The sequence below is a fragment of the Arthrobacter sp. HY1533 genome, assembly GCF_027568515.1.
Taxonomy (GTDB): Bacteria; Actinomycetota; Actinomycetes; order Actinomycetales; family Micrococcaceae; genus Specibacter.
In genome coordinates, this window is record NZ_JANKZF010000016.1 from 1 (window position 1) to 57,671 (window position 57,671).

General features: G+C 67.6%; 46 protein-coding genes (1 of these 46 running past the window's edge). 10 read left to right on the plus strand and 36 right to left on the minus strand.

Annotated features, from left to right (window positions below):
* Nucleotides 1-125: 125 nt before the first annotated feature.
* The 3 genes from PCK14_RS12675 to ftsY form a co-directional block, all read right to left on the minus strand.
* Nucleotides 126-464 (minus strand): P-II family nitrogen regulator, encoded by a 339-nt coding sequence (locus PCK14_RS12675; protein WP_269938866.1) that lies wholly within the window; start codon nucleotides 462-464, stop codon nucleotides 126-128.
* Nucleotides 461-1,822, minus strand: a complete 1,362-nt coding sequence (locus tag PCK14_RS12680; RefSeq protein WP_269938867.1) for an ammonium transporter — start codon at nucleotides 1,820-1,822, stop codon at nucleotides 461-463. Before PCK14_RS12680 ends, PCK14_RS12675 begins: the two co-directional genes overlap by 4 nt.
* 306 nt (nucleotides 1,823-2,128) lie before the next feature.
* The gene (ftsY, locus tag PCK14_RS12685) at nucleotides 2,129-3,313 is read right to left on the minus strand and encodes a signal recognition particle-docking protein FtsY (RefSeq protein ID WP_269938868.1); all 1,185 of its coding nucleotides are present in this window, start codon (nucleotides 3,311-3,313) and stop codon (nucleotides 2,129-2,131) included.
* A 291-nt stretch (nucleotides 3,314-3,604) separates the two neighbouring features.
* On the opposite strand from ftsY, the gene PCK14_RS12690 reads away from it, so the two are divergent.
* Both PCK14_RS12690 and PCK14_RS12695 read left to right on the plus strand, forming a co-directional pair.
* A complete protein-coding gene (locus tag PCK14_RS12690; protein WP_269938869.1) occupies nucleotides 3,605-8,725 on the plus strand; it encodes a discoidin domain-containing protein in 5,121 nt (1,706 codons plus the stop codon).
* Between the two features lie 84 nt (nucleotides 8,726-8,809).
* The gene (locus PCK14_RS12695; RefSeq protein ID WP_269938870.1) at nucleotides 8,810-10,027 is read left to right on the plus strand and encodes an MFS transporter; all 1,218 of its coding nucleotides are present in this window, start codon (nucleotides 8,810-8,812) and stop codon (nucleotides 10,025-10,027) included.
* 24 nt (nucleotides 10,028-10,051) lie between these two features.
* Here PCK14_RS12695 and PCK14_RS12700 read toward each other — a convergent pair whose 3' ends face one another.
* From PCK14_RS12700 to PCK14_RS12710, 3 genes are all read right to left on the minus strand, one after another.
* Nucleotides 10,052-10,573 (minus strand): NAD(P)H-dependent oxidoreductase, encoded by a 522-nt coding sequence (locus PCK14_RS12700; RefSeq protein ID WP_269938871.1) that lies wholly within the window; start codon nucleotides 10,571-10,573, stop codon nucleotides 10,052-10,054.
* The gene (locus PCK14_RS12705) at nucleotides 10,570-11,079 is read right to left on the minus strand and encodes a flavin reductase family protein (protein WP_269938872.1); all 510 of its coding nucleotides are present in this window, start codon (nucleotides 11,077-11,079) and stop codon (nucleotides 10,570-10,572) included. The genes PCK14_RS12700 and PCK14_RS12705 overlap by 4 nt, the downstream gene beginning before the upstream one ends.
* Before the next feature lie 131 nt (nucleotides 11,080-11,210).
* On the minus strand, nucleotides 11,211-12,440 hold the full coding sequence (locus tag PCK14_RS12710) for an LLM class flavin-dependent oxidoreductase (RefSeq protein ID WP_269938873.1): 1,230 nt from the start codon (nucleotides 12,438-12,440) through the stop codon (nucleotides 11,211-11,213).
* Nucleotides 12,441-12,736: 296 nt separating this feature from the next.
* Here PCK14_RS12710 and PCK14_RS12715 point away from each other — a divergent pair, with 296 nt between their 5' ends.
* Nucleotides 12,737-13,741, plus strand: a complete 1,005-nt coding sequence (locus PCK14_RS12715) for an ABC transporter substrate-binding protein (RefSeq protein WP_269938874.1) — start codon at nucleotides 12,737-12,739, stop codon at nucleotides 13,739-13,741.
* A 230-nt stretch (nucleotides 13,742-13,971) separates the two neighbouring features.
* Here PCK14_RS12715 and PCK14_RS12720 read toward each other — a convergent pair whose 3' ends face one another.
* The 7 genes from PCK14_RS12720 to PCK14_RS12750 are packed head-to-tail and all read right to left on the minus strand — an operon-like array spanning nucleotide 13,972 to nucleotide 21,447.
* Complete coding sequence (locus tag PCK14_RS12720) at nucleotides 13,972-15,447, minus strand: NtaA/DmoA family FMN-dependent monooxygenase (protein ID WP_269938875.1); 1,476 nt, start codon at nucleotides 15,445-15,447, stop codon at nucleotides 13,972-13,974.
* A complete protein-coding gene (locus tag PCK14_RS12725; protein WP_269938876.1) occupies nucleotides 15,440-16,585 on the minus strand; it encodes an LLM class flavin-dependent oxidoreductase in 1,146 nt (381 codons plus the stop codon). Before PCK14_RS12725 ends, PCK14_RS12720 begins: the two co-directional genes overlap by 8 nt.
* Nucleotides 16,582-17,436 carry a DUF1684 domain-containing protein gene (locus tag PCK14_RS12730; RefSeq protein WP_269938877.1) on the minus strand — a complete coding sequence of 285 codons (855 nt, stop codon included), beginning with the start codon at nucleotides 17,434-17,436 and terminating at the stop codon, nucleotides 16,582-16,584. The genes PCK14_RS12725 and PCK14_RS12730 overlap by 4 nt, the downstream gene beginning before the upstream one ends.
* Nucleotides 17,414-18,580 carry an LLM class flavin-dependent oxidoreductase gene (locus PCK14_RS12735; RefSeq protein WP_269938878.1) on the minus strand — a complete coding sequence of 389 codons (1,167 nt, stop codon included), beginning with the start codon at nucleotides 18,578-18,580 and terminating at the stop codon, nucleotides 17,414-17,416. The genes PCK14_RS12730 and PCK14_RS12735 overlap by 23 nt, the downstream gene beginning before the upstream one ends.
* Nucleotides 18,577-19,569, minus strand: coding sequence for an ABC transporter substrate-binding protein (locus tag PCK14_RS12740; protein WP_269938879.1), 993 nt, complete (start codon nucleotides 19,567-19,569; stop codon nucleotides 18,577-18,579). The genes PCK14_RS12735 and PCK14_RS12740 overlap by 4 nt, the downstream gene beginning before the upstream one ends.
* 10 nt (nucleotides 19,570-19,579) lie before the next feature.
* Complete coding sequence (locus tag PCK14_RS12745) at nucleotides 19,580-20,392, minus strand: amino acid ABC transporter ATP-binding protein (protein WP_269938880.1); 813 nt, start codon at nucleotides 20,390-20,392, stop codon at nucleotides 19,580-19,582.
* A complete protein-coding gene (locus tag PCK14_RS12750) occupies nucleotides 20,389-21,447 on the minus strand; it encodes an amino acid ABC transporter permease (protein ID WP_269938881.1) in 1,059 nt (352 codons plus the stop codon). Before PCK14_RS12750 ends, PCK14_RS12745 begins: the two co-directional genes overlap by 4 nt.
* 302 nt (nucleotides 21,448-21,749) lie before the next feature.
* Between PCK14_RS12750 and PCK14_RS12755 the strand changes: the two genes are divergently transcribed.
* Together PCK14_RS12755 and PCK14_RS12760 are read left to right on the plus strand one after the other, a co-directional pair.
* Nucleotides 21,750-23,678, plus strand: coding sequence for an FAD/NAD(P)-binding protein (locus tag PCK14_RS12755; RefSeq protein WP_269938882.1), 1,929 nt, complete (start codon nucleotides 21,750-21,752; stop codon nucleotides 23,676-23,678).
* Entirely contained in the window at nucleotides 23,675-24,193 is a 519-nt protein-coding gene (locus PCK14_RS12760) for a GNAT family N-acetyltransferase (protein WP_269938883.1), read from the plus strand. Before PCK14_RS12755 ends, PCK14_RS12760 begins: the two co-directional genes overlap by 4 nt.
* A 130-nt stretch (nucleotides 24,194-24,323) precedes the next feature.
* Here the strand turns inward: PCK14_RS12760 and smc are convergent, their stop codons facing one another.
* On the minus strand, nucleotides 24,324-27,971 hold the full coding sequence (gene smc / locus PCK14_RS12765; protein WP_269938884.1) for a chromosome segregation protein SMC: 3,648 nt from the start codon (nucleotides 27,969-27,971) through the stop codon (nucleotides 24,324-24,326).
* Between the two features lie 254 nt (nucleotides 27,972-28,225).
* Between smc and PCK14_RS12770 the strand changes: the two genes are divergently transcribed.
* The 3 genes from PCK14_RS12770 to PCK14_RS12780 are packed head-to-tail and all read left to right on the plus strand — an operon-like array spanning nucleotide 28,226 to nucleotide 32,969.
* A complete protein-coding gene (locus PCK14_RS12770) occupies nucleotides 28,226-29,251 on the plus strand; it encodes a 3-oxoacyl-ACP synthase III (RefSeq protein ID WP_269938885.1) in 1,026 nt (341 codons plus the stop codon).
* Complete coding sequence (locus PCK14_RS12775; protein WP_269938886.1) at nucleotides 29,245-31,941, plus strand: alpha/beta fold hydrolase; 2,697 nt, start codon at nucleotides 29,245-29,247, stop codon at nucleotides 31,939-31,941. Before PCK14_RS12770 ends, PCK14_RS12775 begins: the two co-directional genes overlap by 7 nt.
* Complete coding sequence (locus tag PCK14_RS12780) at nucleotides 31,938-32,969, plus strand: NAD-dependent epimerase/dehydratase family protein (protein ID WP_269938887.1); 1,032 nt, start codon at nucleotides 31,938-31,940, stop codon at nucleotides 32,967-32,969. Before PCK14_RS12775 ends, PCK14_RS12780 begins: the two co-directional genes overlap by 4 nt.
* Before the next feature lie 84 nt (nucleotides 32,970-33,053).
* Here the strand turns inward: PCK14_RS12780 and PCK14_RS12785 are convergent, their stop codons facing one another.
* The 17 genes from PCK14_RS12785 to coaD all read right to left on the minus strand — a co-directional run bounded on the left by PCK14_RS12785 (nucleotide 33,054) and on the right by coaD (nucleotide 49,914).
* Nucleotides 33,054-35,186 carry a S8 family serine peptidase gene (locus tag PCK14_RS12785; protein ID WP_269938888.1) on the minus strand — a complete coding sequence of 711 codons (2,133 nt, stop codon included), beginning with the start codon at nucleotides 35,184-35,186 and terminating at the stop codon, nucleotides 33,054-33,056.
* Between the two features lie 114 nt (nucleotides 35,187-35,300).
* Nucleotides 35,301-37,787 carry a CHAT domain-containing protein gene (locus PCK14_RS12790; protein WP_269938889.1) on the minus strand — a complete coding sequence of 829 codons (2,487 nt, stop codon included), beginning with the start codon at nucleotides 37,785-37,787 and terminating at the stop codon, nucleotides 35,301-35,303.
* 1 nt (nucleotide 37,788) lies between these two features.
* Nucleotides 37,789-38,262, minus strand: a complete 474-nt coding sequence (locus PCK14_RS12795) for a carboxypeptidase regulatory-like domain-containing protein (RefSeq protein WP_269938890.1) — start codon at nucleotides 38,260-38,262, stop codon at nucleotides 37,789-37,791.
* Nucleotides 38,259-38,840 carry an RNA polymerase sigma factor gene (locus PCK14_RS12800; RefSeq protein WP_269938891.1) on the minus strand — a complete coding sequence of 194 codons (582 nt, stop codon included), beginning with the start codon at nucleotides 38,838-38,840 and terminating at the stop codon, nucleotides 38,259-38,261. Before PCK14_RS12800 ends, PCK14_RS12795 begins: the two co-directional genes overlap by 4 nt.
* Nucleotides 38,837-40,351 carry a S8 family peptidase gene (locus PCK14_RS12805; RefSeq protein WP_269938892.1) on the minus strand — a complete coding sequence of 505 codons (1,515 nt, stop codon included), beginning with the start codon at nucleotides 40,349-40,351 and terminating at the stop codon, nucleotides 38,837-38,839. Before PCK14_RS12805 ends, PCK14_RS12800 begins: the two co-directional genes overlap by 4 nt.
* Nucleotides 40,352-40,516: 165 nt before the next feature.
* A complete protein-coding gene (locus PCK14_RS12810) occupies nucleotides 40,517-41,479 on the minus strand; it encodes a carbohydrate kinase family protein (protein ID WP_269938893.1) in 963 nt (320 codons plus the stop codon).
* Entirely contained in the window at nucleotides 41,472-42,002 is a 531-nt protein-coding gene (locus PCK14_RS12815; RefSeq protein WP_269938894.1) for an ureidoglycolate lyase, read from the minus strand. The genes PCK14_RS12810 and PCK14_RS12815 overlap by 8 nt, the downstream gene beginning before the upstream one ends.
* Nucleotides 41,999-42,775, minus strand: coding sequence for a BtpA/SgcQ family protein (locus tag PCK14_RS12820; RefSeq protein ID WP_269938895.1), 777 nt, complete (start codon nucleotides 42,773-42,775; stop codon nucleotides 41,999-42,001). The genes PCK14_RS12815 and PCK14_RS12820 overlap by 4 nt, the downstream gene beginning before the upstream one ends.
* Before the next feature lie 52 nt (nucleotides 42,776-42,827).
* Complete coding sequence (locus PCK14_RS12825; RefSeq protein WP_269938896.1) at nucleotides 42,828-43,577, minus strand: GntR family transcriptional regulator; 750 nt, start codon at nucleotides 43,575-43,577, stop codon at nucleotides 42,828-42,830.
* A 27-nt stretch (nucleotides 43,578-43,604) separates the two neighbouring features.
* A complete protein-coding gene (locus PCK14_RS12830; RefSeq protein WP_269938897.1) occupies nucleotides 43,605-44,537 on the minus strand; it encodes an ABC transporter substrate-binding protein in 933 nt (310 codons plus the stop codon).
* Nucleotides 44,538-44,567: 30 nt separating this feature from the next.
* The gene (locus tag PCK14_RS12835; protein ID WP_333474359.1) at nucleotides 44,568-45,323 is read right to left on the minus strand and encodes an amino acid ABC transporter ATP-binding protein; all 756 of its coding nucleotides are present in this window, start codon (nucleotides 45,321-45,323) and stop codon (nucleotides 44,568-44,570) included.
* A gap of 5 nt (nucleotides 45,324-45,328) precedes the next feature.
* Complete coding sequence (locus PCK14_RS12840; RefSeq protein ID WP_269938899.1) at nucleotides 45,329-46,276, minus strand: amino acid ABC transporter permease; 948 nt, start codon at nucleotides 46,274-46,276, stop codon at nucleotides 45,329-45,331.
* Nucleotides 46,277-46,387: 111 nt separating this feature from the next.
* Complete coding sequence (gene mutM, locus PCK14_RS12845) at nucleotides 46,388-47,332, minus strand: bifunctional DNA-formamidopyrimidine glycosylase/DNA-(apurinic or apyrimidinic site) lyase (protein WP_269938900.1); 945 nt, start codon at nucleotides 47,330-47,332, stop codon at nucleotides 46,388-46,390.
* 2 nt (nucleotides 47,333-47,334) lie between these two features.
* On the minus strand, nucleotides 47,335-48,165 hold the full coding sequence (rnc, locus tag PCK14_RS12850; RefSeq protein WP_269938901.1) for a ribonuclease III: 831 nt from the start codon (nucleotides 48,163-48,165) through the stop codon (nucleotides 47,335-47,337).
* 58 nt (nucleotides 48,166-48,223) lie between these two features.
* A complete protein-coding gene (rpmF, locus tag PCK14_RS12855) occupies nucleotides 48,224-48,427 on the minus strand; it encodes a 50S ribosomal protein L32 (protein WP_269938902.1) in 204 nt (67 codons plus the stop codon).
* A 58-nt stretch (nucleotides 48,428-48,485) separates the two neighbouring features.
* Nucleotides 48,486-48,965 carry a YceD family protein gene (locus PCK14_RS12860; protein WP_269938962.1) on the minus strand — a complete coding sequence of 160 codons (480 nt, stop codon included), beginning with the start codon at nucleotides 48,963-48,965 and terminating at the stop codon, nucleotides 48,486-48,488.
* Between the two features lie 433 nt (nucleotides 48,966-49,398).
* Nucleotides 49,399-49,914 carry a pantetheine-phosphate adenylyltransferase gene (gene coaD / locus PCK14_RS12865; protein ID WP_269938903.1) on the minus strand — a complete coding sequence of 172 codons (516 nt, stop codon included), beginning with the start codon at nucleotides 49,912-49,914 and terminating at the stop codon, nucleotides 49,399-49,401.
* A gap of 186 nt (nucleotides 49,915-50,100) precedes the next feature.
* On the opposite strand from coaD, the gene PCK14_RS12870 reads away from it, so the two are divergent.
* Complete coding sequence (locus PCK14_RS12870) at nucleotides 50,101-51,297, plus strand: aminotransferase class I/II-fold pyridoxal phosphate-dependent enzyme (RefSeq protein WP_269938904.1); 1,197 nt, start codon at nucleotides 50,101-50,103, stop codon at nucleotides 51,295-51,297.
* Nucleotides 51,297-52,070 (plus strand): spermidine synthase, encoded by a 774-nt coding sequence (locus PCK14_RS12875; protein WP_269938905.1) that lies wholly within the window; start codon nucleotides 51,297-51,299, stop codon nucleotides 52,068-52,070. Before PCK14_RS12870 ends, PCK14_RS12875 begins: the two co-directional genes overlap by 1 nt.
* Nucleotides 52,071-52,085: 15 nt before the next feature.
* Here PCK14_RS12875 and PCK14_RS12880 read toward each other — a convergent pair whose 3' ends face one another.
* From PCK14_RS12880 to PCK14_RS12900, 5 genes are all read right to left on the minus strand, one after another.
* Nucleotides 52,086-53,084 carry a Gfo/Idh/MocA family protein gene (locus tag PCK14_RS12880; protein ID WP_269938906.1) on the minus strand — a complete coding sequence of 333 codons (999 nt, stop codon included), beginning with the start codon at nucleotides 53,082-53,084 and terminating at the stop codon, nucleotides 52,086-52,088.
* Nucleotides 53,085-53,157: 73 nt separating this feature from the next.
* Nucleotides 53,158-53,427, minus strand: coding sequence for a hypothetical protein (locus tag PCK14_RS12885; protein WP_269938907.1), 270 nt, complete (start codon nucleotides 53,425-53,427; stop codon nucleotides 53,158-53,160).
* Nucleotides 53,420-54,832 carry a flotillin family protein gene (locus tag PCK14_RS12890; protein ID WP_269938908.1) on the minus strand — a complete coding sequence of 471 codons (1,413 nt, stop codon included), beginning with the start codon at nucleotides 54,830-54,832 and terminating at the stop codon, nucleotides 53,420-53,422. The genes PCK14_RS12885 and PCK14_RS12890 overlap by 8 nt, the downstream gene beginning before the upstream one ends.
* A 174-nt stretch (nucleotides 54,833-55,006) precedes the next feature.
* Complete coding sequence (rsmD, locus tag PCK14_RS12895) at nucleotides 55,007-55,585, minus strand: 16S rRNA (guanine(966)-N(2))-methyltransferase RsmD (RefSeq protein WP_269938909.1); 579 nt, start codon at nucleotides 55,583-55,585, stop codon at nucleotides 55,007-55,009.
* Nucleotides 55,586-55,618: 33 nt separating this feature from the next.
* Nucleotides 55,619-57,671: the 3' portion of an ATP-dependent DNA helicase RecG gene (locus PCK14_RS12900; protein WP_269938910.1), read on the minus strand. Its footprint extends 209 nt past the window's final position; only the last 2,053 of its 2,262 coding nucleotides appear in the window; its start codon lies beyond the right edge, outside the window; it ends in the stop codon at nucleotides 55,619-55,621.

Sequence of the window (57,671 nt, forward strand, 5' to 3'; positions counted from 1 at the left end):
GCGGGGTGGGACCCCGACCAACGCAGAACCGCCGCGGTGGCCTCGCAGTTGTGGCCCCCAAACCTGAGTTTGGGGGCCACAACTGGGAGTTCGCCGATGACGCGGAGTCTCACTTGCCGGACTGGCTAGATGGCGGCTACGCCCCGCTCACCGGTCCGGACGCGAACGGCGTCGTACACTTCCACCATCCACACCTTGCCGTCGCCGGCGGTCCCGGTGTTGGAGGTGGCAACGATGACGTCCATGAGGTCGTAGGCCTGTTCGTCAGTGGCCAGGACCTCGATGCGGACCTTGGCGTGCAGGTCCACGGTGTATTCGGCGCCGCGGTAGATCTCGGTGTGGCCGCGCTGGCGGCCGTAGCCGTGGGCGCTGCTGACGGTCAGGCCCTGGACTCCGTAGCTTTCGAGGGCGTTGCGGACTTCGTCGAGCTGTTCGGGCCGGATGATGGCCGTTATGAGTTTCATGCGTCGACCTTCTCATCACTCGTGTGGGAATCGGCGGATGCCGCGGACTTGAGGGGCCGTTCCAGCATGGGCTGGAAGCTGCCGGAGGTGCGCCCGCCAATGTCGTAGGCGGACTCGGCGTGGACGGAGACATCGATGCCGGCGGACTCGTGTTCGCTGGAGATGCGGAAGCCCATGGTCTTGTTGATGACCCAGCCAATGGCGTAGGCCAGCACGAAGGAGTAGACCATGACGGCGCCGGCCGCGATGGCCTGCTTGCCCAGCAGTTCCAGTCCGCCGCCGTAGAACAGGCCCTGGCCGCCGGCAGGCGAGTTGGGATCGGCGGCGAGGCCGATGAACAGGGTGCCGACGATGCCGCCGACGAGGTGGACGCCGACGACGTCGAGCGAGTCATCGATGCCCAGGCGGTACTTCAGGCCGACGGCCAAGGCGCACACTGCACCGGCCAGCAGGCCCAGCGCCAGGGACCACATGGGGGTCAGTGCGGAGCAGGCGGGGGTGATGGCGACCAGGCCGGCCACGGCACCCGATGCGGCACCCAGCGAGGTGGCGTGTCCGTCGCGGATCTTTTCAACCAGGAGCCAGCCGAGGATCGCGGCAGCCGGAGCGGCCAGGGTGTTGATCCAGGCGTATCCTGCAACGGCGTTAGCGCCCAGGGCGGATCCTGCGTTGAAGCCGAACCAGCCAAACCAGAGCAGACCGGCGCCCAGCATGACGAAGGGGAGGTTGTGGGGGCGGTGGCTCGGATCCTTGCCGAAGCCCTTGCGCTTGCCCAGGATCAGTGCCAGTGCCAGTGCAGCGGCGCCTGCGTTGATGTGCACGGCGGTGCCGCCGGCAAAGTCGATGGCGCCCAGGCCCTGGCCAATCCAGCCGCCTGTGGGGTTGCCGTTGGCGTCTTCGGTGAAGGAGAAGACCCAGTGGGCCACCGGGAAGTAGACAACCGTTACCCAGATGGCCGCGAAGGTCATCCAGGCGCCAAACTTGGCGCGGTCCGCGATGGCGCCGGTGATGAGTGCCACCGTGATGATCGCGAAGACGGCCTGGAAGCCAACAAAGACGATTTCAGGGATGGAGCCCACCAGGGGTGCGCCTTCACCTGTGTCGAGAACGCCCTGCAGGCCCAGCTTTTCAAGCGGGTTGCCGAGGAGTCCGCCGCCCACGTCCGAGCCGAATGTTGCGGAGTAGCCAAACAGGACCCACAGGACTGCAACGACGCCGATGGCTCCGAAGCTCATCATCATCATGTTCAGTACGGCCTTGGCACGCGTCATGCCGCCGTAGAAAAACGCCAGTCCCGGTGTCATGAGCAGCACCAGGGCTGCTGAAACTAGGACCCATGCTGTATCGCCAGTGTTCATTGGGCTGGCCTTTCATTGCAAGAGTTGCGTGCGTGCCGCGTCATCGGGGCTGTGCGCTTTGGACTCTTTCAATGCTGGGCTGCGCGTGTTTCACATCGGCGCGGAAATGATTTCCGCCTCGTTACATCTGGTGCCCGTGGGTTAAGTCGGCGCGACGGGCTTGTTTCCGGATTGTTTCGGGTTGTGATTCACCTCATGTGAGCGGCTGCTGGCGCTAATCCCTGCCCGGCAACGGGACAGCCGTTAAAGACGAATGGTGCCCGCCGAAGCGGGCACCATTCGCCATCACGTCACATTCGCAGGCACTCAGGCCAGAAGCGCGTCCACAAAACTCTCGGCGTCGAACGGCGCAAGGTCATCGGCGCCTTCGCCCAGTCCCACGAGCTTGACGGGCACACCCAGTGTTTTCTGGATTGCCACAACAATTCCGCCCTTTGCGGTGCCATCCAGCTTGGTCAGCACAATGCCGGTGATGTTGACGACCTCGGCAAAAACCTTGGCCTGGGTCAGGCCGTTCTGTCCTGTGGTGGCATCCAGGACCAGCAGCACCTCGTCCACGGTGGCCTGCTTCTCAATGACGCGCTTGACCTTGCCCAGCTCGTCCATGAGGCCCACCTTGTTCTGCAGGCGGCCGGCGGTGTCGATCATGACCACGTCAACCTCGGCGTCGATGCCCGCCTTCACGGCCTCGAAGGCGACGGACGCGGGGTCCGCACCATCGACGTCGGACTTCACGGTGGGAACCCCCACGCGGGCACCCCAGGTTGCCAGCTGCTCGGCGGCGGCGGCGCGGAAGGTGTCGGCCGCACCCAGCAGCACGTCCTTGTCCTCGGCCACGAACACACGGGCCAGCTTGCCCACGGTGGTGGTCTTGCCGACGCCGTTGACGCCAACCACCATGAGCACGGCGGGGCGGTCGTCGTGGCGGTCAATGTTCAGGCTGCGGTCCATGGTGGGGTCGACCAGCTTGATGAGTTCCTCGCGCAGCATGGCCTGCACGTGCTCGGGGCTGCGCACGCCCAAAACCTTCACGCGTTCGCGCAGGGTGTCCACCAGTTCCATGGTGGAATCCGTGCCGATGTCCGCCAGCAGCAGGGTCTCCTCGACCTCTTCCCACACATCCTCGTCAATGGTGTCGCGGGACAGCAGGGCCAGCAGCCCCTTGCCCAGCGCATTGTTGGACTTGGCCAGGCGCGCACGCAGGCGGACCAGGCGGCCCTCGACGGGCAGGGGCGTCTCGATGGACGGGGCGGCCGGCGCTTCCGGCTCCTCTTCAACGTCCGACGGCGGCGCCTGGGTTTCCGGGCGGTCCTCCACCAGGGTGCCGCCACCCTGGGCAGCGTCGGCGTCCAGCGGGGCGGGATCGTTGGCATCGCGCGGGCCGGTGTAGTTCTGGCTGCTGCGGCGGGCCTTCAGGAAGACGGGGATGAGACCGCCAATGACGGCAAGCCCAACCACGATGGACAGGATGATGGGGAGAATATCGTTCACCCTCCCAGTCTCTCACGCGGGCTGCCGGCGCCCGGATACGCAACAAAACATCCAATGTCTGACAAACCCTTGACGCACTGATATCGATAACAAATACTTGGGATGCCTGCAGTTTTGTGATCTTTACAGGACAGTTACGATCCAAATCTCGCAGACAACCTGGTTCTGGCGGCTTAAAGGTCGGACTGCTGGCCCGGCGTCGTCGTTGACGCCCCTCCTGCACCCACGGCAGCTGCCAGTCCCGGACTTCACTTGCGCCCCAATGGAACCCACAGACAAGAGACACGCTCCATGAAACTTGGAAGACGACATGCACCTGCCATGGCGGCAGCCCTGAGCCTGGTACTCGGCTCGGCGCTCATGCCGCTGGCCGGCGCCGCCGCAGCACCCGAAGGCGTGGTCGCCGCACCCGCATTCGAGATCCCCAACACCCGGCCGGCCTGGCAAAACCTGGCCCTGACCCCGCCCATGGGTTACAACAACTGGGCCTACTTCACCTACAACTTCGATGAGGCCAGCCTGCTGGCACAGGCCCAGAAGATGAAGGATTCCGGGCTCATTGCCGCCGGTTACGACACTCTCACCATTGACGACGCGTGGATGACCAAGGACCGCGGCCCCGACGGCAAGCTCGTGGTGGACACCGCCAAGTTCCCCGACGGCATGAAGGCCTTCGGCGACAAACTGCACGCCCTTGGCCTGAAGTTCGGCATCTACGCCGATGCCGGCACCCGCACCTGCGGCAACTACGCCGGCTCCCTCGGTTTCGAGGACGTCGACGCCAAGCAGTTCGCCTCCTTCGGCGTTGACTTCGTCAAGGTGGACGGCTGCAACATGCCCGGCGGCGGGCCCGACGCCTACAAGGCCGCCTACCAGAAATGGTCCGACGCCCTGGCCAATGCCGGCCGCCCCATGGTCTTCTCCGTTTCCGCCCCCGCCTACTTCCAGCACGGCAACGAGGCCACCTGGCACGACATGATCGACTTCTCCGGCGACATCGGCAACATGTGGCGCGAGGGCGACGACATCGCCTACGCGAGCTATGGCCATGACCGCGTCTGGAACTCGATCATGAACAACTACAACTACAACGTCAAGTTGCCCCAGTTCGCCGGCCCCGGCCACTGGAACGACCCCGACTTTGTGATGGTTGGCACCAACGGCCTGACGCGCGACGAGGAGCAGGCGCAGTTCTCCCTCTACGCCCAGATGGCCGCCCCGCTGTTCCTGTCCACGGACCTGACGGCGCTCTCCCCCGACCAACTGGCCACCGTCAGCAACCCCGAGGTCATCGCCATCAACCAGGACACGCTGGGCGCGCAGGGCTACATTGTCCAGCAGAGCAGCGAATTTGAGGTGCTGACCAAGCCCCTGGCCAACGGCGACACCAGCGTGGTCCTGTTCAACAAGTCCACCACGGCCCGGACCATCTCCACCGACCTGAAAACTGTCGGGGCCACCGGCACGGTTGAACTGCGCGACGTCTGGAAGAAGCAGTCCGCCGGCACCAGCGATTCGGCGATCAGCGCCGTCGTGCCCGCCCACGGCGTGGCCATGTACCGCCTGTCCAAGGCAGCCGTCCCCGCCAACCAGGCCCGCCTGGGCGGCTCCGGCACCGGATCCGTGTCCTCGGGCGCCTCCGGCACCGCCCTCGTGACGGTCAGCAACAACGGCTCGGCAGCAGCCAGCAATGTGCGCGTCAAGCTCGGGTCAGCGGGCGGCGTCACGCCGGCCGCAGCGTCCGAGGTGGTGGTCCCCAAGCTCGACGCCGGGGCTTCCGCCACCATCCCCGTGGCCGTCACCGCAGCTGCAGGCACCGTGGCCGGCACGGCAACACTGACCGCGAGCGCCGTCGCAGCGGACGGCACGGCTGCGGCCCTGCCCGTCAATGTCACGGTATCGGCTTCGACGATTGCCGGGGATTCGTTCCTGAGCGACCTCAAGCCGAGCGCCTGGAAGCTGTTCGACAACACGAAATTCGGCATGGACACCCAGTTCGACCCGTCCCGCAAGATCATCCTGGCCGGCAAGACATACGAGAAGGGCCTGGGCGGACAGGCCGGCGGCAGCGTCACCTTTGACCTCAATGGCCAGTGCACGTCCTTCTCGGCCACGATTGGCATTGATGACTACAACCTGGACTACGCCGTCACCCACGGCCAGCCCAAGGTCTGGTCCACGTTTACGCTGACCGACCAGGCAGGCACCGTCCTGAAGAACGTTGACTTCACAGCGCCCGACACCGCCGTCCAGCCGTTCACGGCGAACGTCACGGGTGTGCAGCGCCTGACCATCGCCAACAACAACTTTGGCGCCAACGGCTACTACGCCCACGCCAACTGGGCCGATGCAAAGGTCACTTGTGCCGGGGCAGCAGCAGTTTCTGCTCCCTCCGTCACGGCCCATCCCGCAAACGCCACCGTGGCCGACGGCGCGGAAGCCACCCTGGCTGCGGCCGCCAACGGCACGGCCACTTCCTACTCCTGGCAGGCCTCGCGTGACGGCGGCACAACCTGGCAGGCCGTCTCAGCGGCACCGACGGCCCCGGCCACCGGCGCAACCACCGCCACGGCCACGCTGAAGGTGCCGGCCTCGGCCAGCGAGTCCGGCGTCAAGTACCGCGCGGTGTTCAGCAACCAGGGCGGCACCGTTGCCTCCAACCCGGCAACGCTCACCGTCACCGGTCCTGCCGCAACCCCCGTGGCAACCACCGTGGCGGCGACTCTCACTGACGGGGTGGCACAGGCCCGCCCCGGCCAAGTCCTGCCCTACACGGGAACAGCCACGGTCGGGGCGCAGCCCGCCACCGGGCTGAACCTGGTGCTGGCGGCCTCGGCCAAGGCACCTCTGGGCGCGGCCCCCGTGGTCACGGCCAAGACACCGGCAGGGGTGGCCATCCCGGTCACCACCACCCTGTCCGTGGCCGGAAACGTCCACACCATGAAGGTCAACGGCACGCTGCCCGCCGGAACCATCCTCACAGTCAACGCCCTGGGCATCGTGGCCGATGGCCTGCTTGACGGTTCGGGCAACATCACGGCAACCCTGGCGATCTCGGCCGATCTCTCGGGTGCCGCAGTGACGGCAACGGAGAACACGGCACTGGCCTACAAGGCGGCCCTGGACAGCCTGTTCACGGACACCACGCGGGCCCCGCTTCCGGGCACGGCGTTGAACTACACCTCCACCACCATGGTGGGCCGCAGCGGGTTCCTCAACGCCGGCGCCAACTACGGCCCGGCCGAGTCCGTGACACTCACGCTCACCCCGGACGCGGCACTGCCGTTCACCGCACAGCCCACTGTCTCTGTCCTGGATGCCAACGGCACCCCCGTCACGGTGCCGAACACGATCACCGGTGCGGGCACCAACGCCTCCCCGTACGTGGTCACCTTCAACGCCCCGGTCCCCCAGGGCACCATCACCACCAAAACCCCGGCCACGGTTCCGGCCGGCGCGGCCTACGGCACCAGCTACACGGCCAAACTGACCAGCAACCTCAGCAACAACGGGCGGACAGCGGCACCCGCAGCGGCAACCGACGTCGACCTTGTGGACAATGCGCCCACAGTGCAGAACACGCTGACGGCCGATGCAACCACCATCAAGCCCGGCGAAAGCTACAACTTCACAGCCAAGACCAAGGTGGCCAACGGAGCCGCAAAGAAGCTGCTGATCAACCTCTACGGCACACCGGCCGCACCCCTGGATGACAACCCGGTGGTTACCGCCGAACTGCCCAACGGGGACAACTTCCCGGTCACGGCAACTGTTTCACGTTCCGTCACGGCCTACACGGTGAACATCCACGAGGTGGTGCCGGCCAACAGCACCGTGACCGTCAAGGGCAGCGGCACGGTTGTGGCCGAACCCGCCACGGGGGCCCGTGTCAGTGTCCGCCAGACGGCACACGCCGTGAACATGGGTGGGGACCCCACCTCCATCGGCGGCACCGAGGTGGCAATCGCACTGCAGGCACCCGTCAAGCCGTCGGTTCCGCTGCCGGAAGGCTGCACCAACAACGCCATCCGCCCCACCGGCGCCACGGCCAGCTCACAGGAGACCTCCGGGGAAAACACGCCTGCCTCCAACGCCATCGACGGCTCCACCAGCACGTTCTGGGGCAGCCGCTGGTCCACCGCCGGGGCGGCCTACCCGCACCAGCTCATACTGGACCTGGGCAAGGAAGCATCGCTGTGCGGCATCAACTACGTTCCTCGCCAGGGCAACTCCAACGGGCGCGTGGCCACCTACAAGGTGTACGTGAGCAACGACCCCACGGTTAAGGGGACGGCTGTTGCCAGCGGCTCGCTGGAGGACTCCAACGAGGTCCAGACCATCCTGTTCGGTGCTGCCGCGCAGGGCGCAGCGGCCAAGGCTGCACCGGTCCAGGGCCGCTACGTGGTCTTTGAGGGCCTCAGCGAAGTTGCCTCCGTCTCCACGGGCACCATGACGGTGGCCGAACTGAGCGTCAACAGCTTTGCCGAGGGCCCCGTGGAACCCGTGGACGCCAAGGCCACGCTGACCAACGCGCTGACGGCCCCGGCCACAGTTGCACCAGGCGGAGCCATTGCCTACCAGGGAACTGTGACCGTGGGCAGCACAGGCTTTGCCAACCCGGACGCCATTGCCGGGCCGGCAGAGGAGCTGAAGCTGACGCTGACCCCGGGAACCGGCGCACCGTTCACCGGCGCACCCGTGGTGGTGGTCCGCAATGCGGCCGGCGCCACAGTGACTGTTGCCTCAACTGTCACGGGAACCGGAACCTCGGCCAGCCCCTTCGTGGTGGCCTTTGGCGCTCCGGTCCCGCAGGGAACTGTCACGGTGACGGTCAACGCCACCGCCCCGGCCTCCGGTTCGGTGTCGGCCACCTTGGGCTCGGAACTGCTCAACAACGGTTCCACCGCCTCGCCCAAGGCTGCGACTGCCGCCACCGCGGTCGAAGTGACGGCGACGCCGACTCCCACTCCCACTGAGTCGGCAACGGCGACGCCGACAGAGAGTGCAACACCGACGCCCACGGCCACGGCCACACCGTCGGCGTCGGCAACCCCGACGCCGACGGCAAGCGCTACACCGACACCGTCGGCCAGCGCTACGCCCACCGCGTCCGCCACGCCGTCGGCAACCGCAACACCCACAGGTGCGGCAACGGCAACCACGTCGGCAACGCCGGGTGAATCGCCGTCGCAAAGTGCCACCCCAACACCCGGGGGCGGCGCGACGACGTCGAACTCCGCTGCGGCACCGACCGGGGCACCGTCCCCGGCCCGGTCCACGGGGGCCGTTGCCGTGGTGGACGGCCTGCCCGACACCGGTTTCCAGAACGCGGCTGCCGCCCTCGGCGCACTCGTGCTGGTGGCCGGATGCGCCGTCCTCATCGGGGCACGGCGCAGGAAGGCCGCGCACTGATTCAACTGAACTGAGCCCGGACAAGGCAAAGGGTGGCTGCTGCGATTGCAACAGCCACCCTTTGCTGTGGCAAACTCATTGCCGATGGCAACGCTGAATCCCGACCCAAAAACCACAGCCGGCACCCCGGCCAAGCTCCCCCGCGAGATCAAGGTCTTGGTGGCCGCGGCCTTCCTGATCGCGATTGGATTTGGCATTGTGGCCCCCGTGCTGCCGCAGTTCGCGCGGAGCTTCGACGTGGGCGTGACAGCAGCCGCCGTGGTGGTCAGCGCCTTCGCGTTCACCCGGCTCATCTTTGCCCCGCTCAGCGGCACGCTCGTGGAGCGCATGGGCGAACGCCGCACCTACATCCTTGGCATCCTGATCGTGGCGGCCTCCTCGGCGGCCTGCGCATTTGCCCAGGACTACTGGCAGCTGCTCATCTTCCGAGGACTGGGCGGCATCGGCTCCACCATGTTCACGGTGGCTGCCATGGGTCTGCTGATCCGCATGGCGCCGCCGCAGTCGCGCGGCCGGGTCTCCAGCCTGTATGCAGGATCCTTCCTGCTGGGCAACATTGCCGGACCCGCCGTGGGCGGGCTGCTCGCGGGCTTCGGCATGCAGCTGCCCTTCCTGGTCTACGCCGGGGCGCTGGTCCTTGTGGCCCTGCTCGTGGCGACACAGCTGCCGGCGGTTGCCGCCGTTGCCGGCATCTCCGCTGCAACGCCCAAGAAGGAAATCCTGCCGCTGCGTGAGGCACTCGGGATCCCGGCCTACCGCGCTGTGCTGACCTCCGGATTCGCCAACGGCTGGTCCGCCTTCGGCATCCGCATGGCGCTGGTGCCGCTGTTCGCCACCGCGGCACTGGGCGCCGGCCCCCAGGTGGCCGGAATCTCCCTGGCGGTTTTTGCCATCGGCACCGGCATTGCGCTGTCCTTCTCCGGCAAGCTGGCCGACACCTGGGGCCGCAAGCCCATGATCCTCTCGGGCTTGGCCGTGAACGGCATCGCCATGGGAGTGCTTGGCTTCACGGGCAACGAGTTCTGGTTCTTCATAGTTTCCGCCATTGCGGGCTTGGGCAGTGGGCTCATGGGCCCGGCCCAGCAGGCCACGGTGGCCGACGTCATTGGCAACGAGCGTTCGGGCGGGAAGGTGCTGGCCACATTCCAGATGAGTTCCGACTTCGGCGCCATCATCGGCCCCATTGCCGCCGGGGTCCTGGTGGACGCGTTCTCCTACGGGCCGGCGTTCCTCATGGCCACTGCCGTGGCACTGCTCAGCTTCCTGTTTTGGCTCCCGGCCAAGGACACAAGGCTCAGCTAGCCGTCATCAACGGCCGCCGGCGCCTCAGACCACCGGGCCCAGTTTCCCCAGTGCCGCCGATCCCCTGACCGCAGCGGCCAGGTCCACCAGGGCCTGGCCGTGCAGTTCCGCCAGCTCTGCCGCCCTCCCGGCGGGCCCACCTTCCGGACCGAAATCAGAACCCTTGAAGTACAGGTCCGGCGCAAGCACCTGTGTGCCAAAGAATCCGGCAACGCTGGCGGCCAGCTCACGCGTGCCAAGGAAATGCTCGCCCGAGGCGCCGGTCATCACCACGGCCACCGGCGTGCCGGCCAGCGGCTCGGCGCCCGGCTTCCGCTCAATCCGTTCAAGCAGTGTGCGCAGCGCCGCCGTGTGGCTGGCCCGGTAGGTGGGGCTGCCCAGCACGACGGCGTCCGCTGCGGCAATGCGGGCCAGGACCTCCGGGTGGTCGTGGGAGACAAGCTCGGTTTCGGCACCCCGGGATGCGGCCCCGGCCAGCACTGCGGCCACCGCTGCGGCGGTCTTTCCCGGACCGTGCGGGCTGCCGTCAATGCCCAGCACAATCATGCGACGGCTCCCACGAGCGCCGGCTGGACGCGGGCGTAGGCACCCTTGTAAAACAGCAGGGGTTCGGCCTCGGCCCGTGCGTCCAGGGCCCGCACGGAACCCACCACAATGGTGTGGTCGCCGCCGTCGTACTCTTGGTGCAGCTCGCAATCCACCCAGGCCAGGGCCTGGTCCAGCACCGGGTTCCCCAGCGGCGACGGTGAATGGCCAACCCCGGCGAACTTGTCGGCGCCGGAGCGGGCAAACTGCACGGACAGGTGCTGGTGCTCGGCCGGCAGGATGTTGACGGTGAAGCGGCCGGCGGCCCGCAGCAGGGGCCAGGTGCTGGAGGTGCGGGACGGGCTAAAAGTCACCAGCGCCGGTTCCAGCGACAGCGAGGCAAAGCTTTGGCAGGTGAAGCCGATGGGTCCCTGCGGCGTCGCGGCGGTGATCACTGTCAGGCCTGTCGCGAAGTGGCCCAGCACGTTGCGCAGCTGCTGCGGCGTGACGGGGAGGTGGCTTGTCATGGGGCTTCCTTTCGTGGCGGTAATGCCACAAAACCACTTCCGGCAACCGGCCGCCAAGACCCCTGCAATGTGCTGAAACACCGCTCAACGTGGCTCAACATGACGTGACGCGGCGTAACACCCCGGGTGGATCAGGCCGGCATTTTCGCCACCACGAGCTCCATGCGCAGGTTCAAATCAAGGCGCACGTCGCCGAGTTCGTCTGCCTCCACCACGGGCAGGGCATGGGTGCTTGCCCGGCCACGCTCCTGTTCGGTTTCCGGCAGGCCCAGGTTGCCGCGCAGCGTCGCCGCTGCGTAGCGGGTGGGGTAGATGCCGCGCCGCTGCAGCTCCGGGACCAGGTGGTTCACCAGCTCGGCCAGCTCACCCGGAAACATCCACGGCATGACCGTGAAGCCGTCAACGGCACCGGAGCGGGCAAAGTCCAGCAGCTGCTCCGCCACACCGGCGGGCGAACCAACGAACGCCGCCGCGTCCCAGGCGTCCGGCGGGAGCTGGGCACGCATGGACTCGGCCCTTTGGCGGGCTTCTTCATCCGTGGCCGCGAGGATGATTGTTGCGGACTGAATGATCTTGACGTCGTTGGCGCCGCGTCCGGCGTCCACGGCATGCGCCACGATCTCCCGCCTGACGGCCAGTGCCTCGGCAAGGCCGGCCGGGGCGGAGATGACCACATCGGCGTGCCGGGCGGCGAAGGCACGTTCCCGGGCCGATCCGCCGTCGTGCACCAGCACGGGCCCTGACTTGGTGGCGGGCCCTTCCAGCCTGCCGAGCCCCAGGCTGTACATTTGTCCGCCGTGCTCGAAGGCCCCGAGCGTCTCCACCGGCCCGGCGTGCGCATCCCTGGGCTTGGGGGCCCGCCAGGTGCGCCGCGCCGATTCAATGAAACCGTGCCGGCCGTCCGCGGAGGCGACGCCCTCGCCGTCGGGCCCGTCCGCTCCCCCGCCAGCGGAAACGCCGGATGCGCCGTCCGCCAAGAGATGCCAGGCTGCCCGCCCGCCGGACAGACTGTCCAGGGAGGCAACCCTGTGGACAAGGTCCGCGGGGTCGTCGTAGTCGGGCGCCGCCGCCACGACCACCCCGATGCTGGTGGTAACGGCCGCGATCGCGGCGAGCATTGTGGCGGCATCGTTGCTGCCTGCAGGGTCAGTGGCCGACGCGGCACCGGGATCATCCCGCAGCCAGTACCTCTGATCCAGGGAAAGCAGGGAGAACAGCCCCCGCTCGGCAGTCTGGGCGTGGCTGCGCAGCTGCTCGAAGTCCAGCTCGGAAGGCGGGCCGATGAGGCTCACGCCCAGGTGGATCCGGCCCGTGGGGGCAAACTCCGCAAGTGGTTCGTGGATGTCCGTCATGGTGTTCATTTCTGCTTGGCTGGACCGCTGCCTGCCCCTCCGCGCAAACACGTCAGTGCCGGCACCGGCGGGGCGGTGGCTTGTTCGATAGAGCGTTTCACAGTGGCCCGGGGGCGAAGTTGCAATCCGTAACAAAGCGGTGCCGGAACTGCCGCCGAGGGCACCCGTTCAAGTCCCGGCGCGACGCCGGACGACTTCCCTTTACCCCCTGCAACCCCGTGTTTCAAAGGTTTTGGCAGCTGCCCTTCGACTGCCCGAGGGTTGAGTCACCACAGCAAAAACACCAACGAACAGCAGAGGAAATCATGACCCCCATCATCACCAGAAGCGCCCTTTCCATCGCCCTGGCGGCCTCCGCCGCACTCGGCCTGGCCGCCTGCTCAGACCCGGGCGCCGCGGCCAACGCGGGTGCCAATGCCGGGGCCGGGGCGGCAGGCGCGCCATCCTCAACGACCAAGACGTTCAACCTGTCCCCCGAGCAGGGCCGCACCCCGGCGGCCCCGGATCCCGCCGCCGTCGCCCTGGTCCCGGCCAGCATCAGCAAGGACGGCAAGCTCACCGTGGCCGTCAGCCCGTTCGCAGCACCGCTCGCGGTGTACGCGACGGACAACGTCACCCCTGTTGGCAACGAGGTGGACATCGCCGTGGCGCTGGCCCAGACCCTGGGCCTGGAGGCGGACATTGTGCCCACAACCTGGGCCGACTGGCCGCTGGGTGTGTCCTCGGGCAAGTACGAGGCAGTCATCAGCAATGTCACCGTCACGGAGGAGCGCAAGCAAAAGTTCGACTTCGCCAGCTACCGGGAGGACAAGCTGGGCTTCTACGCCAAGGAGGACAGCACTGTCACGAAGGTGGAGTCCGCCCCAGATGTTGCCGGCAAGAAGGTGATCGTGGGCTCCGGAACCAACCAGGAGGCCATCCTGCTGGCCTGGGACAAGGAGAACAAGGCCAAGGGCCTGGCCCCCGTGGAGTTCCAGTACTACGACGACGACTCCGCCTCGACCCTGGCGCTGCAGTCCGGCCGGGCTGACCTCACCTTCGGCCCGAATGCCACAGCGGCGTACAAGGCGGCCACGGACGGCAAGACCAAGCTCGTGGGACTGGTCGACGGCGGATGGCCGCTGAAGGCCAGCATCGCGGCCACCACCAAGAAGGGAAATGGGCTGGCCGCGGCGGCGCAGGCCGGCCTGAACCACCTGATCGCCGACGGCACGTACGGCACGTACGGCAAGATCCTGGACAAGTGGGGGCTGGGCACCGAGGCCGTGGCCAAGTCCGAGCTGAACCCGCCGGGCCTGCCGGCCAGCTAGCCTGCCTCCACGCACGACGACGGGAGCCCACCTTTTGCAACGAAAGGTGGGCTCCCGTCGTCGTGCCGCCCCCGCCGCCAAAACGCTCCCTCACTTCCAGGGCACCTTTCCCGCACGCTCCCTCACTTCTGGGGCACCTTTGCCAAACGCTCCCTCACCGGAAGTGAGGGAGCGTAATGGGTAAAAGCCCCAGAAGTGAGGGAGCGTCGGGGAAGGCGGGCGGGTGGGCGTCAGAGGTGGAGTGATCGGGCAGCCAGTTCAAGCCTGACGTCCGCAGCTGTTTCACCCCCGCCGTCTGTTTCACCCCCACCGTTGCTCGGCCCTGCGTCGGCGCGCCGGGGAACGGGCAGGCCCAGGTGTTCGCGCAGCGTGCTGCCGGCGTACTCGGTGGGGTACACGCCGCGGGCCTGCAGCTCGGGGACCAGATGGTTGACGATCTCATCCAGGCCCGTGGGGACCAGCCAGGGCGAGATGTTGAAACCGTCCACGGCACCCGTGGCGGCGTAACCGGCCAGCTTGTCTGCCACCTCCGTGTAGGAGCCGGAGAACGTGGCGTCGACCCGGCTGGTCCTGCTGCTCACAAACTGCCGGATGGACAACCCTTTGTCCAGCGCCTCCGCCCGCCACTGGTCCGCCAGCTGCCGGGCCTTGGCGCCGTGGAAGCCGCTCCCCCGGGTCTCCGAGGTTTCCGCCACCACGGGGTCGATGTCCGGCAGAGGACCGTCGGGATCGTAGGCGGAGAGCTCCCGGCCCCAGAACTGCTCCAGGTAGGCGATGGCCTGCTGCGGGCCAATTTGCAGGCTGCGGACCCACGCCTTTTTCTCGGCTGCTTCCTTTGCCGTGGCCCCGAGAATGAACTCGCTGGCGGGCATGATCTGCACGTCATTGGGGCCACGGCCGGCGTTGACTGTCCTGGCCACGATGTCACGCCTGAACGTCAGTGCCGCCTCCAGGGCGGGGTGGGCCGAGAAGATGACATCCGCCTGCCTCGCCGCAAAGTCACGGCCCTCCGGGGAATCCCCGGCCTGGAACAAGATGGGCCGGTGCTGGCCGCTGGCGGGCAGCCGGGGCGCATAGTCCACCGAGTAGTGCTGGCCCTTGTGCCCCACCGGCCGCACCGCGCCCGGTGCCAGCCAGGCCGGGGCCGTTTCCGAGGAGGCAATGGCGTCCGGTTCCCAGCTGTCCCACACCAATTTCGCTGTCTCCACGAAGGCCTCGGCATGACGGTAGCGGTCGGCATGGTCAAGGTAGCCGCCGCGGCGGAAGTTCTCCCCCGTCCAGGCGTTGTCCGTGGTGACAATGTTCCACGCCGCCCGCCCTCCGGAGAGCAGGTCCAGGCTGGCCAGCCGGTGCGCCAGGTGGGCGGGGTCGTTGTAGGTGGTGTTTTGCGTGGCCACCAGGCCAATCTTGTTGGTCACGGCCGCCAGCGCGGCCAGCATGGTCTGGGCATCCGGGCGGCCCGCCACATCAAGGGCGTGGGGGCGGCCCAGGTGCTCGCGCAGCCGCAGCCCCTCGCCCAGGAAGAATGCTGCGAAGAGCCCGCGCTCGGCGGTCTGGGCCAGGTGCCGGAAGGATTCAAAGTCGGTTTGCGAACCCGATTCTGCGGCCTTCCACACGGTGCCGGAGTTGACCCCCTGGAAGAAGACGCCAAACTGCAGCTGCCCGCTGGGGACGAATCCGTTGCCAATCCCGCTGTTTTCACTCATGGTCTTCTCCTTGCTCTTGGGTGGTTGTGTTGCGGTTGGCGGGCCGGGCCAGCCCGAGAAGGTCCCGGAAGGTGGCATCGGGGCCCACCGGGGCCAGCACTCCGAGCCGGCGCAGCTGCGGCAGGACCTGCCGCGACAGTTCGTCCAGGTCCACGTCCAGCACGGCCGGGTGCAGCCGCACGCCGTCGGCCTCGGCAAGAATCTCCGCCAGCAGTTCCACAAGTCCGGCGGTCCCGCCTGTGTAGCGGGCGCGGCTGCTGGTCCATGGAGTGTGTGAATCCAGTTCGGCCACGCGATCTGCGGCGCTTTGGCCACGGGCGTCGAGCACCACGTCCAGCTCGGCAATGACCGCCACGGCACCCTGGGCCCTCTCACGCACCCGAACGGCCTCGGCTGCCAGTGCCTCCGTCTCCGGTGCCGTGAACAGCACGGCATCGATTCCTGAGTCCAGCGAGCCGCCCAGCAGCCCGGCCGGGGCCAACACGGGCAGCTGCCCCTGCAACGGCCGCGGAATGATGGCCGGCCCCTTGACCGAATAGCCCTGGCCGGGAAAATCGAGGCCCGTTTCAAAGTCGGCATAGTGGAGCTTGCCGACGTCCAGGTAGCGGCCGGAGTCGACGTCGCGGATCACCGCACCGTCCTCCCAGCTGTCCCAGAGGCGGCGGCCCACCTCGACGGAGGCGGCGGCCTCGGCCGCCAGTGCCGCACCTTCCACGGCCGGACGGCCCACGGCGGAGCCCTCCGCCTCCGTGCCCCCGGCCGCAACGAGCCAGCCGGCCCGGCCGCCCGAGACGTAGTCCAGGCTGGCCAGCTGCGTGGCCACGTGGAAGGGCTCCGTGTAGACGGTGTCCACCTCCGGCACCAGCACAATGCTGTGCGTCAGGGGCCCGGCGAATGCTGCCCGCTGAACGGCATCGAGCCGGCCCCCAATGCCGGCCCGGGCATCCAGCGGCCCATCGGAGAACGTTGCGACATGGAAGCCCGCGGATTCCGCCGCCAGCACGGTGTTGCGGATGCGGTCCCCCGTGAGCAGTTCGGCGGGTGCGTGCCGGGCGGCGCGCCAGGCGGCCGGGTGGGCGCCGTCGCCGTCGAGCTCAAGGGCCAGGAATCCGCGTGCCTGCGCTTCGGCGGCGCTCACTTGGCGGCCTCGCGCTCAAACGGGGTCTTCTCGCCTGCAGCGATGGCAACCGGCAGGTGGTTCTCCGCCGGCGGCAGCGGGCAGGTGGCCAGGCCGGTGTAGGCGCACGGCAGGTTCACGGCCCGGTTGAAGTCAAGGATTGCCGCGCCTCCCTCCGCCGGGGCGGCAAACGCCAGGGACCTGTTGGCAGCGTAGGTGGTGTCCCCCGATGTTTCGTCAGTGAACAGCACCTGAAACGTGCCCGGCGCGGAACCGTTGAACGCGGTCAGTGCCAGTTCCTGGCCGCCGCAACGGAACCGCACTTCACCGGGTGCCTCGTACACGTGCTGGATGCCTTCGACGGCGGCGCCCACGGTGGTTTCGCGGGGCTTGCGGAACGGGATGTAGGTGGCTGCGAGCGCGAACTGAGGGTCCGGGGCGTAGGCAGGCGTGCCCCTGTGGTTGCGCAGCAGGGCGTTGTTGGGGTTGCGCGGCCGCAGGATGTACTCCCCGCCGCGCTTGGCCAGCTCCAGCACGGAGTCGCCAAAGCCGAGGTTGATGCCGTCGCGTTCGGCGATGGGCCCGAACACGAGCTCGCCGTCCACATTCAGGTTCCCGGGTGTGTTCAGTTCCACGCCGTCACGGAGCAGGCTGTCGCCGGCATCCAGGGTGAGGTGGACGGCGTCGTCCTGGATGCGCCACGTGCCCGGCGCCCCGGCGAGCGCCGTGGCCTCGGCCGTGAGCCAGTGGAGGTCGGTGATGGCCAGGATGCCATGGGGGTCGCGGCGTTGCTGTTCGTGGGCGCTGTGCCATTGTTGCCAGTCGGCGTCGAACAGGGACTGGCGGTTTTCAGTGGCTGAGGCTGTGGACATGGTTGCTCCTGTGGGTGAGGTGGTCGGCATGGATGGTGGCTGCGGCGTCGGGTTCCTTGGCGCCGGCGAAGGCCGGGCGCCCGGCGTAGGGGTCGCCGGGTTCCCAGAGTGTGGTGGGTGCCGCGGCCCTGACGGCGGGGACCACGTCGGTGGCGAACCGGGCCAGCAGTTCCAGTTGCTGCTCGAACGGCAGCGTGGTGGGCAGGGAGATGGATTGCAGGTCGTGGCCATACAGTTCGTGGTAGCCCAGGATCTTGTCGATGAGCTGTTCGGGACTGCCCACAAGGGCGGGTCCTTCGGCAATGGCGTGGTCAATGTCGCGGTACGGGGAGTTGTTCCCCGGCACGTTGCGCCCCACGGTCAGCGCCTCATACACGGGACCGAACTGGCGCTTGGCCTCCTGGGTGGTGTCCGCGATGAACAATCCGCCGGCGCCGCTGCCCGAGCCCAGGTACTGGTGCCGGGGGTCGTGCCCGTGCCGCTCGTACTCCTGGCGGTAGTGGTCAATGAGCACCTTGTAGTTTTCGCGGGGCTGGATGGCGTTTGCCGTGAACAGGGGGTCCCCCCATTCGGCGGCGAGCGCGGCGGAGGCCAGGGAGGTGGCGGAGCCGTGCCACACCCGGGGCGCCCCGGCGTAGGGGCGCGGCGTGGTGGTGGTGGGGACCGTCAGGGAGGGCCGGAACTGGCCGTGCCAGGTGACTCCTTCCTCGCGCCACAGCCGGTGCAGCAGGGCGTACTTTTCCTCGAGCAGATCCCACAGGTTGTCCAGTGACAGGCCAAAGAGCGGATACTGCAGCGCCTCGTTGCCCTTGCCGATCACCAGTTCCAGCCGTCCGCGGCTGAGCTGGTCAATCGTGGCGTAGTCTTCGGCAACCCGAACGGGGTCAAGCACCGAGAGCACCGTGACCCCGCTTTGCAGGCGGATGGTGCTGGTGGTGGCTGCAATGGCCGCAAGGACGGTGGTGGGCGAGGAGGAGATGAATTCCCCCGCGTGCCGTTCCCCCACGGAGAAGCTGTCGTAGCCGAGCTCCTCTGCCAGCTGTGCGGTCTGCACCACCTGGTTGAGCCTGTCCGCCGTGGAGACAATTTCCCCCGTCACCGGGTTTTTCAGGTGCGGGATGATGTCAAGGACCTGGAATTTCACTTGGCGCCTGCCTTGTAGTTGGCGGCCGTGACGGTTTCCGAGGCCGGGAGGGCTTCATCGGACAGGCCCCAGCGGGCCAGGACCTTGCCGTAGCTGCCATCCTTGATGACGGCGTTCAGGGCGTCGGTGACGGCCGGGGCCAGGCCGTTGTCCTTCAGGGTGGTGGCCGCCACGAGGGTTTCGTTGGGCCAGCCGGCGTTGACCTTGCCCACGATCTTCAGGTCTTCGCGGGTGTTGGCCCGGTAAACGGCCGACGGGTACGGAGTGATGTTCAAATCCGTGCGTCCCGAGCCCAGGGCCAGGATGGTGTCCGCGTCGGAGGAGTAGTACTGCAGTTCTGCCGGGGCCTTGCCCTTGGCCTCAAGTTGCTTGTTCCAGGCGAGCAGGATCTTTTCCTGGTTGGTGCCCGAGCCCACGGAGATTTTCAGCCCGGAGATGTCATCGGACCCCTTGATGTCGTAGCTGGAGCTGCTCTTGGCTTCAAAGGCCATGAACGCGGCCCGGTAGGTGGAGAAATCAAAGAGCTTGACGCGGTCGGCGTTGATGCCCACGTTGGAGAACACCACTTCAAGGTCCCCCGACTGTGTCTTCAGCGGCCAGTTTTCCCACGCGGTGACCTGCACGTCGAGTTGCAGGCCGAGCTTGTCCGCGACGAGCTGGGCCAGGTCGATTTCCGAGCCGATGGGTGTGGTGTTGTCGGTTGCGTGGAAGCTCAGCGGCACGGACCCGGCCGTGGTTCCCACGGTGAGCTTGCCGTCCTTGGAGATGGCAGCCGGCACCTCCGCCGCCAGTGCCGGGTCTTTTTCGGCGCGGATGCGGTTTTGCTCCGGGGAGCTGTTGTAGCTGATCCCGTTGGCGGCGGGTTTCGCAGCATCGGCGGCGGAGGCTGCGGCGCCGGGGTCCGAGCAACCCGTCAGGACTGTGATGCCGGCCAGGACGACGGCGGGGAGTGCTGTGAGGGTGCGAAGGCGTGGGTGTTGCTGTTGCATGGCTGCGTCCTTAGATGTTGAAGGCTGGTTCGATGATTTTGGAGAGGAAGCCCTTGGTGCGTTCTTCCTGGGGGTTGGTGAATATTTCTGCCGGCGTGCCGCTTTCCACGATCTGGCCCTGGTCCATGAACACCACGGTGTCTGCCACGTCCCTGGCAAAGCCCATCTCGTGCGTGACGATGACCAAGGTGGTGCCGGAGGTGGCCAGTTCCCGGATCACGTCCAGGACTTCGTTGACCAGTTCCGGGTCCAGGGCGCTGGTGGGCTCGTCAAACAGCAGGATCTTCGGGTCCAGGGCCAGGGCCCTGGCTATGGCAACGCGCTGTTGCTGCCCTCCGGAGAGCTGCCGCGGGTAGGCTGCGGCCTTGTCCAGCAGGCCCACCCGGTCCAACAACTCCAAACCACGACGGCGGGCCTCGGCTTTGGTCCTGCCCTGCGCCACGACGGGTGCCTCGGCAACGTTTTCCAGCGCCGTGAGGTGGCCAAAGAGGTTGAAGTTCTGGAAAACCATGCCGATCTCGGTGCGTTGCTTCAGGATTTCCTTTTCCCGGAGTTCGTGCAGGCTCTGGCCGCGTTTCTTGTACCCCACCAGGGAGCCGTCAATGGCGATGTAGCCCGAGTCCACCTTTTCCAGGTGGTTGATGGTGCGCAGCAGCGTTGACTTGCCCGATCCGGAGGGGCCCAGGATGGCCGTGACGGACCCCGGCTCCACCGTCAGCGACACGCCCTTCAGGACGTGCAGGGCGCCGAAGCTCTTGTGGACGCCGGTGATCTCAACCAGGCCGCGGGTTGCGGCCGGGGCTTGGGCTAGGGTGGCGGTCATGTCAGCTCCTTGGCATTGTTGCGGATGGTGAAGAACTTCCTGGCCTTCTGCAGGGGCGTCAGGGGCAGCGTGCGCACTGCCCCCTTCGCGTAGTGCCGCTCGATGTAGTACTGGAAGACGCTCAGCACCGAGGTGATGACGATGTACCAAAGCGTTGCCACGAGCAGCAGCGGCAGGACCTGCTGTGTGCGGTTGTAGATGACCTGAACCGTGTAGAACAGTTCCGAGTAGGCCAGGACGTAGACAATCGAGGTGCCCTTGACCAGGCCGATGATCTCGTTGAAGGCCGTGGGCAGGATGGAGCGCATGGCCTGTGGCAGGACGATTCTTGTGGACCGCCGCCAGGCCGGGATGCCCAGTGCGGCCGCGGCCTCCAGCTGGCCCTGGTCCACGGAGAGGATTCCGCCGCGGATGATCTCAGCCGAGTACGCCGCCTGGTTCAGGGTCAGCCCCAGGATGGCCGCGGCAAATTGGCTGACCAGCGTGGTGGTCTGGACCTCGAAGAAGGTCACGCTGGTGAAGGGGATGCCCAGGCTGATCTTTTCGTAGAGGTAGCCCAGGTTGTACCAGAGCAGCATCTGCACCAGCAGGGGTGTGGAGCGGAAGATCCAGGAGAACGTCCAGGACACGGAAACCAGCAGGGGCGAGGCCGAGAGCCGCATGAGCGCCAGGATGAAGCCGAGCACAAATCCCAGGGCGCCGGCAATGACCGTCAGCTTCAGTGTTTCGCCCAGGCCGCGGACCACGGATTCGGCCGTGAACCACTGCGCCACCACATCCCACTCCCAGCGCGGGTTGGTGGCCAGCGACCACAGGACGGCCGCCACGCCAAGCGCGACGACGGCGGTGCCGACCCAGCGCCACGGGTGTTTGGCCGCGACAACCCGGTACCCCGAATAGTCGGCGGCTGCCCGCCCCTGCCCCGGGCCGGACGGCGGTTGTTGCGCGGTGCCTGTCCGTGCCCCGGTCCCGGGGCCCTCATGGCTTTGCCGGCCGGCTGTGTCCTGCCCTGTTGCGGTGGCTGCCTGCTCCACGTCCATTGGTGCGTAGCTCACGCGCCACCTCATTTCTTCCCTTGGCTGCTTGCCGTTTTTGCGGCTCCGATGGCTGCAAATCTAGGCGCCGTGGGGGCGGCGTCAAAGGCGACCGTTGCACGGGTTCATGTTCGGACGCGGGGCGTCATATGACCGTCCGTGAAGTGATGCAACGCCGCGTGACAAGGCATGAACGGGCGTGACCAAGGCACTTTTTTGGCTGCCTGCACGGCCATAGCATGGGGCTTCCAACCCCGCCTGCGGACCTGTTCATGGGCCCGCGGGCGCACCGCAAAACCAGCACGGCAGAACCAGGAGCCACCATGCCCATCCACGTCCCCACCGTCGCCTTCATTGGCGGGGGCCCGCGCACCGCCGGCCTGCTGGAACGGCTCGCCGCCAACAGGCCCGAAATGTTCGCCGGGGCACTGGACATTCATGTGGTGGAGCCCTTCTCCCCCGGGTCCGGACGGATCTGGCGCCTTGACCAGGACCCCGGGCTGCTGCTCAATTCCATGGCCGGGGACGTGACCATGTTCACCGATGCCTCGGTGGTGTGCGAGGGACCGGTCGCCGACGGGCCGGACCTGGCGCAGTGGGCTGCCGAGGTGGCCGCCGGTTCGCTGCCGGATGCCCCCGTGCTGCCGCCGCACCTGCTGGCCCAGGCCGCCGGGCTGGGCCGTTCCTCGTTTCCCACCCGCCAGCTCCACAGCGCCTACCTGGAGTGGTTCTTCCGCCGGGCCGTGGCTGCCCTGGCACCGCAGGCCAGCGTCACGGTCCACGGCGACTCCGCCACGGAACTGGCCCCCGGGCCCGCTGGCGGCTGGCTCATTCGGCTGGCAGGGGGCAACACCCTGGCGGCCGACGTGGCGGTGCTGGCGCTGGGCCACAGCGATGCGGAGGTGCACGGGCGCTCGGCGGAATTCGCGGACTTCGCCGCCCGCCATGGCGCCTTCCATGCGGCCCCCGCCTACACCACCGACGTTGACTACTCGGCGCTGGCCCCCGGCCAGGACGTGATTGTCTCGGGCATGGGGCTGGCCTTCATTGACCTGTTGGTGCTGTTGATGGAGGGCAGGGGCGGACAGTTCGTGGAGAAGGACTGCGGCGGCCTCGACTACCTGCCCTCCGGCCGGGAGCCGCGGCTGTGGGCCGGCTCCCGCCGCGGCGTCCCCTACCATTCGAAGATTTCCGCGGAACTGCGCGGCCATGCGCCCGGCCCCGCCCGCTTCTTGTCACCGGATGCCGTGTCGGGGCTGTTGGCCGGGCACAGTGAGCTGGACTTCCGCACCCAGCTCTGGCCGCTCATGGCCAAGGAGGCCGCCCATGCCTACTACCTGGAATTGTTCACGGGCAGCCCGGAACGGGTGGCCATGGACTGGGCCGGTTTTTCCGCCTCCTTTGCCCGTCTGGACTGGAACAGCGCCGGGATGGCCCGGCTCGTGGCCGCGGCCGTGCCCGATCCGGCGCTGCGGCTGGACTTTGAAAGCCTTGACCATCCGCTGGAGGGAACGCCCCTGGAGCGCCCGGACAGCATTGCCGCCGCCGTGGTGGCCCACATTGAACGTGACCTGAATCTGCGTGACGGCGGTGAAAACCCGGAAACACTTGCACTTTTCTTGGGCCTGCTGCGGGTCTACATGGACGTGGCGTCCATTGTTCCGGCCCACCGCCTGACGGCAGCATCCCAGGCAGCCGTGCACAGCTGGTGGCACGGCTTCTTCAGCTTCATGGACTCCGGCCCTCCGCCGCACCGGCTGCGCCAGGTGCTGGCCCTCCACCGGGCGGGGTTGCTGGAATTCCTGGGCCCGGGGCTGGGCGTGCACACGCAGGAATCGACCGGCCTGTTCGTGGCCCGCCACGCAAACGGCAGCCAGGCGTTGACCGCCGCAGCCTTCATCGAAGCCCGGCTGCCCGCCCCGACCGTGGCCAACTCGGCCAATCCCCTGCTCGCCCACCTCCACGCCAGCTCGCTTGGCTCGGAGCAGCTGCTGCTCACGGCGGACGGCACGGTCTCCACGGGCCGCCTGCTGGTCACGGCCGAACACCGGCTGGTTGGCCGAAGCGGGGAACCGGCGGAGGGGCTGTTTGCCGTGGGCCCGGGCACCTCGGCGTGGGCGTCCGGCGCCTTTGCCCGGCCCGGAAGCAACGCAGCGCCCTTCCGGGAAAACGACGCCCTGGCGCGGAAGGTCCTGCACACCCTCACGGCACATGCCGATCTCGCACTTCTCAGTGGAAGGACACAATCATGACAACTCCCCTGGACACCGAGGACTTCACCGTCCTCTCCCTGCCCCTGGATGATCCTCGCGTGCGCCCGCTCCTGGACGAACTGGCTGTGGAGTACGAGAGCCGCTACGCCGACCTCTTCGGCGAGGGCAATGCCGCCAAGGAGCTGGAAAAGTATCCGGCCGCGGAATTTGCCGCACCCGGCGGTGGCCTGCTGATCCTGCAGGAGGCGGGCGAATCCGTGGCGGGAGGTGCCTTCCGGCGCTATGACGCGGACACCGCCGAGTTCAAGCGCATTTGGACGCACTCGCGCCACCGGCGGCGAGGACTGGCCCGCAAGGTCCTGGCGGAACTGGAGGACAGGGCCGCCGAGCTGGGCTACCGGCGCGTCTACCTGACCACGGGCCCGCGCCAGCCGGAGGCCCGCGCGCTCTACCTCAACACGGGATACGAACCCCTGTTCGACGTCGACGCCCCGCCGGCCACGCTGCAGTTCCTGGCATTCGCCAAGGAGCTGCCGCGCCCGTCACAGGGGTGAGGCGGCGTCTGTGGCGCCAGGACGGCCACGCCTTCCGCCTGCCCGGGGGCAGCTGTTAAGATCCGCCCCTTGTGCACAAGGCTCGGATCTTAACAGCTGCCCCCGGACGAGAAATAACTGCCCCCGGACGTCACACGACTGACGGTTCACGGTCCAGGCGCTGGCTGATGACGGTTGAGACGCCGTCGCCCCTCATGGACACGCCGTACAAGGCGTCGGCCACGTCCATGGTGCGCTTTTGGTGGGTGATGATGATGAGCTGGCTGGACTCGCGCAGTTCCTCGAAGATGGTGATGAGCCTGCCCAGGTTGGTGTCATCCAGCGCCGCCTCCACCTCGTCCATGACGTAGAACGGCGAGGGGCGGGCCTTGAAGATGGCCACGAGCAGTGCCACCGCCGTCAGTGAGCGCTCCCCGCCGGACAGCAGCGAGAGGCGCTTGATCTTCTTGCCTGCCGGGCGCGCTTCCACCTCGATGCCTGTGGTGAGCATGTCCGAGGGGTCTGTCAGCACCAGCCGGCCCTCACCGCCCGGGAAGAGGCGTCCGAAGACGCGTTCAAACTGGGCGGCGGTGTCGGCGTAGGCGGCCGTGAAGACCTCCTCGACGCGGGCGTCCACTTCCTTGATGATGTCCATGAGGTCCTTGCGGCTGGACTTGAGGTCCTCCAGCTGCGTGGAAAGGAACTGGTGGCGTTCCTCCAGCGCGGCAAATTCCTCCAGCGCAAGGGGGTTGACCTTGCCCAGCGCGGCCAGGTCGCGTTCGGCACGCTTGAGCCGCTTTTCCTGTTCCTCGCGCACAAACGGGGTGCCCTCGCGGATCTCCGCACCGGAGTCGTCCACCTCCACGCGCAGTGCCGCCCACTTGTCGGTGACCTCGCCGGGCCCCAGGGGAACCAGCGTGTCCGGCCCGTACTCCTTGATGAGGTGGTCCACGGACAGGCCCAGTTCCTCGATGGACTTGTTCTCCAGTGTTTCGATGCGCAGCTTCTGCGCCGCCCGCGCCATCTCGTCCTTGTGCACGGTGTCGGTCAGCCGGGCCAGTTCCTTCTCGGATTCCACAGTGGCGCTGCGCACGGCCATGAGGTCCACCTCGCGCGCCGCACGCTCCTCCTCGGCCGCGTCGCGGTGCTGTTCGGCCAGCTCGATCGACGCCTCCACAAACTCAATCACCTGGGCGGCTGCGGCGGCCACGGCGGCGGCCTTGCTTGCCTGGAACAGCCGGCGCTGGGCCCGCTGCGCCGCCTGTTCACGCGCCATGCGCTCCGTCGCGGCGGCGCGCTCCAGCCCGGCGGCCCGGGTGCGCACCGTGTTGAGCGCCTCCTCGGTGCTGCGCAGCGACAGCCTGGTTTCCATTTCCACGGCCCGTGCGGCAGCTGCGGCAGCGGCAAGCGTGTCGCGCTCCTCCATGGAAGGCCCGACGTCGGCCGGCGCCTCCTGTGCCTTGGCCAGCCGGCCGGCAATTTCCTCCAGCGAAGCCTGCTCGCGGGCCAGGTTGGCGTTTGCCGCATCCAGGGCCTGGGCATGGCGTTCCGACTCGCCGGCGGCGGAGCGCAGCGTGGCGCCGAGCGCGCCGAGCCGTTCGGCCACGGCGGCAAGGCGGGCATCGGATTCGTGCAGCGCGGCCAGCGCACCGGATTCCGCCTCGGCCAGCCCGGTGCGCCGTGCCGCCAGCCCGGCCAGGGCAAAGCGTGCCTGCTCGCCGCGGGCCGTGGCCGCCCGCAGCTGCGCCTCGGTTTCATCCACGGCGGCCTGCAGTTCCAGCAGCGACGGCGCCGTGGCCGACCCTCCCCGGACCCCGTGGGTGGACATGACGTCGCCTTCGGCAGTCACGGCGGTCAGCCCGGCGTGGTGCGCCAAAACTTGCTGTGCCGCGGCCGCGTTGGGCACCAGCACCACCCCGGCCAGCAGCCTGTCCAGCGCAGGGCCCAGCCCGTCCGGGCCCTGCACCTGGGTGCGCGCCACGGCGGCACCGGACACGGCACCCGCGGCGGCCACGGCTTCCTGTTGCAGTTCGGCAAGGCGTGCCAGCTCCGCAGCTTCCCCGTTTCCGGGCGCACCAGTGCCAAAGCCGCCGGCCAGCACCAGGGTGACCCGTCCGGCGTCGTTGTTCTTGACCAATTCCAAGGCATGCAGAGCGGCCGCGGCATCGGCCACGGCAACTCCCTCGGCCGCGGCGTCCAGGGCGGCCGCGATGGCCGTCTCGTGGCTCGGGACCACATGGATGAGCTGGGCCATGGACGCCATGACCCCCTCCGGCCGGGCCTCCAGCAGGTGGGCGCCGGCATCCTTGCGCAGCAGGCCCACGGCAAGTGCATCCCGGCGGGCCGTCAGGGAGTCGCGCTCACGCTCAGCGGCGAGCTGCCCGGCCGTGGCGTCCTCAATCTGGGCATCCAGTTCGGCCAGGGCGCCTGCGGCAGCCTCGTAGTCGGTGTCGAGGCGCTCCTCGCCGGCCTCCACCCCGGCCACCTGCGATTCCAGTGCCGCAAATTCCTCCGCGGCTGTGCTGTGCCGCTCGGTGCCGGCGGCCTTGCTTTGGTGCAGGCGGCCGATCTCCGCCTCCGCGGACTCCACGCGGGAACGGGCCGAGGACACCTTGCCGGCCAGCCGGGCCAGACCCTCGCGGCGGTCGGCCGTGGCGCGCAGCTGCTCGCGGACGCGCTGCTCCTCGGCGCGCACCGCGGCCTCGGCATCTTCCTTGATTTCCATGGCCGTCTCCAGCCCATAGCGCCGTTCCTCCAGCGCCAGGTCCAGCTCGGCCTCTTCCTCGCGCAGCCGCGCTGCCTGTCCGGCCAGCTTGTCGGGGTCCCGGCTGGGGTCGGGGGCGGCCTCCTGCGAGCCGAGGTGGCGCCGGCGCTCGGCCGCCAGCATGCCCAGGGCCTTGAGCTGCTCGCGGGTTGAGCTCAGCTGGTACCAGTTGTCGCGGGCGGCGTTGAGCACGGGGGTTGCCGCGGCGGCTGCCTGCTCCAGCGCGGCCTGCCGCTCCCGTCCCTCCTGCAGTTCCTTTTCCACTTGTTGGCGGCGCTGCTTGAGTGCCAGCTCGGCTGCCTCGTCGCGTTCGACGGCGGTGCTCAGGCTGACGATGTCGTCGGCCAGCAGGCGGGCGCGGGCGTCGCGGACGTCGAATTGCACGGACTGGGCGCGGCGCGCCACGGCTGCCTGCTTGCCCAGGGGCGTCAGCTGGCGGCGGATCTCCCCCGTCAGGTCGGTGAGCCGGGCCAGGTTGGCGGACATGGCGTCCAGCTTGCGCAGCGTCTTTTCCTTGCGGCGGCGGTGCTTGAGGATGCCGGCCGCCTCCTCAATGAAGCCGCGGCGTTCCTCCGCCGTGGCGTGCAGCACCTTGTCCAGCTGGCCCTGGCCCACAATGACGTGCATCTCCCGGCCCAGGCCAGAATCGGACAGAAGCTCCTGAATGTCCAAAAGCCTGCAGGCTGTGCCGTTGATGGCGTATTCGGAGCCGCCGGCCCGGAACAGGGTGCGCGAGATGGTGACCTCGGCATAGTCGATCGGCAGGGCGCCGTCGGCGTTGTCTATGGTGAGGGACACATGGGCGCGGCCCAGCGCGGGCCGGCCGGAGGTGCCGGCAAAGATGACGTCCTCCATTTTGCCCCCGCGCAGCGTTTTTGCACCCTGCTCGCCCATGACCCAGGCCAGGGCGTCAACCACATTGGATTTGCCCGAACCGTTGGGGCCCACCACGGCAGTTACGCCGGGTTCAAAGTCAAAGGTGGTGGCCGAGGCGAAGGACTTGAATCCGCGCACTGACAGGCTCTTTAGATGCAAACTGTTTTCTTCTCCTGCGCCGGACTGTTCTTCACTGTCCAATCTACCGTGGAATTGCCCCACCCACCCGGGATGGCCCGGCGTGTATGCAGTGTGGCGCATGTGCGTGATGGCACCTACAAGGTGCATAGTTAAGGTTGGGTCTTGATCTGCATGGGGGGCCGTTCACGGCAGTTCCCGCCCGCATCACGGCAAGGTCACCGGAATCTTTTCGGTGCCGTCCCACCCGAACTCCACAAGAAAAAGGCTGGAACTTGATCGGCAACGCTACTTTTCGTCACCACAACACCGCCTTGCTCGCGGTCTCAAGCGTTGAGGCCCCGGTAGTGGTCAAGTCCAGCGACTTTGACGCCCGGCTGGCCCCGAGCCTGAAGCGGCTGCGGCTCTCCAAGCGCTTGCTGGAGCGGGTTGCGGGCGTTGAGGAGCGGCGCTGGTGGGCCCCCGGAACGGACTTTGACGACGCCGCCATTGAGGCAGGCGCCAAGGCCCTGGCGGAGGCCGGCATCGAGGCCGGCCAGGTGGGCCTGTTGATCAACACCTCCGTGACCCGCCGCAACCTTGAGCCGTCAGTGGCTGTGAAGGTCCACAACGGCCTGGGCCTGCCTTCCTCCGCCATGAACTTTGACGTGGCCAATGCGTGCCTGGGCTTTGTCAACGGCATGACCCTGGCCGCCAACATGATTGATTCGGGCCAGATCAAGTACGCCCTGATCGTGGCCGGCGAGGACGCCCAGGCCACCCAGGAAACCACCTTCAAGCGCCTCAATGCCGAGACGTCCACGCGCGAGGACTACCTGCGCGAATTCGCCACCCTGACCCTGGGCTCCGGCGCCGCCGCGGCCGTCATGGGCCCGGCCGACCTCCACCCGGGCGGCCACCGGATCATCGGCGGCGTCTCCCGCGCCGGCACCGAGCACCACGAGCTGTGCGTGGGCGGGCCCGACGGCATGTTCACGGACACCAAGGGCCTGCTGGACAATGGCCTGGAACTGGTCACCGATGCCTGGCACGAGGCCCACACGGACGGCTGGGAGTGGCGCTCCATGGACCGCTACGTCACCCACCAGGTCTCCAACTCCTACACGAACGCCATCATCAAGTCGGTCAACCTGGTCAAGGGCCGCGTGCCCATCACGTTCCCCAAGTGGGGCAATGTGGGCCCGGCCTCCCTGCCCATGACGCTGGCGCAGGAATCCCAGAGCCTGAACCCCGGCGACCGTGTGCTGTGCATGGGCGTGGGCTCCGGGCTGAACACCGCGATGATGGAAATTGCGTGGTAGCAGTGGCTTCCGTGCAGTCCACCCTTCCGCAGCCGTGGCCCGGGGTGGAAGCCCACTGGCGCCGCACCCTGGCCGTCCCCTCAACCTCCGCAGTTGACGGCCCCGGCGCCTCCCGCCACTGGCACTTCCTGGACAACCGGGACGACGTCCTGGCCACCGGCATGGAGCCCGTGGGCACCCTGCTGTGCGTGCACGGCAACCCCACTTGGAGCTACCTCTGGCGCACCCTGCTGGCCGGCGCCACCTCCCCCGAAACCCTCGCCGCCGGCGGCCCGTGGCGCGTGGTGGCCGTGGACCAGTTGGACATGGGCTTCTCCGAGCGCACCGGCACCTTCCGCCGCCTCGAGGACCGCATCAACGACCTCTCCGATTTCACCGCCGAACTGGGCCTCACTGGCCCGGTGGTCAGCGTGGGCCATGACTGGGGCGGGCTCATTTCCCTGGGCTGGGCAAACCTCCACCGCGAGCAGCTGGCCGGCGTGGTCCTGACCAACACGGCCGTGCACCCCTCCGGCTTCTCCCTCCCGCCGGCCCTGCAGCTGGCCCTGCACCCCGCCGTGCACAAGTGGGGCACGACGACGTCTTCCGCATTTTTGCGCGTCACGCACGGGCTCGCCCAGCCGGCCCTGGCAGACGATGTCCGCGCCGCATTCATGGCCCCGTACAAGACAGTGTCCCGCCGCGCCGGCGTGGGCAACTTCGTCGCCGACATCCCGGCAACCCCTGAACACCCGTCATGGGCAGCCCTGGATGAGGTCTCCTCCGGCATCCGCACCCTGGATGTGCCTGCCCTGATGATGTGGGGGCCCAAGGACCCCGTGTTCTCCGACCGCTACCTGCGCGACCTGGCCGCCCGCCTGCCGCAGGCCGATGTGCACCGCTTTGAGGGCGCCAGTCACCTGGTCCAGGAAGACCGCGACATTGCCGCGCCCGCGTTTGCCTGGCTGGCGGCGAACTGCCTGCCGGGATCAGTGGTTTCGACAAGCTCAACCACCGAGGCAAGCTCAACCACCGGGGCAAGCCCGGCTACCGGCTTCGTGCCCATGCTGGCCGAGCTCGACGCCCGGCGCGGAGACGCCTCCACGGCTGTGGTGGACATGCTGCCTGAGGGCGGCACAAGGTCGCTGAGCTGGGCGCAGCTGGCCCGCGACGTGGACGACCTCGCCGCCGGCCTGCGCGAGCTTGGCATCACCGCCGGCAAGCGGGTCAGCCTGCTGGTGCCCCCGGGCATCAACCTGACCACGCTCATTTACGCCTGCCTGCGCCTGGGCGCCGTCATTGTGGTGGCCGACGCAGGCTTGGGCACCAAGGGGCTCAGCCGCGCCATCAAGGGCGCCGGGCCTGACTTCCTCATCGGCATTGACCGCGCCCTGGCCGGGGCCAAGCTGTACAACTGGCCCGGGACCAGGATTGCGGCTGAGGACTTCACGCCGTCCACCGCGAACACCAAGAAGGCTGTTCTGGGCGTTGCCGCAACCGTGCCCCAGCTCATGGCCAACGGACGCGTGGTGCGCCTGGCCGGAAATGCCGTGCGGTTTGCCCCGGTTGACCCCGATGCCGATGCGGCCGTGCTGTTCACCTCCGGCTCCACCGGACCGGCCAAGGGAGTTGTGTACACGGGCCGCCGCCTGGCCGCGATGCGCGACACCCTCAAGGACACGTACCGGCTTGAGGCCGGTACTTCCCTGGTTGCCGGCTTTGCGCCGTTCGCCCTGTTGGGCCCGGCCCTGGGCGCCACCACGGTCACCCCCGACATGGACGTGACCGCACCGCGCACGCTCACGGCCACAGCACTGGCAAATGCCGCGGCGGCCGTGGACGCCACAGTGGTCTTTGCCTCCCCCGCCGCCCTGGTCAACGTCATGGCGACCGCAGCGGAACTGACGGATGCCCAGCGCACAGTAATGGCCGGCGTCGAACTTGTCCTTTCGGCAGGCGCACCGCTCGGGGTGGCACTGCTGGAGCAGGTGCAGCAGCTGGCCCCCAACGCGGCACTGCACACCCCGTACGGCATGACTGAGGCCCTTCCGGTGACCGACATCGACCTGCCCGGGATCCGTGCTGCGGGCGCCGGCAACGGCGTGTGCGTGGGGACGCCTGTCAGCGGCGCGTCCGTGGCGATTGCCCCGCTCGACGCCGACGGCGCGGTTCTGGCGGAAGCCACCACGGGCGCCGGCGTGACGGGCGAGATCCTGGTGTCCGCCCCGCATGTGAAGGAGCGCTATGACCGGCTCTGGATCACCGAGGCGCACAGTTCGTACATTCCCGGCTGGCACCGCACAGGCGATGTGGGCCACCTCGACGCCGAGGGGCGCCTGTGGGTTGAGGGGCGCCTTGAGCACATCCTGTCCACGCCCGCCGGCGTGAAGACGCCCGTTGCCGCCGAACAGGCCGCACAGGGCGTTGCCGGTGTGGCGCGTGCCGCCGTGGTGGGCGTGGGCCCGCTGGGCACACAGGCCGCCGTGGCAGTTGTTGAGACCCTGCCTGCCGTGAAGCGTGCCGGTCTGGCACCTGCCGGGCTGGCGGCCGAGGTCCGGGCGGCCTCTGCCGCCGCCGGCGTGCCGCTGGCCTCCGTGCTGCTCATTGACGCCATGCCGACGGATGTGCGGCACAACTCCAAAATTGACAGGGCCCGGCTCTCGCGCTGGGCCGCGAAGGTGCTTTCCGGCGGGAAGGCCGGCAAGCCTTGACGTCCGGCGGGCCGGGCACGGAGCCGGGCACGGGCCCTGGCGTGCAGCGGCGGGTCCTGGTGACCGGCGCCAGCGGCATGCTGGGACGGGCCGTTGCCCAGCTGCTCCACGACCGCGGCTATCTTGTCCGCACGCTGCAGCGCCGCCCCGTCGACGCCCCCTGGGAATCAATGCAGGGCTCGGTGGCCGACCCCGACGTGGCGGCAGCCGCGGTGGAGGGCATGGATGCCGTGGTGCACCTCGCGGCCAAGGTTTCCTTCACGGGCGACTGGAACGACTTCGTCACCACCAACATCGTGGGGACCAGGCAGCTGATTGCCGCGGCAAGGCATGAGGGGCTGCGTGACTTCGTGTTTGTCTCCTCCCCGTCGGTGGCGCACTTTGGCTCCTCCATTGTGGGTGCCGGCGCCGGTGCGGCGGACCCCGCGCTGGCCCGCGGCCACTATGCACGGTCCAAGGCCGCGGCCGAGGAAATCGCCCTCGCCGAGGACTCCCCCGAATTCCGGGTGGCCGCGATCCGGCCCCACATTGTGTGGGGACCGGGCGACACCCAACTCGTGGAGCGGGTGGTGGAACGCGCCCGCGCGGGGCGGCTCCCGCTGCTGGACGGCGGCCGCGCCCTCATCGACACCACCTATGTGGACAATGCGGCCGAGGCCATTGTGCGCGGGCTCGAACGCATGGACCACGCGCACGGCCAGGCCCTGGTGGTCACCAACGGCGAACCACGGGCCGTGGGCGAACTCATCGGCGGCATCTGTGCCGCCGCCGGCGTGCGTGCGCCCGGCTACTCCGTGCCGGGCTGGCTGGCCCGCGGGGCAGGTTCCGTCATTGAAAAAGCATGGACTGCTGCCGGCGCCCGCGGCTGGGTCAAGGATGAGCCGCCCATGACCCGCTTCCTGGCCGAGCAGCTGTCCACCGCGCACTGGTTCGACCAGCGCCACACCCAGGCCGTGCTGGACTGGACACCTTCAGTTTCCCTCGATGAGGGCCTGGCCCGGCTGGCCGAGCACTACCGCCGGCAGTAGGAAGCTGCACGCCGGCACGCCGGCACGCCAAAGGCCCGGCACCAGGTTCCTGGGGCCGGGCCTTTGGCGTGCCGGCGGTGCGGCTCAACGCACCACGATGGTGATCTCCCGGCTTGACCGGTCCACCGTGACCCGGTCCCCTCCGGGTTCCCCGGCGACTGCCCCGGCCAGCCCCGGCCCGGCGCTGGCGGTGTCGGGGGTGGCAGGCGTTCCGCCGGATCCGCTTCCCTCAACCGTGCCACCGTTGGCGCTGAGCCCCTGGCTTTCGTCCAGCACCCCCGCGCCGGCGTCGGCTTCCATGGACCCCAGGGCGAAGGCCGGAGCGCTGGGGCGCCAGAACGTGTAGTCCCAGTTCGCCGACCAGTTGTACGACCAGCTGTTCTGGTTCCCGTTGGCCCGCAGCAGCAGGTTCGCGAAACGGACGTCGTGGCCGCTGCGGGCCAGCATGACCGGCCCCGGCGTGCCCCGGAAGGAGAACTCATCCAGCACGGTTCCGTTTGCTGCGTGGGAGCGGAACGAAAGCCCGTTCAGCCGCACCGTGTTGATGCCCGGGTTGAACATCCTGACCTGGACCCTCAGGAACGTCTCGCGGCCTGCCCCGAGGAAGACCGGCACCACCTGGATGTCGTACCAGATCTTTGATGCCGCCTCCAGTGCGGCCCGGGCGTCGATCCGGCCGAAGCCGAACTGCTGGTCCCGGCCCGCTGCCCCCAGGTCCCGCGCGGTGAGCTTGATGATGTCCTCCACCTCCCACGAGCGCAGCTCCGGATCGACCGCCAGGGTCAGGGCCATGAGGCCTGCCACGTGCGGCGTTGCCGAGGACGTGCCGTTGAACGTGCCCACGTAGTTGCCCGAGGTGTACCCGCCGGCGCCCATCATGTCGGTGGTCGGGATCTTGACCCCGGGCGCCACAACGTCCACCTCGGGACCGTAGTTGGAACCCCACCAGGTCTCGCCGTCCAGGCTGGTCATGCTCTTGCGCTGGTCCCACTGGTTGCTTGCTCCCACGGCCAGAAACCCGCGAATCACTGGGGACAACCTTGCCGGGTAGCCAACACCGAGGATGTCGCCGTTGCCGGTGGCGGCCGCGATGGGGGTGCCACGCCCGCCGCGTCCGTTGGTCTGGGCGTACACAAACGCATTCGTGACCACTGTGCTGGCGCCGCTGCCCCAGGAGTTGGACAGCACGTCAGCCCCCAGGTCGACGGCGCGGCGGACCCCGGCGGCGATGACGGCATCCGTCGTGGACCAGAAGCCCCCGCCGATACCGTAGGCAATGCGGACGTGGCGCACCCGGCTGTTGGGTGCAACGCCGGCGATGCCCCTGCCGTTGCCGGCCGTGCCCACAGCGATTCCGGCACAGGCCACCCCGTGGCCGTCGGCCGGGTTCGGGGTGGGGTCGGAATCGTTGAACCGGGCATCAAAGCCGGGTGCCTGGACGTAGTCCTCGTGGGCGTTTCCGCCCTCGTCGATGATGGCCACCGTGATGGCCGAGCTACCGCGGGAAATGTCCCACGCCTCGGGGCAGCGGATCTTGGCGATGCCCCACTGGCTGGACAGCAGCGGGTCGTTCGGGGTGAAGGCGGGGCCGGCGTCCCCCAACGCCTCCGGCCGGGCCGCCCCTTCAAGGGTTGCGGTCAACCTGGGTGAGAGACGGACGAAGTTCGGGACGGCGTAGTCGATCCCGTCCAGCTCGTGCAGCTCGTTGGCGAGTGCCACGGCGGAATCCGCCCGTCCCGCCGTCATGACCAGGACGGCTCCGGGCTCCGGGTAGTCGGCCTGGATGGTTTCGAGCCGGTACTTCTTCAGGACCCGTGCCATGGTGGCCGCATCGCCGCCGAACTTGACGATCAACTCGCCGTTGTCGATGAGCGCGGTTGGCGTTCCGCCGTTTGCCGCTTCGGCCCCGTCACCGGGTTCGTAGACGTCGGGCCCCGGGGCGGCATCGTCTGCCAGAGCGGCCTGCGCAGCCATGATGCCGGGGGCAGCCCCGGGCACGCCGGCGCCGGCGACCTTGAAGACCACCAGGTCCTGGTCGGTCACGCGGAAGATTTCAACGGGCTGCTGGGGGTCGGCGGACAGGGCAGCGGCGCCCTGGACCATCGAGTCGGCATCCTGCGGCGTCGCCCGGACGGCGACGAAGTGGCTCGAGGGGGCCAGGGGGACCCGCTCGCCATCGGCATAGTAGTAGGCCGTGGATCCAGTCTTGTCCGACATTGTGCTGCTCCTTCAAGGGGAGCAAGTGCACCGCGTCTTTGCGTTGCACCCACTAGGAGCAGGGCCGGATCCGGTTGATACACAGGCTGGCAAGAAAATTTTGCCGGACGCCGCTCAGGCCCGCCCCGGGGCCCGCCAGGGGGAACCGAACCAGGTGAAGCTGGCGTCGAGCACGCCGTCGCACGCGTCCGCCAGTGCTGCAGGACCGTCCTGCCCCAGGGCCAGGCGCCGGTGCATCTCGCCCATGACTCGGCACGCGGCGGCGTCGGGGACGTCGGTCAGGGGCGCCACAACGGCCCGCACGCCCATGGCCAACAGGCTGGCGGCAAGCCCCAGGGCTTCATCGCCTGGGCGGAGCCGGCCCCGCCCGGCACTGCAGGCCGACAGCACCACCAGCGACGCCCGGATGTTGACATGTTCCAGTTCGTGGGCAAAAAGCGAGCCGCCGTGCAACCGCAGCGAGGAAAACAGCGGACTGTCCTCACGGTGCCTGCCATGGGCGGCAATGTGCACAACGTCGTACGTGGCCAGGGCCTGCACAATGTGCCCCGAATCGGCAGTCACGGTGTGCGCACCCTCCCAGTGGCTTGCCACGCCGGCGCACTCCTCCCCTGCCAGGGCCAGGCCCGGCCCGGCCGCCACGGCCACCCGGGGAACCCTGTCCAGGACCATGGCGCCGTCGTGCCAGGAACGCACCGAGCGGCTGACCACCACGCCTCGTCCCCGCAGGCCCGGCAACATGCCCCATGGCAGCCGGGCCAGCCCGCCGCTGGGCACCACAAGGAGCGGTCCCTGGCCGGGGTTGCCGGGCAGAAGCACCTTCCCGAGCCGGTCCAGGGATTCAGTGAGCGAGGACAGCACCACGGCGGACAGCGGGCCGGGAGGCGCCTGTCCGCCGGCCTGGGCATCGGCCACCGCCCGGTCCAGCAGGTCATCGATGTCCCGCCGGCCGCCAAGGTGCAGCAGCTGCGCGGGAAGCCCGGGCTCGATCCGCACGGCGTGCAGCGAATCGCCGGCCCAAAAGTAGGCCATGACGCCGGTGTTCCCCAGCCAGTTCCGGGCCAGGCGCTGCGCGGGGACTGGCCGCCCCTGCGGCTGGCCTGCCCAGTAGCGCTCACGCAGTTGCCGCTCAATGAGGCCAATGGCCTGCCGCAGTGCCCTGCCCTCCGGGGCCGTGGCCGTCCTCAGTTCCTCATTGTGCTGGCGCAGGCTGGACCACAGGCCGGCCAGTTCCGCGTTGGCAGGTGGCACCACCGACGGCTGCCCCTGCAGGGCCGCCCGCCAGCGTTCGGTGGCCAGCAGTGCGGCCCAGCCGTTTCCCCCGGCCGCCACCCGTTCAAGGTCCAGCCTGATGAGCGGGCTCAAGTGGAGGGCGACGGCGGTCCGCACGTCCAGGCTGGCCGCGCCGGCCCGGGCGGTGGATGTGTCCGCGGCGGCCTCGCGCAGCAGCCTGTTCCGGCCGGCCGGGCCGCCGGGCAGGGACAGCTGCGCCGAGATGCCCAGAATCCGGGTGGAAAGGTAGGGGGAATTCCGCAGCCGCCTCAGTGCGCCTTGCGTTTCCGAACCCACGGGCCCGCCGCCGCCGGCCCAGGCCAGGACTTGCACCGCGGCGGCCCTGTCGGCCAGCCAGCTGCGGCCGGCCGCCCGTGCCCGGGCCGCCAGCTCCCCCGCCTCGCCGGCCAGTCCGGCGTCGCCCGAAACGACCGCCGGCAGCCTGGCCTCAAGGGCAACGAGCCCGGCTTCCTGCGACCGGGCCTCCTCACCCCTCCCCGTCGCATCCAATGCCACGCCCTGGGCCATGCCTGCGCCTTGGCCTGCCCGGCCGGCGAGCATGGAGCAGCGGGCCTGGTCGAGCCGGGCCTCGGCCCATTCCTGGACCAGTCCCGCCGTGCGCAGGCCGTCCACGGCCTGCGCCAGCAGCCCTGCCGCCTCCTCCAGCAGCCCGGCTTCCATGAGGACCCGTGCCCGGTCGTGCCAAGCCACGGAGCGCTCAACCTCGACATCGAGCTGGTCCGCCGCCGCCATGTCCCGCAGCGCGGCAGGCAGGTCACCCCTGAGATATTCGACGAAGCCACGGTTGTGAAGGGCCATGAACCGGTACTGGGGCAGCCCGGTGGCCAGCTCGGCAGCCTCCTGGAGGTCGGCGGCGGCCTCGTCCAGGGAGCTGGTCCTGGACGCAATGGTCCCCTTGTTGATCAGCAGCCGCACGCGGTCGTCCAGGGGCAGGACGGAGGAGAGCGCGGCTGCCTTGCGCAGTCGCCCCAGTGCGGTGTCAAATTCTCCCGCCCGGGCCAACAGGACTCCGGCCTGCAGCTGGGCCAGGGCACGGATGTGCTCATTTTCCGGGGCGTCCGCCTCCGCGAGCACGCCGTCGATTTCCGCCAGGGCGGCGGGCAGGCCTTGTTCGTCGCAGCTCAGCCAGGATCCCGTCAGGCGGATGCGAAGCGCCAGCCCCGCGGCGTCGGGGCCTTTGCATCCGGCCAGGAGGTTCCGGGCCGTGTCCAGGTGTTGCCGGACCCCGGCAAGGTCGTATCTGGCGACGGCGGCGCGCGCTTGCCGGTAGGCCGCGTCGGCGGCCGAAAGCGTGCTGGGGCCCTGCATGCTAGAACTCGATCACCGGCGTCATGATGGGCCGGTCCCCGGGGTCGGCCGGGCGGAGCAGGAAGCGCAGCGGACCCCGGGCGACCGCACGCCAGAGCAGCCGGCCGTGGGCGTCCGAGGTGCTCCACAGCGCCGTTGTTCCGGCCAGCACGGCCACGGCGATGCCGCCGCCGGTCACCCATCCGTCAATTCTCAGGCTGCCGTCGTCCTCCTCGCTGGTCCTGACCATGAGTTGCAGGGCCGAACTGGTGAACGTCACCGTGTTGGTCGCTTCGGTTTCCGCAGAACGCAGCGCCGGCATGCCTTCCTCCGTCAGGGTCGCAATTTCGGCGTCGAGGGCCTCCAACGACAGTGCGAAGAGAACGTCACCGTCCAGGGACGACGGCGGCGGGTCCACGGCGTCGTAGAGCGCGGCAATGCCTTCCAGCAGTTCCGCGTCGAGTGCGTCCATGGGTAGGTCTGGTGAGTTGCTCACGGCATGCTCCAGCTCGGATCGGAGGAAAGGGCACTGCGCAGGGCAGCCAGGCAGCGCCCCCGGGTTGGGCCGATCGAGCCCACGGGGATTCCCAGCGACTCGGAGAGGGCCGCATAGTCCGGCGGCCCGCCACGGCTGACCACCCGCAGGATTGCCTGGCAGCGCGGGCTGAGCCGGGAGATGTGGTTCCACAGCGTGCTTTGTGATTCGGCCGCCAGCACGGCCGTCTCTGGCCCCGGGGCGGGGTCCTGCGCGCCGGCAAGGGCCTCGGGTTCCTGTGCCGGGTCATTCTTCCTGCGTTCGCCGGCCACGCGCCATGCCTCGCGGCGGACGGTTGTCCCGAGCCAGGCCAGCACGGCCTGGGGATCACGGATTGCCCCGGCGTTGCCAACCAGCTTCAGCCAGGCCAGTTGGATCACGTCTTCGGCATCAACTTGTTCCAGCCCGCAGCCCCGGGCAAGGTGCCACAGCGTGGGGTTGAGCAGCCGCACCATCGGCTCGATGCGGCTCCTGTCCCCGCCCTGGAACTGCCTGAACAACTCCGCCGCTTCCCCCACGAGGCCGGATTGCCCGGTCATGGCCGCTTCCACCCCAAGACTTCGCCGCAGGCGTTCCATGCCCTGTCCAGCCGGGCCGAAAGAAGCGGGTCCGTGGAGTCCACAAGGTGCTGGGCCAGTTCCGCCGCGAGGACGGGAGCGGCAAATGAGGTGCCGCTCCACACCCCAAACCCGCCGCTGAAATCGTCCGGATCAATGGTTGCGCGACGGATGCCGGCTCCGGGGAGCGCGGCAATCATCTGCCGGTCCCCGCTCAGGCGCGGCGGCATGGTGGAGACCAGGGCGGCTCCGGGCCGGTGGCAGCTGACCCACGCCCCCGCATTGCTGAAATAGGCCACCGTCCCGTCAGGGTTCAGGGCGCCCACGGCCGCCAGGGGCAATTGACCCGGCGCCGTCGGCTGGCCGGCGAAGGCGGCCGGGTACATGGGTGCCGTGGTTGAGTTGTTGCCGGCCGCCGCGACCACCAGGACCCCGGCCTTGCCGAACTCGCCGAGCAGTTCATTCAGCGGCGCATCTGCCAGCTGGTCCTGGGGCTGCTCGTGGTAGTAGCCCAGGGACAGGCTGAGCACGTCGATGAGTGAATCCGTGTCGCCCTCTTCCAGCGCGCCTTGCTGCCGGGCCAGGAGGGAATTGAGTGTCGCGATGAGGCAGGATTCGGACACGACGCCGTCGTCGGCCATGACCGGGATGCCCAGGATGACGGCGGTGGGGCAGATTTGCCGGATGATGCCTGCGATGAAGGTGCCGTGCCCGGCGAGGGGAAGAAGCGTGCCGTCCAGCGGGTTGCGCACCGGTTCCGGGGCCGTGGACCCCGGGACAGTGCCGTGCCGGCCCAGCAGCTGGCCGCCGGCAAAAACGCTTGCGGTTGCCTGGGCCGGGTCACGGAACCACGGGTGGTCTTCCAAGCCGGTGTCCGGGACCACCACAACAGGGGGCCGTTGCCCGCGCTTGGCGGCCGCTGCAGGATCCGGCAGGACCACTGACACAGGCGACCGCCCTCCCATGCCCGGGTTTGCATAGCTGGTGGCGGGTGCGCCAACGCCGGCGTAATAGGGCACCCCTGCGTAGTACGGAACGCCCGCGTAGTAGGGAACGCCCTGGTAGTCGGGCCCGGATCCCGGCGGAGGCTGTGCCGCGGCCATCGCATGGTCCAGCCAGACGCCGTCGGCCACGCCCGCCGCCCTGAGGTGTTCGAGCAGCCGCCACGCATCGACGTCGCCCGCCTTGCCGTGGAGGACCAGCCGGCTGATGGAGGAGGTGGTCTCCCCGGACGGCCTCTCCTTCACGCCCCGGACGCCGAGTGGCATGGATTCAACGCCAATGCCCAGCTTGGCAGCGGCCTCGCCAATGGATTTGATCCGTTCCGCAGCGTCCCGTTCGGGCACCGACAGCAGCAAGGCATCGGCCACGTACAGCGTGCTGCGGCCTGCTGGCGTGGTGACCATGCGGAATTTCCACGCCATGGCGGCTTGCGGGTCCATGTGCAGCACCGGATTGTCAGGCACCTGCACTGCTTCACTCGTATCGCTCATGATGGTCCTCTCCAGGGTGGCTCATGCGAGTTAGGAGGGCACCGGGCGCGTCCTGATACATGTCAGCGCACTGTCCATCCGCCATGCGGCCATGATCCCACGTGCGCGTCACGATTACACGCGCCAGTTGCCGCATGCCGGCGCCCGTGGGACGCCGGCAGCGGCCTACCCTGCCAACTGCTGTGTGCCAGCCATCCGGCCTGCATGGTATTCCTCGATCATGCTCCTGCTGGCGACCCCGCCCCGGGGCCCCTGGATGGTGACGGCCCGTGATGCCGCGGCCACGGCAAATGCCACGGCGTCCGCCAGGGCCTCCCCATCGGACAGAGCATGGACCAGGGCACCGCCGAAGGTGTCGCCTGCGCCCGTGACGTCAACCACGGGCACCTGGTGGCCGGGCACGTGCTGCACAGTCTTGCCGTCGTAGATTTCGGCCCCTTCGGCCGACAACGTCCGCACCACGGCCCTGACGCCATGGCTGAGGATCCACTCGTTGACTGCCTGGGCGTCCTGTCCACCGAAGGAGTGGCCGAATCCGATCTTGTTCATGATGACCACCTCCGCGTCGCGCAGGAGTTCGCCGTCGACCATGCTGAAACCATCAACGTCCAGGTCAAAGATGGCGCGCCGGCCATGGGACCTCAACTCGGCCAGGACGTCCGCACCGGCCCGCGCCCCGTCGCTGAGGCGCTTGGCCCGCGCAAGCGTGGTGTAGAGGTAGCCGGGTGACTTTAGTGCCTCCATCGTCGCTGGTCCCAGAAGCATGGGTGCCTGCCCCGTTTCCGCATAGAGAACCACGTGTTCGCCACCGACCAGGAAGATCAGGTTGAGCGGGTCGGGCACGGTCTCATCGTGCAACATGTGGGAGGTGCCAACACCGTGAGCGGCCAGGTCATGGCACATGCGTTCCGTCAGGGCGCCCGTGTTGAGCAGGGAGATGAACTCGGTGGCACCGCCCAGGCCGGCGTGCACGGCGGCGGCGTTGGCAATCATCCCGCCCACGTAGCTGGCGGAGGCCTCCATGCCTGCCTTGTCAGCCACGCCCGGCCACCGTTCCACGGTGAAGTACTTGTCCAGCCCGACGTCGCCAACGAAGAATGCGGTTCCCGCAGCTCCCCGCTCAGCCACGCTGTGTCCCTTGGCTTGATTCCTGCAGCTCGGCATGGACCGGGCCGCCGGCAACGTCGGTCCAGGTGGGGCCGCCATCGCCCCCACAGCTGGCCATCCAGTAGTAGTTGGTGGGGCCGTCAACACCGCGGCACGCGTCATGCCACGTCCCCGGGTGCAGCACCACGGCCGTTCCGGGATTGATGACAAAGGCCCTGACGTCCTCCGCGCGGGGGAAGGTGGCGTCGCCGGCCTCGGCAACGGCCAGCACCACGGCGGCTCCAGCGGTGAACAGCGCCTCCTCCGTGTGCAGGTGCCGCTCCATTTGGTGAGTGACAAAGGGGCTGCCGCCGCCGAAGGTTATGCCCAGGCTGCCATTGGTGCTGATGAGCGGCGCCTTGGTGTAGGCGTCCTGCCAGCCGGGACCTTGGGTGAGCACCAGTCCGCCGTCCTTGTCTGCGTCGGCACCGTGCCCTGTCATGTGGTGGACCCTGCCGAACGGGGCAAAATCGGCGGCGTTGACATCGAGGGCAGGAATCCTCACCGCAGGGCACCTTCGCGTGGCGCAGCCTGGCTGCGCGCCGTTTCCACCTCGTGCATGAGTTCATGCACGTGGGCTGCCAGGACCCGCCCGGTGTCCACATGGGTGTCCTTGAAGTAGCTGCCCACGATTGCGCCGTCGGCCACCGCCAACTGGGCGGCGGCATTCTGCACGGTCATTCCGGCCCCAATCAGGAGGGGGAAGTCGTTGCCCACGACCGAGCGGAAGCGTTCAACCTTGGCAATGTCGGTTTCCTCGCCGGTGGCTGTCCCCGTGACCACAAAAGCGTCGCAACGGCCCTGGCCAATCAGCAGGTCCTCTTCTTCTGTCCTTCCGGAATTGACCGGCTGGTACTTGAACCGCACACCACCCAAAAGCGCGGCGTCCACCTGGCCCCGCAATGCTTGCAGCTCTTCGGCGAAGTCCAGGTCGGCAACGGGGTCAAGGTGCCCTGCGACGGAGTCCATCTGGATGAAGTTGATCCTGAATTGCCGGGCGAGCTCAAAGGCCATCCGGTGGTCGTGGAGCACGTTGACGCCCACTGTCAGGTCAGGGTATTTTCCCTCAAGCCATTCCAGGACACTGCGGACGTCGTCCTTGTCCCCAAAGTAGTTCTCCACGACCACGGCATCCACGCCGCCGCCGCGGAGGTCTGCAAGTTCCTGCTTCGCAATGTCCAGTTTCTGCGCAGCGGTGCCACCGGAAAGGTGCAGCATGCCCAGGATGGGCTTGGGGTTGGGGAAGGCCAGCGAATAACGGCTGTTGGTGGTGTTCACAACGTGTTCCTTACATTTGAAATCTGATATTTGCCCGCGGCAAGATGCCTGGCTACGAATTCGGGTGGTTGGCTGAGGTCCCGTTCCACGAGGTCCCCACGCGCATCTCAAGATCGGGTGAGTAAATCACGGAGGTGTGTTCCACAAGGGCGTCCTCGTTGGTGAAGACCTCACCGCTGGCGCAGATGAAACCGGAGGCTCCAGGCAGTTCGCCGAAGACGTTTCTGGTCAGCTCGGACGGCACGGCCACGGACAGCATCAGCTCCGAGCGGACGGGGACAACCTCATAGTGTTCGCGAAGAATCTGGTACAGCGACTGCCCTTCAAAATCGAATTTCTCCAGGCCCGGATAGCGGTCCAGCCTGAGCAGGGAGGTGTCGATGTTGAGGAACTTCGTGCCATTCTCGGTGGCGACGCCGCGGGCCCGCACCAGGCGCAACTGCGGGCCGGTGGCAGCATCCACCACAGACTGCGACAGGACGGTTGTCACCGGCTTCTCATTGCGTGCCTTGGAGAAGTCGGTGAATCCGCCAAAGTTCCAGATGCTGTGGTTGATCGGGGTGTATGTGACGATGGTGCCCTTGCCCCTGAATTGCTGGACCAGTCCCTCCGAAACCAGCAGGGACACGGCATGCCGCACCGTGCTGCGGGTGATGCCGTGGCGGTCCCGCAGCACGGTCTCGGAGGGGATCGCATCCCCTTCGGGAATTTCCCCGTCAAGAATCCTTTGCCGCAGATCGCGGTATAGCTGCGTGTACAGCGGTGCAGGATTCATGGGATCGAGCAGAAATTCAGCGGTCATGAGATTGTCCCCCGTGGATGGTGTTGGCTATTTGCCGTCGTTGACGGTGATGGAATCAAGGGCAGCTGCCTTGAGGCCGTAGTTGTCCAGGATTTTGGCGTAGCTTCCATCCTTCTGCATGGCTTCCATGGTGGCCTTGATTGCGTCCCGCAGTTCGGTGGATTTCTTGGCCACGGCAATTCCGTAGTTCCCGGGCTCCAGCAGGTCCCCGATGGCGTAGTACTTGCCCGGTTCCTGCTTCTGCAGGTCAAGAATGCCTTCGAATCCGATCAAGGACGCCTGGGCGCGGTCCTGCTTCATCTGCAGGATTTCCTCGGCCTGGGTGGGAATCTGGAGGATCTTGATCGGCTTGTCGGCCGCGCAGGTGGACTTGGAGAGGTCCTCCACCGAGCCAACCCAGCTGGTTCCCGTTGACACCGTGACTGTGTAGCCGCAAAGGTCGGCCAGCTCCTTGATCTTGTCCTGGTTCGCCACCGGGGCAAAGAACTGGTTTCCGGTGCGGAAGTAGTCAACAAAGTCCAATTCGCCCTGGCGCTTCTTCAAGTCCGAGAAAGCGGTCCAGATGATGTCCGAGCGGCCCGTGGTGACGGAGACGATGAGCTGGGAGAAGTCAACGTTCTGGAAATTCGGCTTGAGCCCGAGCCGGGCTGCAACTTCCTTGGCCAGGTCAATGTCTGCGCCCTTGAGGTCCGTGGATCCAGCCTCGGAGTATTCCATGGGCGGGTAGGCGAGGCTGATGGCGATGTTCAGGACGCCCGCGTCCTTCACTGAGGCGGGCAGCATGGCCTGGAGTTCCGGCACGGCGGCCGATTGCGTCTGCGAGGTTGAGGCGTTGCCCTGGCCGCCGCAACCGCTCAAGGCCAGCCCCGCCGCAAGGACGAGCGTGGCGGCGCCGAGGCGCGCCTTGGCCTTCGCAGTTGCCTTTGTGGTGGTTTTTGTGGTCGAAGAAATCATCGTCATTGTTGTTTCCTGCCTGTGGTTGTTGGTTTGTCAGTTGAGCACGCGGTTGAGAAAGCTGCGCACGCGTGGGTCTTGGGGGTTGGACAGCACGTCGTCAGGGTTGCCGATTTCACGGATGGAGCCGTCCACCATGATGGCCACCCGGTCGGCGACGTCCCGGGCGAAGGCAATCTCGTGTGTCACCACGATCATGGTGGTGCCGGCGAGTGCCAGCCGGCGCATCACATCCAGCACCTCGCCCACCAGTTCCGGGTCAAGTGCGGAGGTCGGCTCGTCGAAAAGCATGACCTTGGGCTGCATCGCCAGGGCCCGGGCGATGGCAACGCGCTGCTTCTGGCCGCCGGAGAGCTGCGAGGGGTAGGCCGCGCCGCGGTCGCCCAGGCCCACAGCTTCCAGCAGTTCCACTCCCCTGGCGGTGGCTGCGGCCCTGGATTCCTTGCGAACCGTTACAGGGCCCTCAATCACGTTCTGCAGGGCGGTGAGGTGGGGAAAGAGGTTGAAGTGCTGGAAGACCATCCCGATTTCACGCTGCTGCTGGCGAACTTTGCGCGGGGGAAGCTCGCGCAGGGTCTCCCCTCGCAGTTCGTAGCCAATCACGGAACCGTCGATCCAGACCACGCCGTCGTCGACGGTCTCCAGGTGGTTCAGGCAGCGCAGTAGGGTGCTCTTGCCCCCGCCGGAGGGACCGAGGATGCAAAGGACTTCGCCGTCGGCAACTTCCAGGTCCACGCCGGCCAGCACCTCGCGCCCGTTGAAACTCTTGTGGATGTTGATCGCCTTGACCATGGTTTTCACGATTGTTCCTCCGCGGGTGCCTGGGTTTTGGGCCGGACCAAGCCGAACTTGAATTTGAAGGGAGCCTTGGTGGATGCCCCGGCAACACCACGGCCGTAGTGCCGTTCAATGTAGAACTGGACGATGTTCAGCACAGTGGTTCCGAGCATGTACCAGACGGCACACACCAGCAGGAGCTCGATCACGGCACCGTTGACGAAGTACACCTGCTGTGCCGCATTGAGCATTTCCGTGAAGGATATGACGGTGGCCAGGGAGGAGAACTTCAGCATTCCGATGGCGGAATTGCCCATGGGCGGAATGATCAGCCGCATGGTTTGCGGCAGGATGATCCGGCGCAGCATCTGCATGCGGGACATGCCAATGGTGTGGGCGGCCTCGGTCTGGCCGTGGTCCACGGAGCTGATGCCGGCACGGACCACCTCAGTCATGTAGGCGCCTTCGTTGATGCCCAGCCCCAGGAGGGCGGCAACGAAGGGGGTGACCACGTCAACGGTGCGGGCTTCGAAAAGCCCGGGAATGCTGAGCGTGGGAAACACCAGGGCAATGTTGAACCAGATCAGCAGCTGCAGCAGGACCGGTGTCCCCCGGAAAACCCAAACATACAGCCAGGCCACGAACCGGGTGACCGGGTTGCTGGAGAGGCGCATCACGGCAAACAGTGTGCCCAGCCCCATGGCCAGGATCATGGCCAAGAATGAGATGAGCAGGGTGTTGGCGAATCCGCGCAGAATGACGTCGGCGGTCAGGAACTCCCCGACGGTGGTCCAGTCAATTTGGCCCTCGGCGAAGGATTTGATCAGGAAACCGAGAAATGCCACCACAATTGCGCCAGAAATCCACTGGCCCGGGTGCTTGAGCCGAACGATCTTGTAGCTGCGCTGCTGCAGGTCGTTGACATCTATGCCGGCGCCATTGCCGGTTTCGGATGAAAGCAACGTCATCACCCACCTCCTCGAAGTTGTATGGTCAGGTGTACAACTTAAAATTAGGGTGACGCGCCTCACTTGTCAAGCGGGATTTGCCTGCCGGACCTCGCGGCCAGGGCGGGAACGCTACAGCCGGGCGTTGCGGGGCTTCGGCTGGCAGGCCGGGCAGCTGTAGGACGAGCGGTTCATGAACGTGTCCCTGCGGATCCTGGTGGACAGGCCCACGGCAGCGCAGCGGTGGCAGGGCTCGTCCTCGCGTCCGTACGCATTCAGGGAACGTGAAAAGTAGCCGGAGGCACCGTTGACGTTCACGTAAAGCGAGTCAAAGCTGGTGCCGCCGGCATCCAGGGCACGGGACATGACATCGCGCGCCGCATGGATGATGCGCTCGGTGTCCGGTCGGCGCAGGGTGTCGGTGGGCCGGGCGTAGTGCATCCGGGCCGCCCACAGCGCCTCGTCGGCGTAAATGTTGCCAATGCCGGAGACCAGGGCCTGGTCCAGCAGGGCCCGCTTGAGCCCGGTCTTGCGGGCACGGAGCTTTTGGTGCAGCGCCTCAATGTCAAAGTGAGGGTCCAGGGGGTCGCGCCCGATGTGGGCGGCCTCATCGGGAATCAGCGCCCAGGGCGAACCGCCCCCGCCGGGAAGCCCGTCAACCGTGGGGACCAGTGAGGTGACAAACAGTCCGCCAAAAATGCGCTGGTCAATGAAACGCAGTTCCTCGGGGTCTGAGCCACGTGGGGAAAAGGAGAGCCGCACCTTCAAGTGCTTCTCATGCGGCTGTTCCGGCGATTCCACCAGCAGCTGGCCGCTCATGCCCAGGTGTGCCACCAGGGCGGTGTGGGGTTCCACGGAGGAGGAAGGGGAATCCGACAGCGGCATCCACAGGAACTTTCCGCGCCGGACCACGTCCAGGACAGTGGCGTCGAGCAGGTTGCCGCGGAAGTCTTCACTGCCCAGGGAGTGCCTGCGAATGGAGCGCGGGTCAACCACGGACACTGCCGTGATGCGCCGGCCGGCAACCCAGCGTTCCAGGCCGCGCCGGACAACTTCGACCTCGGGCAGCTCAGGCATGGCTACTCGGCGGAGGCGGCGGGTGCGGCGGGTGCGGAAGCGGCGGGGGCCGGGGTGCCCGCGGAGGGGGCACCGGCGTCGTGCTTGCCGGCGGCGGAGGTCTGTGCGAACGGGTTCTCGCCAAAGCGCTTCTGCAGTTCCTGCCAGCCGGCTGACGCTGCCGAGCGCTCGGCTTCCTTCTTGGAGGGGCCCGTACCGGTACCGTACTCCGTGCCGCCGATCAGCAGGACGGCTGAGAATGTCCGGTTGTGGTCGGGGCCGGTGCCGGTGATGTCGTAGGCAATGGTGCCGAGGCTGCGCACTGAGGCAATTTCCTGGATGTTTGTTTTCCAGTCAGTGCCGGCGCCGAGGACGGCGGAATCGGCAAGCAGAGGGCCAACCAGGCGCATGACCAGCTGGCGGGCTGTCTCGATGCCGTGGGTGAGGTAGGTTGCGCCGAAGAGGGCTTCCATGGTGTCGGCCAGGATGGAGTCTTTGTTGCGGCCCTTGGTGAGGCGCTCCCCCTGGCCCAGGTAGATGAATTCGCCCACACCGAGCCCGCGGGCAATCGAGGCGAGGGCGCGGGTGGAGACCACGGCGGAGCGGCGCTTGGCCAGCTCACCCTCGGGAAGCGAGGGGTTGTCGCGGTAGAGGGCGTCGGTGACGGAGAAGCCCAGGATGGAGTCGCCCAGGAATTCGAGGCGCTCGTTGGTGGGGATGCCACCGTTTTCGTACGCGTAGGAACGGTGTGTCAGGGCAAGACGAAGCGTCCCGGCATCAATAGTGACACCGAGACGCTTCATGAGCAGGATCTGTCCGTCCGTGAGCTTCGGTGAGGGAAGTTCTGCGGACATGGCACTCCTGCTAAATATTAAACAATTCGACAAAGACCTGTTGGCCCCTGCGGACGTCTTAGACGTCGGCTACCTTGCGGCCCTTGTATTCAAGGAACAGCGCGGTGCCGGCAGCGTCGGTGACGACCTTGGCCTGGTGCGGCAGGCTGTAGACAACCTGGCCGTTTTCGATGGTCTTGACCAGAGCAGGCGCGGTGGCCTTCCACTGGGAACGGCGTGCACGCGTATTGGCACGGGACATCTTCCGCTTGGGAACAGCCACGGCAAACTCTTTTCTCTCGATAACTTACGAACTGAGTGTCCGTAAGTAAAACTTTTTGCTAGTTTTCTTCGCCGGCAAAGCCCTGTAGGGCAGCCCATCGAGGATCAACGACCTCGTGATGGTGCCCCGGCTCATCTGCAAGGTGTATTCCGCATTCGGAACACAGACCCTCACAGTCTTCCCGGCACACCGGCTGGAACGGCAGGGCGGTTACCACTGCGTCCCGCAACACCGGTTCAAGATCGATAGAATCGTGCTCGACCCAACGTTGCTCATCTTCGTCTTCCGCAAGCATGTCCGCGGACGGCTGCTCGTAGAAGAAAAGTTCTTGCACATTGACTTCAAGGTCATCCTCGAAGGTCTCCAGGCATCGGGAGCACTGGCCTGTCACATCGACAAGCACATTGCCCGAAACCAGAATTCCTTCATGAACGGCCTCAAAACGGAGTTCCACATCCAAAATGGATCCGGGCGTCACGCCAATGAGCGGAGTGCCAAAATCTTCCGGCACAGGTACATGCTCTTCGAACTTCCACATGCTGCCCGGGCTGCGCCCGAGCTCCCTGACACCAACGGTGAGGGGCGTGCCATGGTTGGACTTGTTGCCCAACGTGGTTTCGCTAATGAGAACTCCTGTAAGAACATATGACCGACGCACCATCTTAGCCCGAAAGCTTGCGGGCATCAAAACGTGCGGTGCCGGACCAAATTGGCCTCATCCAGTCTACGACAATTGCCTGCCCCGCGGCGACCCCATTGGCGCGTGCCGGGCGTGATGTAACTCTCAGCTGCTCTTTGTGTTGATGTTCGACGCCGGACACGCCGGTTTTCGTCCCACGACGGCCCGCCTGGCGCACCTATGCGCCACACCCGGCTCAGGTGGTGCGCAGGAACACTTATGCGCAGTACTTGCACCCGGGTTGCGCGCAGGGCGGATGGCAAAAAGGCCCAAGCGCAGGTGTGGTTGACAGCTATTTCCGCGGCGGGACGACTGTCACGGGCCGGGTGTCCGGGCCAACATCACCCTGCAGCCGGCGCAGCACGGCGCGCGGCACAAAGTCGGCCACGTCCCCGCCCAGGGTGTGGACTTCCTTGATCAGGGTCGAGGAGAGGTGCAGGTAGCGGCTGTCGCCGGGCAGGAACACGGTCTCCACCCCGGAGAGCTGCCGGTTCATGGTGGCCATGGGCAGTTCGTAGTCGAAGTCGGAGGAGGAACGGAGCCCCTTGACAATGGCCGACACCCCGCGGGCATGGCAGTACTCCGAGAGCAGCCCCTCCCCCATGGGCTCAACAACAATTCCGGACAAAGCGGAGAAGGTGTTGGCGGCCATCTCGAGCCGCTCGTTGAGCGAGAACCGGTACTTCTTGGCGTAGTTTGTGGAGACCGCCACAATGACCTCGTCAAAGAGTCCCGCCGCTCGGGCAATCACTTCAATGTGGCCCTTGTGGATGGGGTCAAAGGATCCGGGGCAAACGGCGCGTCGCATACCCACGAATGTAGCCCACTGAAGGCCCCGGTTCCACTGCATTTGCCCGTTTTGGACGCCTTCTTTGAACTACCGGCCAGTAGCTGGCGCGTGGCATGACACGGGGCCGGCCAGGGGCCCGCTAGGGCTTGGCTGCCCATGGCCGGTAACGTTGCCCGGGTACCCGCACTACAAAAAGGAGCACCCATGAGCACGCCCTGGCACCGGACCGCGCAAGGCGCCAACCTGTTGGGCCCGGACGGCTCCCTCGGCGTGACCATTTTCGAGGAAATCACTACCCTGGCAAACCACCACCAGGCCATCAACCTGGGCCAGGGCTTCCCCGACGAGGACGGCCCTGCCGAGCTCAGCCGCCTCGCACAGCAGGCCATTGCCGCCGGCAACAACCAGTACGCACCGGGCAAGGGCATCCTGGACCTCCGCCAGGCAGTGGCCGAGCACCAGCAGCGCTTCTACGGCCTCACGCTGGATCCGGAAACCGAGGTCATCATCACCACGGGCGCCACCGAAGCAATTGCCGCCGCCGTGCTGGCCCTGACCGGACCCGGGGACGAGGTGCTGACCTTTGAGCCGTTCTACGATTCCTACGGCGCCATGATTGGCCTCTCCGGCGCAAGGCACACCACCGCCGCGCTCCTGGCCCCCGACTTCATGCCGGACCTGACCACGCTGGAGGACAGCTTCAGCCCGCGCACCAAGATGGTCATCCTGAACAACCCGCACAACCCCACGGGCGCCATGTTCCCGGAAAAGGTGTTGGCCGAGGTGGTCCGCCTGGCCATCAAGTACGACGCCGTCATCCTCACCGACGAGGTCTATGAGCACCTCACGTTTGGTCCCCGGCACATACCCGTGGCCACGCTGCCCGGCGCCGCCGACCGGACGCTCACCATTTCCTCCGCCGGCAAGACGTTTTCCTTCACGGGCTGGAAGATCGGCTGGCTGTCCGGGCCCGCGGAACTGGTTGCTGCGGCGCGCACCGTCAAGCAGTTCCTGAGCTACTCCTCCGGCACCCCGTTCCAGGGCGCGATCGCCGCGGGCCTGCGCATGGAGGACAGCTTCTTCACCGATGCTGCAGCAACGCTGGCCCACAAGCGGGACATCCTGGCCGACGGGTTGCGCGCGGCCGGCCTGGACGTCTACCTGCCGCAGGGCACCTACTTCATCAACGCGGACACCTCCGCGCTGGGCATCACCGACGCCACGGCCCTGGCCCGCAAGCTGCCCGAACTGATCGGCGTGGCGGCCATCCCGGTCCCCGTGTTCTGCCACCCCGAGGGGGCCCGGCGCACCCGCTCGCTGCTGCGCTTTGCCTTCTGCAAGCAGGTCCCGCTGCTGGAGCAGGCAGCCGAACGCCTGGCCACCTTGAAGGACAGGATCTGATGGCCAACCCCAGCCGCTTCCTGCGCACCAGCGGAGTCCATGCAACCGTGGAGCCCGACCCGTGGCACCCCGACGCCTTTGTGCTGAGCATTGACGGTGCCGAGCAGTCCCACGTGAACCTTGCCAAGCCCCAGGAGGTGTTTTATGAATACCTGCGCCGCATAGCCAACGCCATTGACCTGCTCAAGCCGCCCGGTGAGCCTGTCACGGCCCTGCACCTGGGCGCCGGCGCGCTGACCCTGGCCCGGTACATCCAGGCCACCCGCCCCGGCTCCGTCCAGCATGCCGTGGAACTGGAACGCGAACTGCTGGACTTTGTGCTGGAACAGCTTCCCCTGCCTGAGGGGAGCGAGTTGACCAGCCATGTGGGCGACGCCCGGGAGGAACTGGCCGGGCTGCCGGCGGAACTGAAGTTCGACGTCGTCATCCTGGACATTTTCAGCGGCCCCGAGGCGCCGGCCCACCTGGCCTGCGCGGACTTCTACCGCGAGGCCGCGGCAGTGCTGGCGCCGGGCGGGCTCCTGGCCGTCAACGTGGGTGACGAGCCCGGCTTCACCCTGGTCCGGAGCCAGACGGCTGCCATGCAGGAGGCCATGGGCAGCGTGGCGGCATATGGCACAAGCATGCTTTTCAGCCGCCGCTACCCGGGCAACATCATCCTGCTGGGCACGGACGGTGCGTGGCCGGCCGGCTGGGCTCAGGCCCTCGTGGCGGCCGGGCCGCACCCGGCAACCGTGCTGACAGGAGTGGAGCTGGACGACCTCACGGGGTGACGCCCCACGGGAATCCTAGGCGTCAAGCAGGGCCAGCACATCGGCGCTGGAGAACTCCACCGGCTCACCCAGGGCGATGGAGGCGTAGGCCGCCTCAGCCAGCGCAACGGCCATGACGCCGTCGTGCGGGGTGACGCGGGATGCCTCCCCCGACGCCCTGGCCGCGGCAAACTCGGCAAGCTGCAGGGTGTAGGGGCTACTCGCGGGCGTCTGCGCGGGCAGGTAGTCGCCCGGCGCGTTCTCCCCGGCAGGGTCCGCTGCGGCCACCTCCGGCCATGAATACAGCGACATGCCATCCGCGGCCTCGATGCCAATGCTGGTGCTGAAGGGCTTGCCATCCGGGCCCCACTCCCCCGACAGCCGGCTCACGGCACCGTTTTCATGCGTCAGGACCACCGTGGCGCTGACGGGGCGCGGCACCACGCCATCCACGGTGGGCGGGTCCTGCACGGCGTGGACCCGCAGCACCTCGCCGGCGAGCCAGCGGGCCTGGTCGATGTCGTGGATCATCTGGTCGCGGATGATCCCGCCGCCCACGGTTTCGTCAAAGAACCAGGATCCTGCCGCGGGCGCCGCGCTGGCGCGGCTGAGCCGCAGCACGGCCGGGGCTGCACTAGTCTCGAGTGCATGGTGGGCCGCAAGGTATTCGGGGAAGAAGCGGACCACGTGGGCGGGAAAGAGCCGCACACCGGCGTCGGCCGCCGCCTTGGCGATGTCCGCCGCACGCGCCGCGTTCTCGGCCAGCGGCTTCTCGCAGACAATGTCCTTGCCGGCGGCGATCGCGGCCATGGCATAGCCGTGATGCGTGGTGGTGGGCGTGAGGATGCAGATGACGTCGGATGCCTCCAGCAGCTCCTGGAGGGTGGCCGCCTCGGCAACACCGTATTTCTGCACCAGGTGGGCTGCGCCGGAGCGCGAGTACACGCTGACCTGGGCGCCCAGCTGCTGCCAGCCGGTGATGTGTACGCCGGCAATGCCACCGGCGCCGATGAGGCCTACTCGCAGCTGGGTCACAAAACATCCTTCGGGGCAGGGAACTGGGGAATCAACCCAACCCTACTGTGGGCGCACCCCCGGGCGGCAAGCGTTACGGCAGCGCCCCGCCGCCGTCCCCGCCCCGGGAATGCGACAGGAAATCTGGCAGCGCCTCAACATAGACCGTCTGCGGCGGGTCCAGGTACATGACAAGCACCCGCCCGCCCACGGCAAACACGCTGCTGCCGTCGTAGGGGCGGGCCAGGTAGGCGGCCGTTCCGCCCCTGACCTCCAGCATCACCTCGCCCAGGGTGCCCGGACCGACCTCCCCCGTGACCCGGCCGATCTTCCCCGTCAGGCTCCTGTCCAGGTCCCTACGCATGCGGCGGCTCCTTCGCCGGTGCCGGCTTCGCGTTGGCGGCGTGCCCGTCCCGGAGCGCGGCTGTCAGGGCGGGCAGGTAGTTGCCCACCTGGGACAGGATGCCGCCCACCATGTTGTTGATGCCTTCGCCGCCGTTGAGGACCGTCAGCTGGCCCACGTGGGCAAAAGGTTCGGCGGCCGCTGCCACGATGGCAGGCATGTTTTCGGCCAGCTGCTGGGAGATGACGGCTTCCTGGTTGGCGCCGAGGGCCTCCGCGCGGGCCTTGATGCCGTCGGCCTCGGCCAGTGCCCTGGCCTTGATGGACGACGCTGTTGCCTCCCCGCGCGCTTTCGTTGCCGCCGCCTCGGCCTCGCCCGTGACCCGGGTGGCTCCCGCCGTGGCTGCGGCCGCGGTCGCGTTGGCCTGCGCCTCCAGCTCGGTCTTGCGGGCCCGCGCCTCGGCTGCGCTGATGTCGGCGGCCTTCTGCGCCTCCGCCTCGGTGCGTTGTGCGTAGGCCTTGGCGTCGGCAGGCTTGCGGACGGAGGTTTGGAGCTTCTGCTCCTCCCTGTCCGCCTCCAGCTTGGCCACCTCGGTTTCCTGGACCACCACCTGCTGGCGTGCCGTGGCGTCGGCCAGCGGGCCGGCCTGGGCTGCATTGGCCCTGGCTGTTTCGGCGTTCGCCTGGGCGGCGGACTGCTTGATCGCGGAAATGCTTTGGGCGTCGGCAATCAGGGACGCGGCCTCGGCCTCCTTTTCGGAGGCCTCCCTGTTTCGGGTGGCCTCGGCGATCCTGGCCTCCATCTGGACCTGGGCAATGTGCGGCTTGGCCAGGTTTTGGATGTACCCGGTGGGGTCCTCAAGGTCCTTGATCTGGAGGGAATCGACCACCAGCCCCAGCTTCTCCATTTCAACGCCGCTGGCGCTGCACACCTGGGATGCCAGCTTGTCGCGCTCCCTGATGATTTCCTCCATGGTCATGCTGCCAATGATGGAGCGCAGGTGCCCCTCAAAGACGTTGTAGACCTGGCTTTCCATTTTGGGCTGCTGGCCAAGGAAGCGGCGGGCGGCGTTGGCAATGAACGGCGTGGAATCGCCGATCTTGAAGATGACAACGCCCTGCACCACCACCTGGATGCCCTGGGAGGTGACGCAGTTGACCTGGAGCTCGGTTTCGTTCAGGGTCAGCGACAAGGTCCTGACGGTCTGCAGGCCGGGGATGACAAAGGCGCCCTTGCCGGTGACGATCTTGAAGTCCATGCCGTCGGTTGTGCCGGCACTGCCGCGGGTAAACCCGGAGATGATGAGGGCCTCGTTGGGTTCGGCCACCTGCCACATCAATTTCACAGCGCCGCGGACCACCAGGACGGCGATGGCCACGGCAACAATCACAACAAGCAACGGTATGAACGGGAGAAGGTATTGCATGACCGGAGTCCTTCCAAAAGTGGATCGGTCGCAGCGGTGGACCTCTCCCCTCCGGGGACAATCTCAACGGCCTGTGTATGAAGTTGCGGGCCAAACCATGGCAGGCACCGTTCCATGAGGGGCCCAAGTTCAAAAATACTCGCCTTTTCCCCGCATGGCCTGTGAATCCTGCGGCTACTGTCCCGAGGGCTCGGCGAACCACAGGCGTGTTTCGCCGTACTTCTTCTCGGCAAAGCGGTCCAGGCCGGCCGGCCATGTTGGCTCCGGCGTGCGGGAGGAGCGTTCCACCACCACCACGGCGTAGGGGCTAAGCCGCGGCGCAAGCAGGTCAAGGACCAGCGACAGTTCTGTTTCGGTCAACGGGTAGGGCGGGTCCATGAAGACCAGGTCCCACTGGTCCACGCCGGCGTCGGCCACCCGGGCCAGGAACGTCTCCACGCGGGAGCGCTGCACCGTGACCACCTTGGAGCCAACAGTCTTGTTGACCAGCTCAGCGTTGCGCTGGCACACGGCGGCTGCCTTGTCGTTGAACTCCACGAGCTCCACGGACTTGGCGCCGCGGCTGGCGCTTTCCACCCCGAGCGAGCCGGAACCGGCGTACAGGTCAAGGACCCTGGTTCCGGCCAGCATGTTCATGGATTCAAGGCGTGAGAACAAGGCTTCCTTGACCCGGTCCGTGGTGGGGCGGGTGCCGTCGCCCGGCACGGAGACCAGCGGGCTGCCGCCGGCGGCCCCGGCAATGATCCGGCTCATGCCCGGGCCCCCGCTTCATGTGCTGCGGAGTTTCTAGCCACGTTCAAGGAATGCCTCATTCTTTTCTGTCACGTACATGTCAATTTCCATCTTGAGGGCCGGATGCAGCAGCAGCTGCGGGTCCGCATCAACAATAGCCGTGGCGTCGGCCCTGGCCCGTTCAATGAGTGCCTCGTCCCGCAGCACGCTGAGCATGCGCAGGCCGCTGTTTCCGCCCGACTGCCGGGCGCCGAGGATGTCGCCCTCGCGCCGCATGTCAAGGTCGTCCCTGGCGAGGGCAAAGCCGTCATTCGTGGCGGCGACTGCTTCCAGGCGCTTGCGGCTGGGGTGCCCCGGTTCCAGCCCCGTCACCAGCAGGCAAGTGCCCTGGTTGCCGCCACGGCCCACGCGTCCGCGCAGCTGGTGCAGCTGGGACATGCCGAAGCGGTCAGAATCCATGATGACCATGAGCGAGGCATTGTGCACGTCCACGCCCACCTCGATGACCGTGGTGGCCACCAGGACGTCGATCTCGCCCGCGGCGAAGTCGGCCATGGTGGCCTGCTTTTGCGCCGAGTCCATGCGCCCGTGCAGGAACTCAACGCGTTTCCCGGCAAGCGCCGGATGGCCCTGCAGGTACTGGGCCACCTCGAGCACCCCGGCCATGGCGCGCGGTTCCCCGCCGGCTGTGGAACCGAATTTCTCCAGGGGTTCGAACAAGGCGCCAGCCTCCAGCTGAGAGCCCCCCTCGTCGTCGCCGATCTTGGGGCAGACCACGTAGACCTGGCGCCCGGAGTCCACTTCTTCACGGGTGCGTGCCCAGACCCGCGGCTCCCACGAGGGGTGCTCCGCCAGCGGGGCCACATGGGTCACGATGGGTGTGCGGCCAGCAGGAAGCTCGGTCAGCTCGGACACTTCCAGGTCGCCAAAAACCGTCATGGCCACGGTGCGCGGGATGGGCGTGGCCGTCATGACCAGCAGGTGCGGGGGCTTGAGGGCCTTGGCGCGCAGGGCATCGCGCTGCTCCACGCCAAAGCGGTGCTGCTCGTCCACCACGATCAGGCCCAGGTCGGCAAACTGCACATTCTCCGATAAAAGCGCGTGCGTGCCAATAACGATGCCGGCCTCGCCGGAGGCCGCCGCCAGCATGGCCTTCTTGCGCGCGGCAACTGGCATGGACCCGGTCAGGAGGGTGACGGCCGTGGCGTGCGGGCCGCCCAGCATGGTGCCCTGGCCCAGCGGGCCTAGCAGGGCCGAGATGGACTGGAGGTGCTGCTGCGCAAGGACCTCGGTGGGGGCCAGGAAGGCTGCCTGCCCGCCGGCGTCGACCACCTGGAGCATGGCGCGCAGGGCTATGACCGTCTTGCCGGAGCCCACCTCGCCCTGGAGCAGGCGGTGCATGGGGTGCGCGCCGGCAATCTCGGCGGCCACCAGTGTGCCGATCTGCTCCTGCCCGGCGGTCAGGGTGTAGGGCAGCTGGGCGTCGAAAGCGTCCAGCAGGCCGCCCTGCACGGGGGCGCGGCCCGTGGCGTCCTGCTGCATGGACTCGTAGCGTTTCTGGGCCAGGGCCGTCTGTAGTGCAAGTGCCTCCTGAAAGCGGAAGCGCTTGCGGGCGCGCGGCCACGTGTCCATGGTCGAGGGCTGGTGGATCTCCTCGTAGGCCTCGGACAATGCCATGAGACGTTCCCGCTTGGCGATGGCCGCCGGCACGGGGTCGGGCATCTGGGCCAGGTCCAGGACGGGCAGCAGCATGTGGATCAGCTTCTGGCTGTGCCAGCTGGGGAAGTTGGCCGTTGCCGGGTAGACGGGAACCGGCTTGGATGCCTGGATCTCCACCTCAAGCTCGGCGAACTCGTCGTCGGGCATCAGGGAATAGCCGGGGTTGGTCAGCACCTTGTGGTCCTGGAAGGAGCCCACCTTCCCGGAAAACATGGCCAGGACGCCCGGCTGGAGATCCCGCCTTGCCTGGAAGCCGTTGAAGAAGCTGATGACCAGGGAACTGGGGCGGCCGGAATTGTCCGTGATGACCACGTCGCTGATGCTGCCGGCGCGCCGCTGCATTTGGCGGGTGCTCAGCTTCACCACGCGGGCCAGGATGGTGACGTCC

Bases quoted from the DNA above. Each gene is read 5' to 3' on its own strand.
- mutM (WP_269938900.1), bottom strand. From the start codon at position 47,332: ATGCCTGAGCTGCCCGAGGTCGAAGTTGTCCGGCGCGGCCTGGAACGC.
- PCK14_RS12800 (WP_269938891.1), bottom strand. From the start codon at position 38,840: ATGACCGGGCAATCCGGCCTCGTGGGGGAAGCGGCGGAGTTGTTCAGG.
- PCK14_RS12840 (WP_269938899.1), bottom strand. From the start codon at position 46,276: ATGACGTTGCTTTCATCCGAAACCGGCAATGGCGCCGGCATAGATGTC.
- PCK14_RS12885 (WP_269938907.1), bottom strand. From the start codon at position 53,427: ATGCGTAGGGACCTGGACAGGAGCCTGACGGGGAAGATCGGCCGGGTC.
- PCK14_RS12790 (WP_269938889.1), bottom strand. From the start codon at position 37,787: ATGCAGGGCCCCAGCACGCTTTCGGCCGCCGACGCGGCCTACCGGCAA.
- PCK14_RS12705 (WP_269938872.1), bottom strand. From the start codon at position 11,079: ATGACAAGCCACCTCCCCGTCACGCCGCAGCAGCTGCGCAACGTGCTG.
- PCK14_RS12680 (WP_269938867.1), bottom strand. From the start codon at position 1,822: ATGAACACTGGCGATACAGCATGGGTCCTAGTTTCAGCAGCCCTGGTG.
- coaD (WP_269938903.1), bottom strand. From the start codon at position 49,914: ATGCGACGCGCCGTTTGCCCCGGATCCTTTGACCCCATCCACAAGGGC.
- PCK14_RS12730 (WP_269938877.1), bottom strand. From the start codon at position 17,436: ATGTCCACAGCCTCAGCCACTGAAAACCGCCAGTCCCTGTTCGACGCC.
- rnc (WP_269938901.1), bottom strand. From the start codon at position 48,165: ATGTCCGCAGAACTTCCCTCACCGAAGCTCACGGACGGACAGATCCTG.
- PCK14_RS12755 (WP_269938882.1), top strand. From the start codon at position 21,750: ATGCCCATCCACGTCCCCACCGTCGCCTTCATTGGCGGGGGCCCGCGC.
- PCK14_RS12760 (WP_269938883.1), top strand. From the start codon at position 23,675: ATGACAACTCCCCTGGACACCGAGGACTTCACCGTCCTCTCCCTGCCC.
- PCK14_RS12785 (WP_269938888.1), bottom strand. From the start codon at position 35,186: ATGTCGGACAAGACTGGATCCACGGCCTACTACTATGCCGATGGCGAG.
- PCK14_RS12825 (WP_269938896.1), bottom strand. From the start codon at position 43,577: ATGACCGCTGAATTTCTGCTCGATCCCATGAATCCTGCACCGCTGTAC.
- PCK14_RS12745 (WP_269938880.1), bottom strand. From the start codon at position 20,392: ATGACCGCCACCCTAGCCCAAGCCCCGGCCGCAACCCGCGGCCTGGTT.
- PCK14_RS12875 (WP_269938905.1), top strand. From the start codon at position 51,297: ATGGCCAACCCCAGCCGCTTCCTGCGCACCAGCGGAGTCCATGCAACC.
- rsmD (WP_269938909.1), bottom strand. From the start codon at position 55,585: ATGAGCCGGATCATTGCCGGGGCCGCCGGCGGCAGCCCGCTGGTCTCC.
- PCK14_RS12720 (WP_269938875.1), bottom strand. From the start codon at position 15,447: ATGAGTGAAAACAGCGGGATTGGCAACGGATTCGTCCCCAGCGGGCAG.
- PCK14_RS12870 (WP_269938904.1), top strand. From the start codon at position 50,101: ATGAGCACGCCCTGGCACCGGACCGCGCAAGGCGCCAACCTGTTGGGC.
- PCK14_RS12700 (WP_269938871.1), bottom strand. From the start codon at position 10,573: ATGATTGTGCTGGGCATTGACGGCAGCCCGCACGGTCCGGGAAAGACC.
- PCK14_RS12805 (WP_269938892.1), bottom strand. From the start codon at position 40,351: ATGAGCGATACGAGTGAAGCAGTGCAGGTGCCTGACAATCCGGTGCTG.
- PCK14_RS12710 (WP_269938873.1), bottom strand. From the start codon at position 12,440: ATGAACACCATGACGGACATCCACGAACCACTTGCGGAGTTTGCCCCC.
- PCK14_RS12695 (WP_269938870.1), top strand. From the start codon at position 8,810: ATGGCAACGCTGAATCCCGACCCAAAAACCACAGCCGGCACCCCGGCC.
- PCK14_RS12860 (WP_269938962.1), bottom strand. From the start codon at position 48,965: ATGTGGAAGTTCGAAGAGCATGTACCTGTGCCGGAAGATTTTGGCACT.
- PCK14_RS12835 (WP_333474359.1), bottom strand. From the start codon at position 45,323: ATGGTCAAGGCGATCAACATCCACAAGAGTTTCAACGGGCGCGAGGTG.
- PCK14_RS12690 (WP_269938869.1), top strand. From the start codon at position 3,605: ATGAAACTTGGAAGACGACATGCACCTGCCATGGCGGCAGCCCTGAGC.
- PCK14_RS12830 (WP_269938897.1), bottom strand. From the start codon at position 44,537: ATGACGATGATTTCTTCGACCACAAAAACCACCACAAAGGCAACTGCG.
- PCK14_RS12890 (WP_269938908.1), bottom strand. From the start codon at position 54,832: ATGCAATACCTTCTCCCGTTCATACCGTTGCTTGTTGTGATTGTTGCC.
- PCK14_RS12740 (WP_269938879.1), bottom strand. From the start codon at position 19,569: ATGCAACAGCAACACCCACGCCTTCGCACCCTCACAGCACTCCCCGCC.
- PCK14_RS12715 (WP_269938874.1), top strand. From the start codon at position 12,737: ATGACCCCCATCATCACCAGAAGCGCCCTTTCCATCGCCCTGGCGGCC.
- PCK14_RS12675 (WP_269938866.1), bottom strand. From the start codon at position 464: ATGAAACTCATAACGGCCATCATCCGGCCCGAACAGCTCGACGAAGTC.